The 55,776-nt window shown below is 62.3% G+C and carries 55 protein-coding genes and 1 pseudogene (2 of these 56 running past the window's edge); 31 read left to right on the forward strand and 25 right to left on the reverse strand.

From position 1 onward, the window contains the following. The 3 genes from KVG91_RS21600 to KVG91_RS21610 all read left to right on the forward strand — a co-directional run. Positions 1-309, forward strand: partial view of a methyltransferase gene (locus KVG91_RS21600; protein ID WP_169376341.1) — the 3' portion only. It extends 636 nt beyond the left edge of the window; only the last 309 of its 945 coding nucleotides appear in the window; its start codon lies beyond the left edge, outside the window; its stop codon occupies positions 307-309. 5 nt (positions 310-314) lie between these two features. Continuing rightward, complete coding sequence (locus KVG91_RS21605; protein ID WP_169376340.1) at positions 315-1,433, forward strand: carboxylate-amine ligase; 1,119 nt, start codon at positions 315-317, stop codon at positions 1,431-1,433. Between the two features lie 81 nt (positions 1,434-1,514). Then, a complete protein-coding gene (locus KVG91_RS21610) occupies positions 1,515-2,762 on the forward strand; it encodes a zinc-dependent alcohol dehydrogenase (RefSeq protein WP_169376339.1) in 1,248 nt (415 codons plus the stop codon). 151 nt (positions 2,763-2,913) lie between these two features. Here KVG91_RS21610 and KVG91_RS21615 read toward each other — a convergent pair whose 3' ends face one another. Both KVG91_RS21615 and KVG91_RS21620 read right to left on the reverse strand, forming a co-directional pair. Beyond that, on the reverse strand, positions 2,914-3,345 hold the full coding sequence (locus KVG91_RS21615) for a hypothetical protein (protein WP_169376338.1): 432 nt from the start codon (positions 3,343-3,345) through the stop codon (positions 2,914-2,916). Positions 3,346-3,634: 289 nt separating this feature from the next. Then, positions 3,635-4,423: an AraC family transcriptional regulator gene (locus KVG91_RS21620; RefSeq protein ID WP_169376336.1), complete on the reverse strand. Its 789-nt coding sequence runs from the start codon at positions 4,421-4,423 to the stop codon at positions 3,635-3,637. Positions 4,424-4,509: 86 nt separating this feature from the next. Here KVG91_RS21620 and KVG91_RS21625 point away from each other — a divergent pair, with 86 nt between their 5' ends. From KVG91_RS21625 to aqpZ, 3 genes are all read left to right on the forward strand, one after another. Then, positions 4,510-5,508, forward strand: a complete 999-nt coding sequence (locus KVG91_RS21625) for a bile acid:sodium symporter family protein (RefSeq protein WP_169376335.1) — start codon at positions 4,510-4,512, stop codon at positions 5,506-5,508. A gap of 88 nt (positions 5,509-5,596) precedes the next feature. After that, complete coding sequence (locus tag KVG91_RS21630) at positions 5,597-6,781, forward strand: sugar transporter (protein WP_169376334.1); 1,185 nt, start codon at positions 5,597-5,599, stop codon at positions 6,779-6,781. Between the two features lie 90 nt (positions 6,782-6,871). Beyond that, positions 6,872-7,576 carry an aquaporin Z gene (gene aqpZ / locus KVG91_RS21635; protein ID WP_169376333.1) on the forward strand — a complete coding sequence of 235 codons (705 nt, stop codon included), beginning with the start codon at positions 6,872-6,874 and terminating at the stop codon, positions 7,574-7,576. A gap of 407 nt (positions 7,577-7,983) precedes the next feature. Here aqpZ and tal read toward each other — a convergent pair whose 3' ends face one another. The 7 genes from tal to KVG91_RS21670 all read right to left on the reverse strand — a co-directional run bounded on the left by tal (position 7,984) and on the right by KVG91_RS21670 (position 15,207). Continuing rightward, positions 7,984-8,907 (reverse strand): transaldolase, encoded by a 924-nt coding sequence (gene tal / locus KVG91_RS21640; RefSeq protein WP_169375704.1) that lies wholly within the window; start codon positions 8,905-8,907, stop codon positions 7,984-7,986. A gap of 24 nt (positions 8,908-8,931) precedes the next feature. Then, a complete protein-coding gene (locus KVG91_RS21645; protein ID WP_076950714.1) occupies positions 8,932-9,885 on the reverse strand; it encodes a sugar-binding transcriptional regulator in 954 nt (317 codons plus the stop codon). Positions 9,886-9,930: 45 nt separating this feature from the next. Continuing rightward, positions 9,931-10,731 carry an SDR family oxidoreductase gene (locus tag KVG91_RS21650; protein WP_169375705.1) on the reverse strand — a complete coding sequence of 267 codons (801 nt, stop codon included), beginning with the start codon at positions 10,729-10,731 and terminating at the stop codon, positions 9,931-9,933. Between the two features lie 9 nt (positions 10,732-10,740). Then, complete coding sequence (locus tag KVG91_RS21655) at positions 10,741-11,505, reverse strand: SDR family oxidoreductase (RefSeq protein WP_169375706.1); 765 nt, start codon at positions 11,503-11,505, stop codon at positions 10,741-10,743. Between the two features lie 187 nt (positions 11,506-11,692). Then, complete coding sequence (locus KVG91_RS21660) at positions 11,693-13,201, reverse strand: sugar ABC transporter ATP-binding protein (RefSeq protein ID WP_169375707.1); 1,509 nt, start codon at positions 13,199-13,201, stop codon at positions 11,693-11,695. 15 nt (positions 13,202-13,216) lie between these two features. After that, positions 13,217-14,149: a sugar ABC transporter substrate-binding protein gene (locus KVG91_RS21665; RefSeq protein ID WP_076950710.1), complete on the reverse strand. Its 933-nt coding sequence runs from the start codon at positions 14,147-14,149 to the stop codon at positions 13,217-13,219. 50 nt (positions 14,150-14,199) lie between these two features. Continuing rightward, positions 14,200-15,207, reverse strand: a complete 1,008-nt coding sequence (locus KVG91_RS21670) for an ABC transporter permease (RefSeq protein WP_169375708.1) — start codon at positions 15,205-15,207, stop codon at positions 14,200-14,202. Positions 15,208-15,579: 372 nt separating this feature from the next. Between KVG91_RS21670 and KVG91_RS21675 the strand changes: the two genes are divergently transcribed. From KVG91_RS21675 to KVG91_RS21695, 5 genes are all read left to right on the forward strand, one after another. Next, the gene (locus tag KVG91_RS21675; protein WP_169375709.1) at positions 15,580-16,416 is read left to right on the forward strand and encodes a transketolase; all 837 of its coding nucleotides are present in this window, start codon (positions 15,580-15,582) and stop codon (positions 16,414-16,416) included. After that, the gene (locus tag KVG91_RS21680; RefSeq protein WP_169375710.1) at positions 16,406-17,338 is read left to right on the forward strand and encodes a transketolase family protein; all 933 of its coding nucleotides are present in this window, start codon (positions 16,406-16,408) and stop codon (positions 17,336-17,338) included. Before KVG91_RS21675 ends, KVG91_RS21680 begins: the two co-directional genes overlap by 11 nt. Before the next feature lie 5 nt (positions 17,339-17,343). Then, a complete protein-coding gene (locus tag KVG91_RS21685; protein WP_169375711.1) occupies positions 17,344-18,819 on the forward strand; it encodes an FGGY family carbohydrate kinase in 1,476 nt (491 codons plus the stop codon). Between the two features lie 999 nt (positions 18,820-19,818). Continuing rightward, positions 19,819-20,199: a hypothetical protein gene (locus tag KVG91_RS21690; protein ID WP_169378470.1), complete on the forward strand. Its 381-nt coding sequence runs from the start codon at positions 19,819-19,821 to the stop codon at positions 20,197-20,199. Further along, positions 20,196-21,521, forward strand: coding sequence for an LLM class flavin-dependent oxidoreductase (locus KVG91_RS21695; protein ID WP_169378471.1), 1,326 nt, complete (start codon positions 20,196-20,198; stop codon positions 21,519-21,521). The genes KVG91_RS21690 and KVG91_RS21695 overlap by 4 nt, the downstream gene beginning before the upstream one ends. Positions 21,522-21,852: 331 nt before the next feature. Here the strand turns inward: KVG91_RS21695 and KVG91_RS21700 are convergent, their stop codons facing one another. Further along, positions 21,853-22,191: a hypothetical protein gene (locus KVG91_RS21700; protein WP_169378472.1), complete on the reverse strand. Its 339-nt coding sequence runs from the start codon at positions 22,189-22,191 to the stop codon at positions 21,853-21,855. Between the two features lie 91 nt (positions 22,192-22,282). Between KVG91_RS21700 and KVG91_RS21705 the strand changes: the two genes are divergently transcribed. Together KVG91_RS21705 and glsB are read left to right on the forward strand one after the other, a co-directional pair. Continuing rightward, on the forward strand, positions 22,283-22,627 hold the full coding sequence (locus KVG91_RS21705; protein ID WP_169378473.1) for a hypothetical protein: 345 nt from the start codon (positions 22,283-22,285) through the stop codon (positions 22,625-22,627). 55 nt (positions 22,628-22,682) lie between these two features. After that, positions 22,683-23,591 (forward strand): glutaminase B, encoded by a 909-nt coding sequence (gene glsB / locus KVG91_RS21710; RefSeq protein ID WP_169378474.1) that lies wholly within the window; start codon positions 22,683-22,685, stop codon positions 23,589-23,591. A gap of 147 nt (positions 23,592-23,738) precedes the next feature. Here the strand turns inward: glsB and KVG91_RS21715 are convergent, their stop codons facing one another. From KVG91_RS21715 to KVG91_RS21725, 3 genes are all read right to left on the reverse strand, one after another. Then, a complete protein-coding gene (locus KVG91_RS21715; protein ID WP_169378475.1) occupies positions 23,739-23,978 on the reverse strand; it encodes a DUF6124 family protein in 240 nt (79 codons plus the stop codon). Positions 23,979-24,470: 492 nt separating this feature from the next. Then, positions 24,471-25,715 carry a saccharopine dehydrogenase family protein gene (locus KVG91_RS21720; RefSeq protein ID WP_169378476.1) on the reverse strand — a complete coding sequence of 415 codons (1,245 nt, stop codon included), beginning with the start codon at positions 25,713-25,715 and terminating at the stop codon, positions 24,471-24,473. A gap of 28 nt (positions 25,716-25,743) precedes the next feature. Continuing rightward, entirely contained in the window at positions 25,744-26,841 is a 1,098-nt protein-coding gene (locus KVG91_RS21725) for a carboxynorspermidine decarboxylase (protein ID WP_169378477.1), read from the reverse strand. A 512-nt stretch (positions 26,842-27,353) separates the two neighbouring features. Between KVG91_RS21725 and KVG91_RS21730 the strand changes: the two genes are divergently transcribed. The 7 genes from KVG91_RS21730 (at position 27,354) to metE (ending at position 35,496) form a co-directional block, all read left to right on the forward strand. Continuing rightward, positions 27,354-28,373, forward strand: coding sequence for a LacI family DNA-binding transcriptional regulator (locus tag KVG91_RS21730; protein WP_169377926.1), 1,020 nt, complete (start codon positions 27,354-27,356; stop codon positions 28,371-28,373). Beyond that, a complete protein-coding gene (locus KVG91_RS21735) occupies positions 28,357-29,361 on the forward strand; it encodes an ABC transporter substrate-binding protein (RefSeq protein ID WP_169377925.1) in 1,005 nt (334 codons plus the stop codon). Before KVG91_RS21730 ends, KVG91_RS21735 begins: the two co-directional genes overlap by 17 nt. Then, positions 29,362-30,180: an ABC transporter permease gene (locus KVG91_RS21740; RefSeq protein ID WP_169377924.1), complete on the forward strand. Its 819-nt coding sequence runs from the start codon at positions 29,362-29,364 to the stop codon at positions 30,178-30,180. Then, a complete protein-coding gene (locus tag KVG91_RS21745; protein ID WP_076950694.1) occupies positions 30,177-30,971 on the forward strand; it encodes an ABC transporter permease in 795 nt (264 codons plus the stop codon). Before KVG91_RS21740 ends, KVG91_RS21745 begins: the two co-directional genes overlap by 4 nt. Further along, positions 30,968-31,999, forward strand: a complete 1,032-nt coding sequence (locus tag KVG91_RS21750) for an ABC transporter ATP-binding protein (RefSeq protein WP_169377923.1) — start codon at positions 30,968-30,970, stop codon at positions 31,997-31,999. Before KVG91_RS21745 ends, KVG91_RS21750 begins: the two co-directional genes overlap by 4 nt. A gap of 9 nt (positions 32,000-32,008) precedes the next feature. After that, on the forward strand, positions 32,009-32,842 hold the full coding sequence (locus tag KVG91_RS21755; RefSeq protein ID WP_169377922.1) for a phosphodiesterase: 834 nt from the start codon (positions 32,009-32,011) through the stop codon (positions 32,840-32,842). A 365-nt stretch (positions 32,843-33,207) separates the two neighbouring features. Next, positions 33,208-35,496: a 5-methyltetrahydropteroyltriglutamate--homocysteine S-methyltransferase gene (gene metE / locus KVG91_RS21760; protein WP_169377921.1), complete on the forward strand. Its 2,289-nt coding sequence runs from the start codon at positions 33,208-33,210 to the stop codon at positions 35,494-35,496. Between the two features lie 133 nt (positions 35,497-35,629). Here the strand turns inward: metE and KVG91_RS21765 are convergent, their stop codons facing one another. Continuing rightward, positions 35,630-36,784: a DUF1624 domain-containing protein gene (locus tag KVG91_RS21765; protein WP_169377920.1), complete on the reverse strand. Its 1,155-nt coding sequence runs from the start codon at positions 36,782-36,784 to the stop codon at positions 35,630-35,632. 183 nt (positions 36,785-36,967) lie between these two features. On the opposite strand from KVG91_RS21765, the gene KVG91_RS21770 reads away from it, so the two are divergent. Further along, a complete protein-coding gene (locus KVG91_RS21770; protein ID WP_169377919.1) occupies positions 36,968-37,504 on the forward strand; it encodes a DUF924 family protein in 537 nt (178 codons plus the stop codon). Between the two features lie 95 nt (positions 37,505-37,599). Beyond that, positions 37,600-38,232: a glutathione transferase gene (gene yfcF / locus KVG91_RS21775; protein WP_169377918.1), complete on the forward strand. Its 633-nt coding sequence runs from the start codon at positions 37,600-37,602 to the stop codon at positions 38,230-38,232. Here yfcF and KVG91_RS21780 read toward each other — a convergent pair. Then, positions 38,207-38,479: a hypothetical protein gene (locus KVG91_RS21780; RefSeq protein ID WP_076950682.1), complete on the reverse strand. Its 273-nt coding sequence runs from the start codon at positions 38,477-38,479 to the stop codon at positions 38,207-38,209. The two genes, yfcF and KVG91_RS21780, sit on opposite strands and share 26 nt — an antisense overlap. A gap of 131 nt (positions 38,480-38,610) precedes the next feature. Here KVG91_RS21780 and KVG91_RS21785 point away from each other — a divergent pair, with 131 nt between their 5' ends. Together KVG91_RS21785 and KVG91_RS21790 are read left to right on the forward strand one after the other, a co-directional pair. Continuing rightward, a complete protein-coding gene (locus tag KVG91_RS21785; protein ID WP_169377917.1) occupies positions 38,611-39,267 on the forward strand; it encodes an ATPase in 657 nt (218 codons plus the stop codon). A 34-nt stretch (positions 39,268-39,301) separates the two neighbouring features. Then, complete coding sequence (locus KVG91_RS21790) at positions 39,302-39,643, forward strand: hypothetical protein (RefSeq protein ID WP_169377916.1); 342 nt, start codon at positions 39,302-39,304, stop codon at positions 39,641-39,643. 162 nt (positions 39,644-39,805) lie between these two features. Here KVG91_RS21790 and KVG91_RS21795 read toward each other — a convergent pair whose 3' ends face one another. Further along, on the reverse strand, positions 39,806-40,552 hold the full coding sequence (locus KVG91_RS21795; protein WP_169377915.1) for a creatininase family protein: 747 nt from the start codon (positions 40,550-40,552) through the stop codon (positions 39,806-39,808). Between the two features lie 30 nt (positions 40,553-40,582). Beyond that, entirely contained in the window at positions 40,583-41,311 is a 729-nt protein-coding gene (locus KVG91_RS21800) for a murein L,D-transpeptidase catalytic domain family protein (protein WP_169377914.1), read from the reverse strand. Positions 41,312-41,346: 35 nt separating this feature from the next. Here KVG91_RS21800 and KVG91_RS21805 point away from each other — a divergent pair, with 35 nt between their 5' ends. Then, complete coding sequence (locus tag KVG91_RS21805; RefSeq protein ID WP_169377913.1) at positions 41,347-42,942, forward strand: L,D-transpeptidase family protein; 1,596 nt, start codon at positions 41,347-41,349, stop codon at positions 42,940-42,942. 133 nt (positions 42,943-43,075) lie between these two features. Here KVG91_RS21805 and KVG91_RS21810 read toward each other — a convergent pair whose 3' ends face one another. Together KVG91_RS21810 and KVG91_RS21815 are read right to left on the reverse strand one after the other, a co-directional pair. Next, positions 43,076-43,573: an AAA family ATPase gene (locus tag KVG91_RS21810; RefSeq protein ID WP_169377912.1), complete on the reverse strand. Its 498-nt coding sequence runs from the start codon at positions 43,571-43,573 to the stop codon at positions 43,076-43,078. Positions 43,574-43,653: 80 nt separating this feature from the next. Further along, complete coding sequence (locus KVG91_RS21815) at positions 43,654-44,838, reverse strand: cytochrome P450 (protein ID WP_169377911.1); 1,185 nt, start codon at positions 44,836-44,838, stop codon at positions 43,654-43,656. Between the two features lie 74 nt (positions 44,839-44,912). Between KVG91_RS21815 and KVG91_RS21820 the strand changes: the two genes are divergently transcribed. Further along, positions 44,913-45,665 (forward strand): ArsR/SmtB family transcription factor, encoded by a 753-nt coding sequence (locus KVG91_RS21820; protein WP_169377910.1) that lies wholly within the window; start codon positions 44,913-44,915, stop codon positions 45,663-45,665. 156 nt (positions 45,666-45,821) lie between these two features. Beyond that, positions 45,822-45,911 (forward strand): annotated as a pseudogene (locus KVG91_RS27700) (diaminopimelate epimerase); the annotation flags it as partial. On the opposite strand, the gene KVG91_RS21825 reads toward KVG91_RS27700, so the two are convergent. Both KVG91_RS21825 and KVG91_RS21830 read right to left on the reverse strand, forming a co-directional pair. After that, on the reverse strand, positions 45,899-47,041 hold the full coding sequence (locus KVG91_RS21825; protein ID WP_169377909.1) for a PAS domain-containing sensor histidine kinase: 1,143 nt from the start codon (positions 47,039-47,041) through the stop codon (positions 45,899-45,901). The pseudogene KVG91_RS27700 and the gene KVG91_RS21825 overlap by 13 nt on opposite strands. Continuing rightward, a complete protein-coding gene (locus KVG91_RS21830) occupies positions 47,031-47,846 on the reverse strand; it encodes an alpha/beta fold hydrolase (RefSeq protein WP_169377908.1) in 816 nt (271 codons plus the stop codon). The genes KVG91_RS21825 and KVG91_RS21830 overlap by 11 nt, the downstream gene beginning before the upstream one ends. 128 nt (positions 47,847-47,974) lie before the next feature. Between KVG91_RS21830 and KVG91_RS21835 the strand changes: the two genes are divergently transcribed. Next, entirely contained in the window at positions 47,975-49,177 is a 1,203-nt protein-coding gene (locus tag KVG91_RS21835) for a TPM domain-containing protein (protein WP_169377907.1), read from the forward strand. 1 nt (position 49,178) lies between these two features. Next, positions 49,179-49,580 (forward strand): DUF488 domain-containing protein, encoded by a 402-nt coding sequence (locus KVG91_RS21840; RefSeq protein ID WP_169377906.1) that lies wholly within the window; start codon positions 49,179-49,181, stop codon positions 49,578-49,580. On the opposite strand, the gene KVG91_RS21845 is transcribed toward KVG91_RS21840, so the two are convergent. Both KVG91_RS21845 and KVG91_RS21850 read right to left on the reverse strand, forming a co-directional pair. Beyond that, positions 49,577-49,816, reverse strand: coding sequence for a hypothetical protein (locus KVG91_RS21845; protein WP_169377905.1), 240 nt, complete (start codon positions 49,814-49,816; stop codon positions 49,577-49,579). The two genes, KVG91_RS21840 and KVG91_RS21845, sit on opposite strands and share 4 nt — an antisense overlap. Before the next feature lie 586 nt (positions 49,817-50,402). After that, positions 50,403-50,696: a fructose-bisphosphate aldolase gene (locus KVG91_RS21850; RefSeq protein WP_169377904.1), complete on the reverse strand. Its 294-nt coding sequence runs from the start codon at positions 50,694-50,696 to the stop codon at positions 50,403-50,405. 531 nt (positions 50,697-51,227) lie between these two features. Between KVG91_RS21850 and KVG91_RS21855 the strand changes: the two genes are divergently transcribed. Continuing rightward, complete coding sequence (locus tag KVG91_RS21855; RefSeq protein WP_169377903.1) at positions 51,228-51,704, forward strand: DUF488 domain-containing protein; 477 nt, start codon at positions 51,228-51,230, stop codon at positions 51,702-51,704. Positions 51,705-52,350: 646 nt separating this feature from the next. Here KVG91_RS21855 and KVG91_RS21860 read toward each other — a convergent pair. Further along, on the reverse strand, positions 52,351-53,766 hold the full coding sequence (locus KVG91_RS21860; protein WP_169377902.1) for a purine-cytosine permease family protein: 1,416 nt from the start codon (positions 53,764-53,766) through the stop codon (positions 52,351-52,353). A gap of 250 nt (positions 53,767-54,016) precedes the next feature. On the opposite strand from KVG91_RS21860, the gene KVG91_RS21865 reads away from it, so the two are divergent. Continuing rightward, positions 54,017-54,928 carry a LysR substrate-binding domain-containing protein gene (locus KVG91_RS21865; RefSeq protein ID WP_169377901.1) on the forward strand — a complete coding sequence of 304 codons (912 nt, stop codon included), beginning with the start codon at positions 54,017-54,019 and terminating at the stop codon, positions 54,926-54,928. A 120-nt stretch (positions 54,929-55,048) separates the two neighbouring features. Here the strand turns inward: KVG91_RS21865 and argE are convergent, their stop codons facing one another. Beyond that, a protein-coding gene (argE, locus tag KVG91_RS21870; RefSeq protein WP_217894937.1) for an acetylornithine deacetylase crosses the window boundary here: on the reverse strand, positions 55,049-55,776 show its 3' portion. The gene runs 418 nt beyond the window's last position; the window shows 728 of its 1,146 coding nt (coding positions 419-1,146); its start codon lies beyond the right edge, outside the window; its stop codon occupies positions 55,049-55,051.

Genomic DNA, 55,776 nt, shown 5'->3' on the forward strand with positions numbered 1-55,776 from the left:
GACGACCGCCAACGCGCCTATCGCCATGGCGGCGGAGCCTTGGGTGAACAACTGTCGGTGCGTATCGTCAGCGAGTCCCTGGGCCGCCTGGCCTTGGGGGGCAGCCTGGTGCTGTACACCGGCGTGGCGATTGTCGCGGGAGAAGATCCCTTCCTCGCGGCGGTCAAGCCATTGGTGGGCAGCGATGCGTTCGGCTGGACCTACCGTGAGCTTGACCCCGACGTGTTTGGTGAAGAGCTGGCAAAACCCGGCTACGAACGCGTGGAAAGGATTGCCGTCGTCGCGCTCACCGTCACGCGCCTGCGCTGACGGTCATGCTCACGTTTGGCATTGAAGAGGAGTACTTCATTACCGACCTGGGCACACGCAGGATGCTCAGCCAACCGTCAAGGGAGGTGGTGGCGGCCTGTCGCAGTGCCATTGGGGCAGGCTTTGCCTACGAGATGTTCCAGGGCCAGATCGAGGCGGCCTCGCCGGTGTTCCACACCCGCCGCGAGGCCGCCGATTACCTGGGTGCCGTGCGCCATAACCTGGCGCGCTCCCTGGGCAAGTTTGGACTGGGCATCGTGTGCGCCGGCAGCCATCCCCTGGCGGCGTGGCGTGAGCAAGTGCCGACGGAGCGCGTTCATTTCCAGCGGTTGTTCGAGGACACCCAGCGCGTAGCACGACGCAGCGTACTCTGTGGGTTGCACGTGCATGTCGGGGTGCCCGCCACCGTCGACCGTATCGCGGTGATGAATCAGGTCTCGCCCTGGCTGCCATTATTGCTGCTGCTCAGTTGCTCTTCGCCGTTCTGGGAGGGGGCGCCCACTGGGTTCATGAGTTACCGTCAGACCGCCTGTGATGAATGGCCGCGCATGGGCGTGCCCGAGCATTTTGCCGATTGGGCCGATTACCAGCGCTACCTGGCCTTGCTCCAGCACATCGGCGCGATCAAGGCCGACGGCAACGGGTGGTGGGGTGTGCGTCCGTCGGCGCGCTATCCCACCCTGGAGCTGCGCATCACCGATGCATGCCCAAGACTTGCTGATGCCTTGGCCCTGGCAAGCTTGTTTCGGGTGATGGTCACGCATGCCTGCGCCCTGGATTGTCCAGGAGCACTGTTCAGCGCCGAGCGCCGCTGGCTGCTCCATGAAAACCGCTGGCAAGCCAAGCGCTATGGCGCGGACGGCACATTCGCCCTGGACGACCTGGGCAACCTCGGCACCGCCGAACAGTGGTTGCAAGGTGCCCGGCTGGAATTCGCAGCGACGGCCGAGGCCATGGGCGAACCGCATCTGTTCGACGACCTGCACCGCTTGCTGCTGGCCGGCAACAGCGCGGTCGATCAACTGCGTGGATACGCCAGCGACCGCAGCGCCGGTACCGATGAACTGAGCAGTCTGCAAAACGTCGTCGACAGGCTGCTGGCGCAGAGTCGCAGTGACCATTGATCGGTTGCCCGCCACAGCAACGGAACGCTGGCGTCCACGAGGCCCCTTAATTATTGATCCCTTCCATCTGGAGTGCAGAGCATGCGAGCGATGACCTTCCAAGGCGCCCACAAAGTGCAGGTCGATACGGTACCTGATCCCATCATCGAGCAACCCGACGACATCATCCTGCGCGTGACCGCCACCGCCATCTGCGGCTCGGATTTGCACCTGTATCGGGGCAAGATCCCGACGGTGGAGCATGGCGATATCTTCGGCCACGAGTTCATGGGCATCGTCGAAGAAACCGGCCCGGCCGTCACGGCGGTGCAGCGCGGCGACCGTGTGGTGATCCCCTTTGTGATTGCCTGTGGCGACTGCTTTTTCTGTCAAATGCAGCTGTTTGCCGCCTGCGAAACCACCAACGACGGGCGCGGTGCGATTCTCAACAAAAAGGCGATTCCACCGGGGGCGGCGCTGTTCGGCTACAGCCGCCTGTACGGCGGCATTCCCGGTGGCCAGGCCGAACTGGTGCGGGTGCCAAAGGCCAACGCCGGGCCGTTCAAGGTGCCCGGCACGCTGGCGGACGAAAAGGTATTGTTTCTCACCGACATCCTGCCCACCGCCTGGCAGGCGGTCATCAACGCGGGCATCGAAAAAGGCTCCAGCGTCGCGATCTACGGTGCCGGTCCCGTCGGTCTGCTGAGCGCAGCCTGTGCGCAGATGCTGGGCGCCGAACAGATTTTCATGGTCGACGACCATCCCTATCGGCTGGCCTACGCGCAAAAAATGTATGGCGTAATCCCGATCAATTTTGAACAAGACGATGACCCTGCCGACACGATCATCCGCCAGACGCGCGGCATGCGTGGCGTCGATGGGGTGGTGGATGCCGTTGGTTTCGAGGCCAAGGGCAGCACCACCGAAACTATCCTCACCACCCTCAAGATCGAAGGCAGCAGCGGCAAGGCCTTGCGCCAATGCATCGCCGCCGTGCGCCGCGGCGGGGTGGTGAGCGTGGCCGGGGTGTATGCCGGGTTTATCCACGGCTTTATGTTCGGCGACGCCTTTGACAAGGGCCTGACGTTCAAGATGGGCCAGACCCATGTGCATCGCTTCCTGCCGGAACTGCTGGAGCATATCGAACTGGGGCACCTGAACCCCGAGGCGATCATCACCCATCGCCTGTCCCTGGAGCAGGCGGCGCGGGGGTATGAACTGTTCGACAAGGCCGAAGAGGACTGCCGCAAGGTGATCCTGCTGCCGGGGATGAGCGACCGCCCGCTGACCGAGCCGTTTGAGGAAGAACTCACACCTGAGCTGCGCATGCAGGGCGTGCCCGGCTTATAAGCCTGTGGTGAGCGGGCTTGCCCCGCGCTGGGTGGCGAAGCCGCCCCAAACCAGGCGACTCGGTTTTGTCTGTAAATCGGCGGCGACTGTATTAGGGCGGCTTCGCCACCCAGCGCGGGGCGAGCCCGCTCACTACAATCAGGGCAGGGAATCAGGCCGCAGCTTGCGGCTGAATGTGCAACTGGCCTTCCACCTCCTTGACCAACCCACTGGCCAGGAACAGCGGCGCAATACGGTTATGCAGTTGCGGCTCGACAAAGGCCTTCACGGTATCCATCACCAACACGCCGTTGAGCGGCAACTCGGCCTTGGCGTACGACAACCAGGCCTTCTTCAGCATCGCGAGCACGTCACTGCCTGCCGTAGAGGCGAAGCGACGGTGGGCGGGTTTGCCGTCAAAAGTAAAGTTATGCTGATAGGCGTAGCCGCTTTCATCGCCATTGCTGGCGATGCAGCGGATGCAGGTACACGGGCCGTCACCGAAAGCACTGCGCAGGTAGGCGTTGAAGTCCACCACGGGCTTGAGTGACAGGCGCTTATCGACCTCGAACAAGTCCCCGGTCATTTTTTCGTCAGTGTCCAACGTCCATTCCTCGCAGTGTACGGTCAGTCAAAGGGCGGCACCTTACCAGCCCGCCGCCCGCTTGTGGGCTACTAGCATAACAATAGATCCAGATAGTCTTTTCCTGTCTTAAAAATCGTGGCTACCCTCGACAACCCCAACGACAAAACCCTCGCTGACTTCAGCGAAAAGGTCCGCAGCGCCGTGCCCGCCACTGGGGAACTCGCCGGCCTTTGAAAGTTGTGCAGATACCTATGCTGCGATCCGACAAGCCAGCTCCCACAATTGGATTTGCTGCGTGTCAGTGATATCAGCGGAAAAACTCCCCCGGCGTCGCATCGAACTGCTGGCGAAACGCATTGATAAACGCCGACGTCGATTCATACCCACACCCCAACGCCACATCGGTTACCCGCTCGCCTTGCTCCAAAGCGGGCAGGGCGCTCAGCAGCCTCAGGCGCTGGCGCCACGCCCGGAAGGTGAGCCCGGTATCACTGAAAAACAACCGGCTGAGCGTCTTCTCACTCACCCCCAGTTTCTGGCTCCACTGCCCCAAGGTCGTCTGCTGCTCCGGACGCAGGTTCAAGCTGCGATAGATCTGCCGCAGCCGCGGGTCCAGCGGCAGCGGCAGCATCAAGTCGACCTGCGGCGCCGCCGCCAACTGGTCCAGTAGCACCTGAGCCAGGCGTCCATCCGGCCCGTCCTCGACATATTCGACCGGCAGTTCGCTGAAGCGGCGGATCAACTCGCGCAGCAAACTGCTCACCTCCAACACATGGCAGCGTTGGACCGCCCAGGCCGTGACGCTGCAGTCGAGGTACAGGCTGCGCATTTCCGTATGGGGCGAGCTGAACACGCGGTGCGGCATGCCCGCCGGAATCCAGACGGCCCGCTGCGGCGGCGCCACGAAGCGGCCGACACTGGTCTGGATCTCCAGCACGCCGGAAATGGCGTACGACAATTGCACCCATGGGTGGCTGTGTCGGCGGGTGAGTGCGCGATTCGGCAGGGATTCGGTGCGCCCATACACCGGTCGTGGCAGGCTGGAAAGCCCGGGCACACTGCGGCGGACGGTTTTTTCATGTCCTTTAGGCGGCATTTACTGGCTCATTGGCGTTAGTCGGTAACAAGCCATTACGTTAGAGTCGCCGTGACGCTCTTGGCAACCCCCGGAAGATCCTGCTGATGACTCGCCCCCGTTTCCTGCCCGACAACTTCACCCTGACGCTGATCGCTACGGTGATCCTCGCCTCCCTGCTGCCCGCCAGCGGCCAGACCGCCGTGGCGTTCGGTTGGGTCACCAACCTGGCCATCGCGTTGCTGTTTTTCCTGCACGGCGCCAAGCTGTCGCGCCAGGCCATCGTCGCCGGCGCCGGTCACTGGCGCTTGCACCTGCTGGTGTTCAGCCTGACCTTCGTGCTGTTTCCGCTGCTGGGCCTGGCGCTCAAGCCGGTGCTCTCGCCGCTGATCGGCAAAGACCTGTACATGGGCATGCTTTACCTCTGCGCGTTGCCGGCCACGGTGCAATCGGCGATTGCCTTCACCTCGCTGGCGCGCGGCAACATCCCGGCGGCGATTTGCAGCGCGGCGGCGTCGAGCCTGTTCGGGATTTTCCTGACCCCGTTGCTGGTGACCTTGCTGATGAATGTTCACGGTGAAGGCGGTTCAACCGTCGACGCCATTCTCAAAATCAGCGTGCAACTGCTGCTTCCATTTGTCGCAGGGCAAATTGCCCGGCGCTGGATCGGCGCATGGGTGGGGCGCAATAAATCCTGGCTCAAATTCGTCGACCAGGGTTCGATCCTGCTGGTGGTCTACGGTGCATTCAGCCAAGCGGTGAACGAAGGTATCTGGCACCAGATTCCACTCTGGGAACTGGGCGGCCTGGTGGTGGCCTGCTGCGTGTTGCTGGCCTTGGTACTGGTGGCTGCGACCTTGCTGGGCAAGGCTTTTGGCTTCAGTCAGGAAGACCGCATCACCATTTTGTTCTGTGGTTCGAAGAAAAGCCTGGCGACCGGTGTGCCGATGGCTCAGGTGCTGTTTGCCGCCTCGACCATGGGCGTTCTGATCCTGCCGTTGATGTTGTTTCACCAGATCCAGTTGATGGTGTGCGCGGCGCTGGCCCAGCGTTACGCCAAGCGTCCGGAATCGATCCCGGAGCTGATGGCGCAAGTCGATCCTTGAGGCGTCGTGTTACTATTTTTCCGCGCTGCTCAAGGGCCGGCACTGGGCCGGCTTGATCAACGCGGAAACTGAGTAGACCGACCCGTCAATGAGCATTTCAGCCGCAACCCCCCAAGCCAATTGGCAACCGGTCATCGCCCTCGCGTTGGCTGCGTTTGTGTTCAATACCACCGAATTCGTGCCCGTCGGGCTGCTCAGCGCCATTGGCGCCAGCTTCGACATGCCGGTTGCAAGCGTCGGGCTGATGCTCACCATCTACGCCTGGATCGTGTCCCTGACCTCGTTGCCGGTGATGCTGCTGACCCGCAACATCGAACGGCGCAAGCTGCTGATCGTGCTGTTCTGCCTGTTTATTGTCAGCCACATCCTGTCCAGCGTCGCCGTAAGTTTCGGCCTGCTGATGATCAGTCGCATCGGCATTGCCTTGGCCCACGCCTTGTTCTGGTCGATCACCGCTTCGCTGGCGGTACGCCTGGCGCCTGAAGGCAAGCAGGTGCAAGCCCTCGGCCTGCTGGCCACCGGCACTTCGCTGGCGATGGTCCTGGGTATCCCGCTGGGCCGCCTGTTGGGCGAAGCCATGGGCTGGCGCACCACCTTCCTGGTCATCGGCGCGTTCGCCGCCGCGCTGGTGTTCTGGCTGGCGCGCACCTTGCCGTTGCTGCCGAGCCAGAACTCCGGCTCACTGCGCAGCCTGCCGCTGCTGTTCAAGCGCCCCGCGCTGGTGGCGCTCTACGTGCTCACCGCCATGACCGTGACCGCGCAATTCACCGCCTACAGCTACATCGAACCCTTCGTCGAAGGCGTGGCCGGCATGAGCGGCAGCGCCGTGACCCTGATCCTGCTGGTATTTGGCGGCGCAGGCATTATCGGCTCGCTGTTGTTCAGCCTGGTGCACCGCTTCAATCCTCACCTGTTCGTGGTCGGCGCAGTGTTCATCCTGGCCGCGTGCCTGGCACTGCTGTTGCCGTTGAGCGGTGCGCAGTCCTACCTGGTGGTGCTGAGCGTTTTCTGGGGCATCGCGATCATGGGCTTCGGCCTGGCCATGCAATCGAAGGTGCTGGTGCTGGCACCGGACGCGACCGACGTGGCCATGGCGATGTTCTCCGGCATCTACAACATCGGCATTGGCGGCGGCGCCCTGATGGGCAGTTGGGTCGGCAGCCAGTTCGGCTTCGCCTGGATCGGCGCGGCGGGCGGGTTGCTGGCGGCGCTGGCGTTGGTGGGGTATTGCCTGGCGATTCGCAGGTTTGGGCAGGGTGTCGTGAACCGTTAAAACAGGATAAAACCTACACAGAATTTTAATACCCATTGCTACCGTCGCCGACGACCGCCCATGTCCTGTGGTGACGGCACTTGAGCAGCAATGGAGTCGATTGTGCAAAAGCGTTTGATCGCCGAGTTTATCGGTACTTTCTGGTTGACGTTCGGCGGCTGTGGCAGCGCCATTCTGGCGGCGGCCTTTCCGGGGTTGGGCATCGGTTTCGTGGGCGTTTCGCTGGCGTTTGGCCTCACTGTACTGACCATGGCCTACGCGGTCGGGGGCATTTCCGGCGGGCACTTCAACCCGGCGGTGACCATTGGCCTGTGGGCAGGGCGGCGCGTTGCTGCCGGTGATGTGCTGCCGTATATCGTGGTGCAGGTGGCCGGGGCGATCGCTGCCGCGGCGGCGTTGTACCTGATTGCCAACGGGCAGCCTGGTTTCACCGTGGGTGGTTTTGCCGCCAACGGCTACGGCCCCTTGAGCCCAGGCCTCTTTGATCTGAAGGCCGCACTGTTGGGCGAGCTGATTGCCACGTTCTTCTTCGTATTCATCATTATGCGTGTGACTGCACCGGGGGCTGCTCCGGGCTTAGCGCCGATTGCCATTGGCCTGGCGCTGACCTTGATTCACCTGGTCCTGATCCCGGTGACCAATACCTCGGTCAACCCGGCACGCAGTACCGGGCCTGCCGTGTTTGCCGGGGCTGAGTACCTTTCGCAGCTTTGGGTGTTCTGGCTGGCGCCGATTGTCGGCGGGGTGTTGGGGGCGTTGGCAGCGCGCACATTGGGTGAGCAAAAGCCGGCTTGATGCCTTGTACGCTTGATAAAATCGCTACTGCCTGTTCCGGCCAGCTTGGTTGACGGGGCGATTCGAGGTCAAGAGCAAGAGCGCGGCGGCCTTGGAGCCGACTGCTACTTCATGCCGACCTGGGTCAAAACTGTGGGAGCGGGCTCGCGAAGGCAGTCTGTAGTGAGCGGGCTTGCCCCGCGCTGGGTGGCGAAGCCGCCCCCGATAGAGACATCTACGACCTTCAGGTAGAACCGAGCCGCCTGGTTTGGGGCGGCTTCGCCACCCAGCGCGGGGCAAGCCCGCTCACTACAGACTGCCTTCGCGGGCAAGCCCACACAGTTTGATCGATTTACACCTGATAGGACGCTGGCGACTATCAGGCCGCCAGGGACCGTGCAACACCGAAGCCTATGGCGATAGGGGCATCACAGCGCAGCCAGTACCGCTTCGAGTTTTTCCTGGTCTCGCGCAAACTGGCGGATGCCTTCGGCGAGCTTTTCGGTGGCCATCGCATCTTCGTTGGAGGCCCAGCGAAATTGCGCTTCGTTGATGGATTGGCGCGCTTCGCCGGCGGCGCCCGGCAGCAGTTTGCGTTCCAGGGTGCCTTGGTCTTCATCGAGCTTTTGCAGCAACTCGGGGCTGATGGTCAAGCGGTCACAGCCCGCCAGCTGTTCGATCTGGCTGAGGGTGCGGAAGCTGGCACCCATGACCACCGTCTTAATGCCGTTGGCCTTGTAGTAGTTGTAGATGCGCGTCACCGACTGCACGCCCGGGTCATCCGCGCCGGTGTAATCCAAGCCTGTGCTCTTGCGGTACCAGTCGTAGATGCGACCGACGAAAGGGGAGATCAGGAACACACCCGCATCGGCGCATGCCTGGGCCTGGGCGAAGGAGAACAGCAGGGTCAGGTTGGTCTGGATACCGGCCTTTTCCAGGCGCTCGGCGGTGCGGATGCCTTCCCAGGTGGACGCCAGCTTGATCAGCACGCGATCGCGGCCGACGCCGGCCTTGTCATACAGCTCGATAAGCTGGTTGGCCTTGGCCCACAGCGCGTCTTCGTCGAACGACAGGCGCGCATCGACCTCGGTGGAGATGCGACCGGGGATGACCTTGAGAATCCCGCAACCGACCGCCACTGAAAACTGGTCGCAGGCCAGGCCGAGATCGCCCTTGGACAGGTCGAGCGCTTCGCGCAGGATGTCGCCGTAGTGTGCGATCGCCGAGGCTTTGAGCAGCAGCGACGGGTTGGTGGTGGCGTCGACCGGTTTCAGGCGGCTGATGGCCTCCAGGTCGCCGGTGTCGCAAACCACGGTGGTGAATTGCTTGAGTTGTTCGAGCTTGGATGTCATGAGCGTCGTTCTCCAGAAATGGGTTTACTGATTCAGCGCCTGAGCCGTGTCCAGGTCGGTGATCAGGATGTCCAGGTAGCCGCCCTTGAGCGCGCCGCGGATCGCCTGGACCTTGTTCAACCCGCCGGCCAGGCCAAGCACGCGCTGGATATTGCGCAATTTGGGCAGCGCCACCGAGACGACGAATTCTTCATCTTCTTCCAGCACCGGCTGGCCCTGGGCATCGAAGTAGCGCAGGCAGATATCACCCACGGCACCGCGCTCGGCCAACAGGCGCAGCATGTCCTCAGTGTAGTAGTTGCCGCTGTTGCGCAGCAGTTGCGAGGGCTCCAGCTCGCCGATCCCGACAATCGCCAGGGTGATGCTGTCAAAGCGCTGCAGCACTTCCTTGACCTCTTCCATCTGCACGATGCGCTGCTTGCTCTGCACCGATTGCTCGATGCTCTGCGACGGCAGCAGATACGCCGGGCAGTTGAGCAGGGTGGCCAGGCGCTGGGTGAGCAGGGTGGCTTCAAACGCGCCCTTGTGACCAACGCCGCCCAACAGCTGCACCACTTCCTGGGCGGCCTGTTTGCCCGGTTGCGCGTGCAAGTGGCCGACCATCGCGCGAATGGTGCTGCTCCACGACGAGATGCCGATATGGTCCTGCGGCGACAGGCTGGTTTCCAGGTAGTGCGCGGCCGCCGAACCAATGGCCTGCTTGATGCTTTCATCACTGCCGGGCTCGGTGGCTTCCACCACGATCACCCGGCGTACGCCGTAGCGGCGTTGCAATTGGGTTTCCAGCTCCAGGTGCAGGCCTTGCAGGCGCATTACGCTGATCTTCACCACGCCGTCCTGCAGCGCCCGGCGCAGGGCGCGGCTGATAAAGGACTGGGACAAGTCCAGTTGCGCGGAAATTTCGGACTGCTTGAGCCCTTCTTCGTAATAGAGGCTCGCGATCTTGGTGATCAGGCGCTGTTCTTCGATCTGGCTCATGAAGGCCTCAGTGATGACATCAATGCGGGTGAGGATACCAAACCCTCACGACATGATCAGGCCGCCGTCGATATTGATCGCCTGCCCGGTCAGGTAGGCCGCGTCGTCGGAGGCCAGGAATGCCACCAGCCCCGCGACATCCGCAGGTTTGCCGGCGCGGCGCAGGGGGATGTTCCTGACCCATTCGGCCATCAGTTCACCCTTGCCGTAGCGTTTTTCGTCGGTGCTGAGGATCTCGCCCCATACGCGGTCGTTGTAGTCCCACATTTCGCTTTCGATGATGCCGGGGCAGAACGCATTCACGGTGATGTTATGCCGCGCCAGCTCCAGCGCCAGGCTCTGGGTGATGCCGATCACGCCCATTTTGCTCGCGGCGTAGTGGGGCGTGTAGATGAAACCCTGGCGGCCCTGGCCCGACGAGGTGTTGATCAAGCGGCCGCTGCCTTGTTTGACCATGTACTTGGCCGCTTCCCGGCAACCCAGCCACACGCCGGTGGTGTTGACTTGCAGCACCTTGTCGAAGTCGGCGCGGGGCATTTTGTCGTAGTGGTCGATGGTGATGATACCGGCGTTCTGTACCGACACGTCGATGCTGCCAAAGCGCGCGTGGCCTTCGCGGTAGAGTTTTTCAATATCACTTTCGTTCGTGACGTCGATGCCCAGGGCCAGCACCTCGACTTTGTATTCCTGAGCCAGTTGATCGGCAGTGAACGTCACCCGCTCCAGGTCGTTGGAGGCCAGTACCAGGTTGGCGCCTTCCTGGGCGAAACGCTCGGCAATGCCGGCGCCGATGCCACGGCAGGCGCCGGTGATGACTACGGTTTTACCGCTGAAACGTTGCGACATGAGTAACTCCTACCAGCACACGAAGCCGCCATCGACCAACAGGTCGACACCGGTGCAAAAGGATGACGCCTGGCTGACCAGGAAGATCGCCGGGCCGACCATTTCTTCCACGCTGGCCATGCGGCCCATGGGCGTGGTCTGTTCAAAGATCTTCACCTGGTCGGCCACTTCCGGCCGTGAGTTCATCGGCGTGGCGGTGTAGCCGGGGCTGATGCAATTGACGCGCAGGCCCTTGTCGGCCCATTCCATCGCCAGGCTTTTGCTCAGGTGGATCACCCCGGCCTTGGAGGTGTTGTAGTGCGCCTGCAACAGGCCACGGTTGACGATGCTGCCGGACATGGAGGCGATATTGACGATGGCGCCCTTGCCACGCGGCAGCATTACCGCAGCCTGCGCCTGGCAGCTGAGGAAGATGCCGGTGAGGTTGATGTCCAGCGTGGTCTGCCAGCGTTGCAGCTCCAGGTCCTCGGCAGCCTGTGCGTTGGCGATGCCGGCGCAGTTGACCGCCACGCTGAGCTCGCCCAGTTCTGCCTCGGTGCGGGCGACGGCGGCGTCCAGGGCGGCGCGTTCGGTGACCGTGCCGCTGAGGGCCAGGGCGCGACGGCCGAGGGCCTGGATGCGTTCGACGGTGCTGCCAATGCCCGGACTACCGGGCAAATCAAAACACGCCACATCCGCGCCGGCTTCGGCCAGGCCAACGGCGATGGCCTGGCCAATGCCGCTGCCGGCACCGGTGACGAAGGCCACTTGGCCTTGAAGACTGAAAAGTTGCATGCATTACTCCATTCTTGAAATCACAGTGAACCCTGTAGTGAGCGGGCTTGCCCCGCGCTGGGCTGCGAAGCCGCCCCAATAAAGACACCGCAGGCCTTCAGATAGAACCGAGTCGTCTGGTTTGGGGCCGCTTCAGCCCAGCGCGGGACAAGCCCGCTCACTACAAAAAGATCTTCATTGTTTGCGGTTACGCCGTAGCCATTTCCATCACCGAAACCGGCGTCGCCTCGCCACGCTCCAGAATCCCCATCTGCCGACCCCGGCTCATCACCATCACCCGATGGGACAAACCCAGCACTTCATCCAGGTCCGAACTCACCACGATCACCGCCATGCCCTTGGCCGCGAGGTCCGCGATCACCTCATAAATCGCCGCCCGCGCGCCCACGTCGATGCCGCGTGTTGGCTCATCGAGGATGAACACCTTGGGGTTGCGCGCCAGCCATTTGGCAATGATCACTTTTTGCTGGTTACCGCCGGACAAGCTGGAAATCCGCGACTGTGGTGCGCCTTTGACCCCCAGGCGCGCCACCGCCGTGCGTGCGAATTCACGCAGCGGGGCAGGGAACACCCAGCCGCGTTTATCCAGCAGGTCGGTGTTGCCGTAGATCAGGTTGTCTTCGATGCGATGTTCCACCACCACGCCTTGCTGCTTGCGGTCCTCGGGCACCAGCACCACACCGGCCTGGATGGCCTCGAACGGCGAGCGCAGTTGACGCACCTCGCCATCGAGCATCATCTGCCCGCGAATGTCCTGGGCTGCGCCGGCAATGGTGCGCACCAGTTCGGTCCGCCCGGCGCCGACGACACCGGCAATGCCGAACACTTCACCGGCGCGCACGCTGAAGTCGATGCCGTGCAGGGCGAATTCGCGGCAACTCAGATCCTTGACCTGCAGCATCACCTGGGCCTGGGGAGGCGCCAGCGCGGGGAAAATCCGCTCCAGGCTGCGTCCGACCATCTGCTCGACCAATTCGCGCACCGGCACTTGCGCCGTGGCGTGCAGGGCGATCTGGCGACCGTCGCGCAGCACCAGCACGCGGTCGGCGATGCGTGCGATTTCTTCCAGGCGATGGCTGATGTAGATAAACGACACGCCCTCGGCCTTGAGCCGTTCCACCTGCTTGAACAGCAACTCGGTTTCGTCCCCGCCCAACGCAGCGGTGGGTTCATCGAGAATCAACAGGCTGGCCTTCAGGGTCAGTGCCTTGGCGATTTCCACCAGTTGCTGGGCCGCCACGCTGAGGCCTTCGACCTTGCGCGACGCCGGCACCTTGAGCCCCAGGCGTTCCAGCTGGATCTGCGCCTGGGCCTCCATGTACTCGCGGTCCACCCGCCCGTAACGCATGGGCAGGCGACCGACGAAGATATTCTCGGCGATCGACAATTGCGGCAGCAGGCGGATTTCCTGGTGGATCAGGCCGATCCCGGCGCTCAACGCGGCCCCCGGCGAACCCGGGGCGTAAGGCTCGCCGAGCCAGGTCATGCTGCCCCCGGCCTCCGGTTGCACCAGGCCGGCGATGATTGACGACAAAGTCGACTTGCCCGCGCCGTTTTCACCGAGCAGGGCCAACACTTCGCCGGGGCGAATGTCGACGTTGACCTGCGACAGTACCTGCACCGGCCCGTAGGCCTTGCTGATATTGCGCAGGCACAACACCGCGTCCGTGGACGTCTGCAACGCTGCTGCTTTCATCACGATCTCCAAGGCTTACGGGTGCTGTTGCAGGAACGGCGCGACGTTGTCTTTGGTGGTCAGCACGGTGGGCAGCAGTTGTTCCTTGGGCACGTCTTTGCCGGCTTTGAGGTCGATGGCGGAGGCCACGGCCAGGCGCCCCATTTTCTGCGTCTGCTGGGTCATGGTTGCGTTCAGCACACCACTTTGCACGGCCTTGAGCCCGGCGATGTCACCGTCAAAACCGACCACTACGACCTTGTGATCGAGGTTGCCGATTTTCACCGCCTGCGCGGCACCCAAGGCCATGGCATCGGCACGGCCGAAGAACACAGTGATGTTCGGGTCACGCTGGAGCAGGTCCTGGGCCACGGCGAAACCTTTGTCCTGGGCCCATTCGGCTGGTTGCTGGGCGACCACCTTGAGGTCAGGGAAGGCTTTCAAGCCCTCTTCGAAACCCTTGGCACGGTCATTTTCCGGCGTGGTACCGATCTGGCCTTGCAGGATCGCGATGCGGCCCTTGCCGTCGGTGATCTTGCCGACGTATTCGGCCAGGGTCTTGGCGCCGGCCACGCTGTCGCTGGCGATGAAGGTATCGCCGGGTGCGTCGGGGGCATTGCGGTCGACGGCGATCACCGGGATGCCGGCGGCCTTGGCGGCTTTTACCGGTACGCCGGCGGCGGTGGCGCCGGCCGGGATGTAGATCAGCACGTCGATCTGGCGGGTGATCAGGTCTTCAATCTGGCTGACCTGGGTCGAGGAGTTGCCCTGGGCATCCACGGTGATCACCTTGATCCCCTTGGCCTTGCCCTCGGCTTCCACCGATTGCTTGATCTGGTTGAAGAAGTCGGCCTGCAGGTTGGCCACGGCCAGGCCGATGGTCAGGTCCTTGGCCCAGGTGGTGCCAGCGGCAGAGAGGGTAGCGGCCGCCAGAGCGGTGGCGATGAGCAGTTTCTTGGGGCTGAACATGTCGGTGACTCCTGGTTTTATTTTTGGAGGGTGTCAACTGTCGAACAGGTTTAACGGGCAGTGCTGGAGCGGCGTCGCAGGGTGTCGATGGTGACGGCGAGGGCGATGACCACGCCGATCACCACTTGTTGGATAAAGGGCGAGACGCCCAGCAGGTTGAGGCCATTGCGCAACACGCCAATGATCAACACGCCGACCAGGGTGCCGCCGATGCTGCCGACGCCACCGTTGAGGCTGGCGCCGCCGATCACCACGGCGGCGATGGCGTCCAGTTCCAGGCTCAGGCCGGCGCTGGGCTGGGAAGAGTCGAGGCGCGCGGCCAGGGTGACGGCAGCGATACCGGCAAGGGCGCCGCTGATGGCGTACACCCACAAGGTGATCGCGCGCACCTTGATGCCGGATAGGCGCGCCACTTCCGGGCTGCCGCCCATGGCATACAGGTTGCGCCCACCGGCCCGAAAGCGCAGGAACACCCAGGCCAGCACCAGCATCACCAGGAACAGCCCGACGGTGGCCGAGAGAAAGCCGAAATGCCGCACCGTGGCCAGGCTGGTGAACCATTCCGGGTAGCCGACGACCTGCCTGCCTTCGGTGAGGATATTCGCCAGACCGCGCGCCACCGACATCATGGTCAGCGTTGCAATGAAGGGGGGCAGCTTGGCGTAGGTGATCAGCCCGCCCGATACCAGCCCGGCAAGCATGCCGGTGGCGATCGAGATTGGAATCGCCAGGCCCAGCGGCACGGCCTGATCCTGATAGAGCCAGCCGAGCATCATCATCGAGAACGCCAGCACCGACCCCACCGACAGGTCGATGCCGCCGATCACGATCACAGCCGTCATGCCAATCGCCAGGATGCCCAGCACCGTGACCTGATCAAGAATGTTCAGGCCATTGCGCAAGGAAAAGAAGAATTCGGAACTGAAGGAGAAGACCAGCACCAGCAATACCAGCCCGATCAACGGGCCGCCGATGTTGCTGGGCAGCAGTTTCACCAGGCGTGGGCGGGGCGGCGGCTTGAGTTCGGCCGGGTGCTGGACAATAGCTTTGGCGTCCACAGTGTTCTCCTGAGTTGTTTTTTTTGGAGTGCTTTCAGGTCGCATGAATATTTATGCGTGCCTGACTGTTAATTCAGATTCCAGTGACACCGTGGCAAAGTCAAGCGCTTAATTTTTCCGGCAGCCCTCTAAAACACTCTTTTCACTGCGCGCAAAGCCTCGGGATAGACACGCCCGTGTGGGATTTTGCCCGTTTGTCCGAGGGATATTTCGCCTATTTATTTGGTTTTTCCGTCGATCGCTCACTTGACCGCGGGAGTGATCGGCGTCTAAATAGAAATATATTGTCAGCGCTGAATAAATATTCAAAACAGCTTTGACACGTTTACCGCAAATGCCTCACCTCGCGTGGTCACCCACAGGAGCCGCTGCATGAATGCCTTCCAGTACGACGCCCACCAGATCAAAGAACAGGCCCGCCTGATCCGACGCCACGTGATCCGCCTGAACGCCGACTCACCGGCCGGCGGTCACACCGGGGCGGACCTGTCGGAAACCGACATCCTCGCCACCCTGTATTTCCGTATCCTCAATACCGGACCGGAGCGTACCGATGACCCGGAGCGCGATATCTATATCCAGAGCAAAGGCCACGGCGTCGGCGGCTTGTATTGCTGCCTGGCGCAGGCGGGCTACATTCCAACCGAATGGCTGGCGACCTATCAACATTTCAATTCCCACTTGCCTGGCCACCCGGTGCGCCAGAAAACCCCCGGCATCGAACTCAACACCGGTGCCCTCGGCCACGGCTTGCCGGTGGCGGTGGGGCTGGCATTGGCGGCAAAAATGTCCGGCAGCAAAAAACGCATTTATGTCTTGACCGGCGACGGCGAACTGGCCGAAGGCTCCAATTGGGAAGCGGCAATGGCGGCGGCCAAGTACGGCCTGGATAACCTGTTCGTGATCGTCGACAAGAACAAGCTGCAGCTGGCGGGGTTGACGGCCGACATCATGCCGCTCGACCCGCTGGACGTGAAATGGGCCGCCTTCGGCTTCAGCGTCAGCGAATGCGACGGCAACGACGTGGGCCAATTGATCCAGGCCCTGGAAAGCATGCAGACCAAGAGCGGCACGCCCCAGGTGCTGATCGCCCACACGATCAAAGGCAAGGGCGTGTCGTTTATCGAAGCCCGTCCCGAATGGCACCACCGCGTGCCCAAGGGTGACGAAATCAACGCGGCACTGGAGGAGTTGAACCATGGCGAGTGAACATTTGGCGAGCGTCATGGTGCAGGCTTTCATCGACGCGGTCGACGCCGGGCTCGATGTGGTGCCGGTGGTCAGCGACTCCACGTCCACGGCCAAGATCGGGCCATTCGTCCAGCGTTTTCCCGAGCGGCTGATCAACGTCGGCATTGCCGAGCAGTCGCTGGTCAGTGTGGCGGCGGGGTTGGCCCTGGGCGGCAAGATCGCTGCCACCTGCAATGCCGCGCCGTTCCTGATTTCGCGGGCCAACGAGCAGATCAAGGTCGATGTTTGCTACAACCAGGCCAACGTCAAGATGTTCGGCCTGAACGCCGGCACCAGCTACGGCCCGTTGGCGAGCACCCACCACAGCCTCGACGATATTTCGGTGATGCGTGGCTTTGGCCACGTGCAGATCTTCGCCCCGGCCGATGCCACTGAGTGCCGGCAAATCGTCGATTACGCCCTGCGGCATGAAGGGCCGGTGTACATCCGTCTCGACGGCAAGGCGCTGCCCGACGTGCATGGTGCTGGCTACCAGTTCAAACCCGGCCAGGTGGATATCCTGCGCCAGGGCGCGGACGTGAGCATCGTGGCCCTGGGCTCAGTGGTGCACGAAGCGGTCGACGCGGCGGCGTTGCTGGCGGAGCAGGGCATCCAGGCCCAGGTGATCAACCTGTCGTCCATCCGGCCATTGCAGCGTGACGTGTTGCTCAGCGCCTTGAGCGGTACGCGCGCGGTGATCACCGTCGAAGAACACAACATCAATGGTGGCGTCGGCAGCCTGGTCGCCGAAGTGCTCGCCGAAGCCGGCCTGGGCATCGGGTTGACGCGCCTGGGCATCGGCGATGGCGAATACGCCGCCGCCGGTGCACGCGAGCCGACGCGCGCCTTGCATAACATCGACGCGGCTGGGATCGTGGCGGCTGCCACTCGGTTGCGGTGAACCCCATGAACAACAACACGCCGCTGATCCTGGCGATAGACGAAGGCACCAGCAACGCCAAGGCGGTGCTGGTCAACGAACTCGGGCAAGTGATTGCACGCGGTTCACGCGCCTTGAGCATCACCCACCCGGCGCCCGGGTTTTCCGAACAGGACCCGCTGTCGATCTGGCACAACACCCTGGCCGCCATTGAGGAATGCCTGGCCCAGGTGGATCGGCCGATCACTGCGTTGGCCATCAGCAACCAGCGTGAATCGGTCGTGGCCTGGGACCGGCAGACCGGCGAGGCGCTGTCGCCGTGCATCAGTTGGCAATGCCGGCGCTCCACTGCGTTATGTGCCGAGCTGCATGCACAAGGTCATGAAGCGCTGGTCCTGGAAAAAACCGGATTGGCCCTCGACCCGATGTTCTCCGCCGGCAAGTTCCGCTGGATTCTCGATCACCTGGATAACGGCCACGCCCGCGCGGCGGCCGGGGACATCTGCCTGGGGACGGTCGATAGCTGGCTGCTGTGGAAACTCAGCGGTGGCCAGGTGTTTGCCACCGATTACTCCAATGCGGCGCGCACGCAACTGTTCAACCTGCACACCTGCGCCTGGGACCCGCAGCTGTTGGCGCTGTTCCAGATTCCACTGGTCGCATTGGCGCCGATCCAGCCCAGCGCCGGCTTTTTTGCCGAAACCGTCGCGGTGGGCGGTGTGCCCGCCGGCATCCCGGTGATGTCGATGATCGGCGACTCCCACGCCGCGCTCTACGGGCAGGGCGGGTTCGCACCGGGGCTGGTCAAGGCCACCCTTGGCACCGGTTCATCGCTGATGACCCCGATGAGCGGCCCGATTGCTTCCACCCATGGATTGTCGACCACCCTGGCCTGGCATGACGGCGTCAACCCCACCTTCGGCATGGAAGGCAACATTGTTCACACCGGCGCCGCCGTGCAGTGGGCCTCGCGCCTGGTGGCCGGGGAATCCCTGGATGCCTTGACCGAACAGGCCGCGCAACTGCCGGATAACGGCGGCGTGTACTTTGTGCCCGCGTTGTCCGGGCTGGGGGCGCCGCATTGGCAAGCCGACGCGCGCGGGTTGATCTGCGGGCTGACGGAAGCCACTTCCGGCGCGCATATCCTGCGGGCTTCGCTGGAGTCCATCGGGTACCAGATCCGCGATGTGTTCGACGCGATGCAGCAGGATATCGGCAACCCGCTCAAGGAGCTGTGGGTGGATGGCGGCGCCACGCGCAACCGCTGGCTGATGCAGTTCCTGGCCAACCTGCTGCAGCGCCCGGTGGTGCGCAGCCTGTCGCCGGAGGTGTCGGCGCTGGGCGCGGCGCACCTGGCGGGGCGGGCGTTGGGGGTATGGGCGAGTGATGAGGCGCTGGGGGCGCTGGAGCGGCAGCGCGAGCGGTTTGAGCCGCACGCTGATCCGATGATGGCGGGACGTTATTCAGAATGGAAAAAGGCCCTGGCCCGCACACTTCTCTAACGGCTTATGAAAGTCAAACATGTGGGAGCGGGCTTGCTCGCGAAGGCGTTGGGTCAGGTACAAATTCTGTAACTGACCCACCGCCTTCGCGAGCAAGCCCGCTCCCACAGTTTTTTCGGTGCCAGGCACAGAACAGGCGAACAGCATCAATCCCCTGTGGGAGCTGGCTTGCCTGCGAAAGCGGCGTGTCAGCCACCGGATCTATCCACTGACACACCGTCATCGCGGGCAAGCCCGCTCCCACATTTTTTTCGGTGCCCGGCACAGAACAGGCGAACAGCATCAATCCCCTGTGGGAGCTGGCTTGCCTGCGAAAGCGGTGTGCCAGCCATCGGATTTATTCATTGACCCACCGCCTTCGCGAGCAAGCCCGCTCCCACATTTTTTTCGGTGCCCGGTACAGAACAGGCGAACAGCATCAATCCCCTGTGGGAGCTGGCTTGCCTGCGAAAGCGGCGTGCCAGCCACCGGATCTATCCACTGACACACCGTCATCGCGGGCAAGCCCGCTCCCACATTTTTTTCGGTGCCCGGCACAGAACAGGCGAACAGCATCAATCCCCTGTGGGAGCTGGCCTGCCTGCGAAAGCGGTGTGCCAGCCACCGGATTTATCACTGACACACCGCCATCGCGGGCAAGCCCGCTCCCACAGTTTTTTCGGTGCCAGGCACAGGACTGGTGAACAGCATCAATCCCCTGTGGGAGCTGGCTTGCCTGCGAAGGCGGCGTGTCAGCCAGCGGCGAAGGGACATGATGGGCTCGATCTTCAACTGAATAGCGCTGAGCTTAAAGTTCTTAAAATCCCTACGTTAAATACTGTTTTAGTCTGAGCTTAGGCGCCTCTCTTCCCCATCCGATGAATCGGGCATAACCATAGAGTTATAGGGTTCTTTCATTATTACCCGTCGTTAATATAATCGAATTGACTTTTCTGCCAGCCCCCGTGCGGCTTTTTGGCATATGCAGCGCTCCCCGTTCCTCTCACGCCAAGGCCTTACATGACCTTCAAAAAACTTATTGTCGCCGCCAGTTTGCTGCCTGCCACGGCGGCGGCCCATGCCGAACAAACCCTGGACATCAGCTACCCACGTTCTTCCACCTTGTGGATCCTGCTCAAGCAAAATGCCCAATTGGAACAACGGCTCAAACCCCTGGGGTTCACGGTGAACTGGCACGAGTTCAGCACCGGCCCGCTCTGGGGCAATATCGCCCCGGCTACGGTGGAGCGTGCCAATAGCCGCCGCAGCTACGACATCATCCCGGTCAAGCTGGAAAACCTTGCCGAGCAACAGCGTATCGCCGACATTTATTACACCGCCAAGCTGATCCCCAAGCCTTTGAAGGCCAGCAACATCAACCTGTGGACGCCAAAACCATGAGCCGCCAGATCCATTTATCCGCGTTCCTGTTGAGTGGTCCGGTGGTGCACAGCCACGCGGTGTGGCGCCACCCGGAGACGGTCGGCAATTACCTCGACCCCGATTACTACGTGCGGGTGGCCAAGGTGGTGGAGGAGGGGCTGTTCGATTTCCTGTTCTTCGCCGATCGCCTGGCCGTGGGCGACCAGATGGGCGGCTTCCGCGAGTTTGCCCTGCGCTACGGCGCGCAGGACGCCACGCGCCTGGACCCGTTGCCGATCCTCTCCTATCTGGTCGGCAAGACCACCCGGCTGGGCCTGGGCGCCACCCGTTCCACCACCTATTACGAACCGGCGCATATCGCCCGCGAATTCGCCACCCTCGACCACCTGTCCAAAGGCCGCGCGGCGTGGAATATCGTCACCTCGATGAACGACAGCGAAGGGCGTCTGTTCGGCAAGGACAAGCACCTTGAGCATGACCTGCGCTACGACCGCGCCGATGAGTTCGTCGAAGTCGCGCTCAAGCTCTGGAACAGTTGGGGCAAGGACGCGCTGAAGCTGGATCGCGAAAGCGGGGTGCTGGCGGACCCTGAGTTGATCCGTTCGGTGCAGCATCAAGGCGAGTGGTTCAAGGTCGAAGGCCCGCTGAATATTCCGCGTACACCCCAAGGCCGGCCGGTGCTGATCCAGGCCGGCTCTTCCGGACGGGGCCGGCGTTTCGGCGCGCGTTGGGCCGAGGCGATTTTTACCATCCACCCGCACTTGGCGGCGATGCGTGCGTTTCGCGATGACGTGCGCGCGCAGGTGGTGCAGCAAGGCCGCGACGCCGACAGTTGCAAAGTGCTCACGGCGGTGATGCCGTTCATTGGCGGCAGCGAGGCCGAAGCCCGTGCCAAGCGCGACCAGCACAACGCGCTGGCGCGCCCGGAATTGGGGTTGGTGACCCTGGCTTCGCAGCTGAATGTCGACCTGTCGCCATTTCCGCTGTCGGCGACGCTGGCCGAAGTCGCCCAGTCGCCGCTGATCCACCCGGCCGCCGCTGAAAAACTGCTGATGCAGGGCCCCGAAATCACCCTGGAACAACTCGGGCGCATCTTCGCCAGTAGCGTACGCGTGCCGCAGTTAGTGGGCACCGGGGCGCAGGTGGCCGACCAGTTGGCCGAGCTGTTCGAACAGGGTGGTTGCGATGGGTTTGTGATTTCGCCGGGGTATCTGCCGGGCTCGTTCACCGAGTTTGTCGAGAGCGTGATTCCGCATTTGCAGCGCAAAGGGTTGTTCCGCACGGCGTATGAAGGGTCGACGCTGCGCGAGCATTTGGGGCTTGCCGATCTCACAGGCTGAACGCGGTCAATGTGGGCGCTCGCTTGCCTGCGATTGCGCAGTTTCAGCCAACAGTGATGCAAGCTGACCCACCGCCCGCGCAGCATGGGTATCTACACAACTCTCACAGGCTGACGGATCTCTCTGTAGTGAGCGGGCTTGTCCCGCGCTGGGCTGCGAAGCAGCCCCAATAAAGACACCGCCGATCACAGGTAGCATCAGGTCGCCCGGTTTGGGGCGGCTTCGCCACCCAGCGCGGGACAAGCCCGCTCACTACAGGGTGCTTCTGCGTGCTCAGAATTTTATGTTCATTGCAGGCAAGCCAGCTCCGACAGGTGCTCGGTGCCGAGCCTCAGTCCACGCAAATCGCCCGGCCCAGTTGGCCTTTCTCCACCGTCGCCGAGCAGCCGAAGTGGCTGTTATCCACCTGACATGTGCCTGCCACCGGGCCGTTGCCGGATTGGGTGGTGACGCTGGTCTGGCACTCGCCTTCACACTGGCTCGAGTCGGTGCACGCCTTGCCCGCATCCCGGTACGGCGTGATGCACTTCCAGCTCTGCAACTTGCCCACTTGCTTCATGGTCCCGCCGCCTGCCAGGCATGTGGACGCCGCCGAGTCCTGGGCGGGCGGTTTGTGGGTGGAGCACGCCGATACCAGCAGCAGGGCGGCCAGGCCGATCATCAATTTCATGCAAAAGTCCTCATGGAGTAAGCGCAGCGGTGCAGTGTACGGGCATATGGACTACTTTGATTGACGAGTGATCCCTATCCGGTAACGACCCATGCGCACATTATGGAAGCGATACGTGGTCCTGTTGGAGCATGACCTGAGCACGCAGGTCTTCGACAACGTGAAAAACCTGCTGGTGTGCGCGCTGCTGTTTGCAGCCGGCACCAATGCACTGCTGGGCGAGCGTGATCTGTTTATTGGTGTGTTTGCGTCGAGTGTGGCGGGGTGGGGGCTGATTGTGCTGTCGGCGGTATTGATGCTGCTGAACGTGAGCGACGGCATTCGCCGGCTGGCCAAGTTGCGCTATCACCTGGCGCTGCAGCTGTTGTTGATCCTGGTTTACCTGGTGGTGGCCGAGCGGGTGGTGGAGATTGTGTGGGGGTTCCGGGCCCTTTGAAGTATCCTGCGCGCCCCGCTAACCACTGATCCAAACCAAGATGACAGGACAAGACATGCAGGCGATGCTTTCGTCGATCCTTGACGAAGTGCGCCCATTGATCGGCCTCGGCAAAGTCGCCGACTACATCCCGGCGCTGGCCGATGTACCCGCCAACCAACTCGGCATCGCGGTGTATGGCAACGACGGTTCGGCCTACCGCGCCGGCGACGCCGATACGTTGTTCTCGGTGCAAAGCATTTCCAAGGTGTTCAGCCTGGTGCAGGCCATCGACCATGGCGGCGAAACCATCTGGGAACGCCTGGGCCATGAGCCGTCCGGGCAGCCGTTCAACTCCCTGGTGCAATTGGAATTCGAACGCGGCCGCCCGCGCAATCCCTTTATCAATGCCGGCGCGCTGGTGATCTGCGACATCAACCAATCGCGCTTCGCCGTGCCGATCCTGTCGATGCGCGACTTCGTACGGCGCCTGTCGGGCAACCCGCAGATCCTGGTCAACAGCGTGGTCGCCGACTCCGAAGCCCAACACGGCGCGCGCAACGCGGCCATGGCTTACCTGATGAAATCCTTCGGCAATTTCCACAACGATGTGGATGCCGTGCTGCACAGCTACTTCAACTACTGCGCCCTGCAGATGAGCTGCATGGACCTGGCCAAGGCCTTCAGCTTCCTCGCCAACGAGGGCACGAGCGCCCACAGCGGCGAGCAGATATTGACGGCGCGCCAGACCAAACAAGTCAACTCGATCATGGCCACCAGCGGGCTGTATGACGAAGCGGGCAACTTTGCCTACCGGGTGGGCTTGCCGGGCAAGAGCGGAGTCGGCGGCGGGATTGTCGCAGTGGTGCCGGGGCAGTTTACGGTGTGCGTGTGGTCGCCGGAGTTGAACGCGGCGGGGAACTCGCTGGCGGGGATCAAGGCGTTGGAATTGCTGAGTGAGCGGATTGGGTGGTCGGTGTTTTGACCGGCAGGATCGATCGTTCCCACGCTCCGCGTGGGAATGCCGCCTCGGACGCTCCGCGTCCTTTCCAGTGATGAACTCAAGTCTTGCGCGAGGTGACGCGGAGCGTCACGGTATGCGTTCCCACGCAGAGCGTGGGAACGATCGGATTCAAGTGGCTGGATAGGCTTCGTCCAAGGCCTTGTTCACTAGCAATTGCACGCCTTCGAGCATGCGGCAGATGCCGAGTGCGACGTTACGTTGAGCGCCATCGACTTCGAAGGCCAGGTGAACGGCGATATCACTGATGGAGGCTAAATCCTGGGAGGCGTTGACCAGCAGGGTTTCCGTGTCCAGGTTGGGGCGTACGGCGAAGAGGTGTTCTGGGGGATTGGGGCTGTCTTTAATCATGGTGAGGCTCCTTTATAAATGGAGCTGCCACGATCCGCGGTCAAACGAATCTGGGTGGCAGCTGTACGCGGGTTGACCGACCGGCTGAAGGAGCAAAACCGGCATACCCGAAGGTATCCCGCGTACAGCTGCCGCGACACGATACATCAGACGTAAAAAAACGCCTAAGGTCGGTGTTGGCGCAATTGCTCTTTCTAAATCGGACGGTCAAATCCGGCCGCTGAATTGGCAGCGACGGCAGGGAGGTTAGCCAGCGAAGTTCCGAGCGACAACCTGAAACCCTTGTAGGAAATATCCTGACGCCGCCGACTCCTGTGGGAGCTGGCTTGCCTGCGATAGCGGTGGGTCAGCAGCCCATCCGGTACTGGAAGACCGCTATCGCAGGCAAGCCAGCTCCCACCTTTGATCTTCATTGGTCTCTGGGATTGGTATTAGCCCAATAAAAAATGCGCCCCTGAGGGCGCATTCTTTTGTTCGGTCAGCTACGGCCTATCAGGCCTTCGCATCCCAGGCCCGATCACCGTGCTCGTCCTTGATCCGAGTCGGCAAGCCCATCACATCCAGCGCTTTAAGGAACGGCTCAGCCGGCAGTTCCTCGACGTTGGCCATGTGCTTCACATCCCACTCGCCACGCGCCACCAGCAGCGCAGCGGCGACCGGCGGAACGCCTGCGGTGTAGGAGATGCCCTGGCTGTCGGTCTCGGCGAAGGCTTCTTCGTGATCCGCCACGTTGTAGATGAACATCTCGCGCGGCTGGCCATCCTTGGTGCCTTTGACCAGGTCGCCGATGCAGGTCTTGCCGGTGTAGCCCGGTGCGAGCGACGACGGGTCGGGCAGGACGGCCTTGACCACTTTCAACGGCACCACTTCCAGGCCTTCGGCGGTGGTGACCGGCTTCTCGGAGAGCAGGCCGAGGTTTTTCAGCACGGTGAACACGTTGATGTAGTGTTCGCCGAAGCTCATCCAGAACCGCACGTTGGGCACGTCGAGGTTTTTCGACAGCGAGTGCACTTCATCGTGGCCGGTGAGGTAGAGGTTCTGCGAACCCACGACCGGCAGGTCGTCGGTGCGTTTGACTTCGAACATGGTGTTGCTGGTCCACTGGCTGTTCTGCCAGCTCCACACCTGTCCGGTGAATTCGCGGAAGTTGATTTCCGGGTCGAAATTGGTGGCGAAGTATTTGCCATGGGAGCCGGCATTGACGTCGAGAATGTCGATCGAATCAATGCGGTCGAAATGCTGTTGCTGCGCCAGCGCGGCGTACGCGTTGACGACACCCGGGTCGAAGCCCACGCCAAGGATGGCCGTGATGTTCTTCTGTTTGCATTCTTCCAGGTGGTTCCACTCGTAGTTGCCGTACCACGGCGGGGTCTCGCAGACCTTGCCCGGCTCTTCGTGGATGGCGGTGTCGAGGTAGGCCACGCCGGTGTCGATGCAGGCCCGCAGGACCGACATATTGAGGAACGCGGAACCGACGTTGATGACGATCTGCGACTCGGTCTCGCGGATCAGCGCCTTGGTCGCTTCCACGTCCAGGGCGTTCAGCGCGAAGGCCTGGATGTCGGCGGGCACCTTGAGGCTACCCTTGGCCTTGACGCTGTCGATGATGGCCTGGCATTTGGAGATGTTGCGCGACGCGATAGCAATACGACCGAGTTCGTCGTTGTGCTGCGCGCACTTGTGGGCCACCACCTTGGCGACACCTCCTGCACCAATGATAAGAACGTTCTTTTTCAATTGCTTTATCTCTCCTTTATCCGCCAGCTTACGAAAGGCTGGACAGGTAGTCGTCGTAACCAAATTCACGAACCACTTCGACTGTACCGTCGAGTTGTTTCACTACGATGGACGGCATTTTCAGGCCGTTGAACCAGTTTTTCTTGACCATGGTGTAGCCTGCGGTGTCGATGAACGACAGCCGATCGCCGATGGCCAGCGGACGATCAAATTGATACTCGCCGAAAATGTCGCCGGCCAGGCAGGATTTGCCGCACACCATGACGGTGTGTTCACCCTCGCTCGGCGCCAGCTTGGCGTTGAGGCGGTAGATCAGCAGGTCCAGCAGGTGGGCTTCGATGGAGCTGTCGACCACGGCGAGGTTTTTGCCGTTGTAGAGGGTGTCGAGCACGGTGACTTCCAGCGAAGCGCTATTGGTGATCGCCGCTTCGCCGGGTTCCAGATACACCTGCACGCCGTACTTCTCGGAGAAGGCCTTCAAGCGCGCGCAGAACGCGTCCAGCGCATAGCCTTCACCGGTGAAGTGGATGCCGCCGCCGAGGCTGACCCACTCGACCTTGTGCAGCAACGCGCCGAAGCGTTCTTCGATGGTGCCGAGCATCTTGTCGAACAGGCTGAAGTCGCCGTTCTCGCAGTTGTTGTGGAACATGAAGCCGGAGATCTGCTCGATCACGCCTTCGATCTTCACCGGGTCCCACTCGCCCAGGCGGCTGAACGGGCGCGCCGGGTCGGCCAGCAGGTAGTCGGAGCTGCTCACCTGCGGGTTGACGCGCAGGCCGCGGGTCTTGCCCTCGCTGCGTTCGGCAAAGCGCTGCAGTTGGCTGATGGAGTTGAAGATGATCTTGTCGCAGTTCTCCAGCATCTCTTCGATTTCATCGTCGGCCCAGGCCACGCTGTAGGCATGCGCCTCGCCTTCGAACTTCTGGCGGCCGAGCTTCAACTCATACAGCGACGAGGAGGTGGTGCCGTCCATGTATTGCTGCATCAGGTCGAACACCGACCAGGTGGCAAAGCACTTGAGCGCCAGCAACGCCTTGGCGCCGGACTGCTCGCGCACGTAAGCAATCTTCTGCATGTTCACCAGAAGCTTCTGTTTATCGATGAGGTAGTACGGCGTTTTGATCATTTTTGAGAGCCTGGGGTGGTGCCTGCCAAAAAAGGACACGCATTGTGCCCGCACTTGGATCGAATCGAAAGGTTAGCGGGCGGATTTTGCGCGCCGGGTTTTCAAGCATAGCGATGGAGTATGACTATCTAAAGGTACACGCCGGCCCACTGTGGGAGCTGGCTTGCCTGCGATAGCCATAGGTATCTACACATTTTTGTAGTGAGCGGGCTTGTCCCGCGCTGGGCTGAAGCGGCCCCGATAAGGACACCGCAGTGTTCCAGATGAAACCAGATCGTCTGGTTTGGGGCGGCTTCGCCACCCAGCGCGGGACAAGCCCGCTCACTACAGGGAGATTTTTCAGCCTTTGAATGTTGTGTAGATACCTATGGTCATCGCAGGCAAGCCAGCTCCCATAGGTTGATCGCTGTACATCCGGCTTGCTGACATCAAACCGTCATCTCCCCACCACCGTCCTGCCACATTCCATCGCTACTGTCCTCGCCAATGAGATCGATCTCAAGCGAGTAACGATGACTGACCTGAAAGACGTCGCACGGCTGGCTGGCGTATCCCGCGCCACCGCCGCCCGCACCTTTGCTTCCCCGGAACAGGTGCGCCCGCTCACCCGTGAACAGGTGTTCGCCGCCGCCCGTGAGTTGGGCTTTCGGCCAAACCTGCTGGGCCGCCAGTTGCGCCTGCAAACCACCCGACTGATCGGTGTAGTGGTGCCCAACCTGCTCAACCCGGTGTTCGCCGAACAGTTCCAGGCCATGGAACGCGCCGCGCGGTTACGCGGCTACAGCCTGGTGCTGGCCACCACCGATTACAGCAGCGAGCGCGAAAGCACGGTGGTCGAAGAGCTGCTGCGCCAGCGCGTCGACGGTCTGGTGCTGACGGTCACCGATGCCGAAAGCAACGCGGTGCTCAGCAGCCTGAACACCGAGAAGACGCCCTTCGTGCTGGCCTACCATCAGCCGAGCAACCCCAACTACAGCGCCGTGTCGGTCGACAACCGCGCGGGCATGGCCCTGGCCACGCGTTACCTGCTGGAAGCCGGGCACCAACGGATCAGCATGGTCGCCGGCCCCGCGTTGCAGTCCGACCGTGCCCGCCTGCGCTATGCCGGCTACTGCGATGCCATGAAGGAATACGGCCTCAAGAGCCGCCCGGTGATCGAAATGCCGGCCCACACCCAGGCTGAATTCACGGCCATCGCGCCGTTTCTGCAGAACCCCGAGGCGCCCACCGCGCTGGTGTGTTCCAACGACTTTCTGGCGATCAGCCTGATCGCCGAACTGCGCCGCAACGCCTGGAACGTACCCGGGCAACTGTCAGTGATGGGTTTTGATGGCATCAGCCTCGGCACCCAGATGCACCCGACCCTGTGCAGCGTGGTGCAGCCCATCGCGCTGCTGGCCAGCACCGTGATCGACCAACTGCTGGCGCAAATCGCCGGCAACGCCCCGACGTCCCATTGCCTGCCTTGCCATATCCGGCCAGGCGAAAGTACCCAGCCCCATGAGGAGATCCTTGATGCGCGCACTCAGTAAAACCCTGGCAGCCGTGCTGCTGTGCGGTGCCGCGAGCCTGGCCCAGGCCGCCGACACCGCGATTTGCTACAACTGCCCGCCGGACTGGGCCGATTGGGGCTCCCAGCTCAAGGCCATCGCCGCCAGCACCGGCGTGCAGGTGCCGCTGGACAACAAAAACTCCGGCCAGTCCCTGGCGCAGTTGGTGGCGGAAAAAGCCGCCCCGGTGGCCGACGTCGTTTACTACGGCGTGACCTTCGGCCTGCAGGCGCAAAAAGCCGACGTGGTCGACACCTACAAACCCAAGGCCTGGGAGCAGATTCCCGCCGGCTTGAAAGACCCCGACGGCCATTGGTTCGCGATCCATTCCGGGACCTTGGGCATCATGGTCAACGTCGACGCGCTCGGTGGCTTGCCGGTGCCGCAAAGCTGGGCTGATCTGCTCAAGCCCGAATACAAAGGCATGGTCGGTTACCTAGACCCGTCCAGCGCCTTTGTCGGCTACGTGTCGGCGGTGGCGATCAACCGCGCCATGGGCGGTGATCTGGACAACTTCGCCCCGGCCATCGACTACTTCCGCAAACTGGCGAAAAACAGCCCCATCGTGCCCAAGCAGACCGCCTACGCACGGGTGCTTTCCGGCGAGTTGCCGATCCTGGTGGACTACGACTTCAACGCCTACCGCGCCCGCTACAAGGACCAGGCCAACGTCGCCTTCGTGATCCCGCAAGAAGGCAGTATCAGCGTGCCCTATGTCATGAGCCTGGTCGCCAACGCGCCGCACCGCGCCAACGCGGAAAAAGTCCTCGACTTCGTGCTCTCGGACGAGGGCCAGTCACTCTGGGCCAAAGCCTATCTGCGCCCGGTGCGGCCGATGAAAATGCCGGCGGACGTGGCCGCGCAGTTCCTGCCCGACAGCGACTACGCCCGTGCCGGTGTCGTGGACTACGAAAAAATGGCCGCTGTACAGGAAGCCTTCGCCGCCCGTTACCTGAACGAGGTCAAGTAAGTGGCAACATCGGCAAGACATGCCGCCTGGGCACTGGCCCCGGCCTTTGCGGTGCTGCTCGCGTTCTGGCTGTTGCCGCTGGCGCACCTGATGCTGCTCGGCGCCGAGAGCCGCGACGGCAGCGGCAGCGGCTACTGGCAGGTGCTCAGCAGCGCGCAATACCTGGGCAGCCTGGGGCAAACCTTGATCCTGGCAGTGGTGGTGACGCTGGTCGCATTGCTGATCGGCGGCATCAGCGGCGTGTTCCTCGCCCGGCAACAGTTCTTCGGGCGCTCGGCGCTGGTGGCCTTGCTCACGTTTCCGCTGGCCTTTCCCGGTGTGGTGGTGGGGTTCCTGGTGATCCTGCTCGCCGGGCGCCAGGGCCTGTTTGCCGCGCTGGGCCTGCAGTTGGCCGGTGAGCGTTGGATCTTTGCCTACTCGCTGGCGGGGCTGTTCGTGGGCTACCTGTACTTCTCGATTCCGCGGGTGATTCTCACGGTGATGGCGGCCTGCGAAAGCCTCGACCGCAGCCTGGAGGAGGCCGCGCATTCGCTGGGGGCAGGGCACTGGCGCGTGGTCTGCGATGTGATCGTGCCGGGCCTGGCGCCGGCGCTGGCGTCGTGCGGATCGATCTGTTTTGCCACGTCCATGGGCGCCTTTGGCACAGCGTTTACCTTGGGGACGCGGCTCAATGTCACGCCGGTGGCGATCTACAACGTATTCACCAATTACGCCAACTTTGCCGTCGCCGCTGCGCTGTCGGTGGTGCTTGGCGCGGTGACCTGGGCCGTGCTGCTGCTCACGCGGCGCCTGGTGAAAAATGCGGGGACTGTGCTATGAAGCGCTCATCGCTGTTTGTGCCGCAACTGCTGTTTACGCTGCTGGTGTGCGCCTTCATGTTGGTGCCGGTGCTGCTGTCGCTGCTGGCCGGGCTGACGCGCAACTTCTTTGTCGGCGTTTCCAGCGGCTTGACCTTCGACTGGTTGATCCAGGTGTGGCAGGCCTATTCGCCCACCGTGTGGTTGTCGCTGCAACTGGCCCTGGCCTGCGCGGTGTGCGTCTGCGTGATCGGCGTGCCGGCGGCCTATGCCCTGGTGCGCATGAACAACCGCTTCAGCCGTGCCTTCGAAGAGTTGATGGTGCTGCCGGTGGCGATGCCAGGGTTGGCCAGTGCGCTGGCGCTGCTGCTCACGTACGGCCAGTTCGGCAGTTTTCGCAGCAGTTGGCTGTTCATCCTGGTCGGCCACGTGCTGTTCACCTTGCCGTTCCTGGTGCGCCCGGTGATGGCGGTGATGCAGCGCCAGCAACTGCCGGTGCTGGAGGAGGCGGCGGCAAGCCTGGGCGCGGGTCCCGTCAAACGCTTTTTCAGCGTGGTGGTGCCCAACTGTCGCGCGGGCATCCTGGCCGGCGTGTTGATGGTGGTCACCCTGAGCCTGGGTGAATTCAACCTGACCTGGATGCTTCACACGCCGATGACCAAGACCCTGCCGGTGGGCCTGGCCGACAGCTACGCCTCGGCGCGCCTGGAAATCGCCAGTGCCTACACCCTGATCTTTTTGCTGATGATCGTGCCGCTGCTGATTGCGCTGCAGGCCATCAGTGCCCGTCTGTCCCGTGGAGAGCGTCGATGACCGCTATCACTATCCGCCTGCAAGGCTGTCGCAAGGCGTTCGCCGACGGCACCGTGGCCGTGCATGACTTGAACCTGACCGTCGAAGGCGGCGAAACCCTGGCGATCCTCGGCCCCTCCGGCTGCGGTAAAACCACCACCTTGCGCCTGATCGCCGGCCTGGAACGCCCGGATGTGGGCCAGGTGTTTTTCGGTGACCAGGACGTGACCCGCCTGCCCATCGAACGCCGCGATGTGGGCATGGTGTTCCAGAATTACGCGCTGTTTCCCAACCTGGATGTGGCCGGCAACATTGTCTACGGCTTGAAGGTTCGCGGCATGGCGCCGCGGGAACGCAACAAGCGCTGCGAAGAGCTGCTGGAGTTGGTGGGCTTGCAGCAGCATGGCAAGCGCAGCATCCATGAACTCTCCGGCGGCCAGCGCCAGCGCGTCGCTTTGGCCCGCGCCCTTGCGCCACGTCCTAAAGTGCTGCTGCTGGACGAACCCCTGGCGGCCCTTGACGCGCAACTGCGCGAACGCCTGCGCAGTGAGCTGAGCGAACTGCTGCGCGGCCTGGGCATCACCTCGGTGTTCGTCACCCACGACCAGGGCGAAGCCATGGCCCTGGGCGACCGCATCCTGGTGATGGAACACGGGCGGATCGCGCAACTGGCCAGCCCCCGGGACATCTACCAGAAACCAGCCAACGCCTTCGTCGCAGGCTTTGTCGGCAACCTCAACGCCTTTGCGGTGAGCGGGGCGTCGCCCACGGGCTTGAAAGTCTGCGGCGGTGAACTGCCGTGGCAGGGCACCGACCGGCCCGAGACCCTGTATTGCCGCCCCGAACATCTGCGCGTGACGCAGAGCGAAGGGCACTTGCACGGGCGTCTGCTGGCGCAGTTCTTCCAGGGCGCGCAAAGCCGTTTGCTGGTGGACGTAGGCGGCCCGCAACCGTTGCTGGTCGACAGCAGCGACAACGAGCTGTACGCCATCGGCGCGCCGATCGCCCTGGCGATTGCGCCGCACCTGTTGTTCACCCTGAATGCGTGAGAATCCACTGTGAATCGTCCGTTCCTCGTCGCCCAGATCAGCGACCTGCACCTCAAAGCCGGCCAGCGTCTCACCTATGGCGTGGTGGACACCCTGGGCGCGCTGCGCCGCGCCGTCGACCATCTGAACGCCAGCCACCCACGGCCTGACATCGTGGTGATCAGCGGCGACCTCGTGGACTTCGGCCGTGCCGATGAATACGCCGTGTTGCACCCTGAACTCGCGCGCCTGCACATGCCGTGCTACCTGGTGCCCGGCAACCACGACACGCGCGGACCATTGCTGGAGGCGTTCCGCGATCATGCCTACCTGCCGTTATCGGCAGAGGGCCCGTTGGACTGGGTGGTAGACACGCATCCGCTGCGCCTGATCGGCCTCGACTCCACCATTCCCGGCGGCCACGGCGGGCAGTTGCTGGACAGCCAATTGCAGTGGCTCGATGACCAGCTGGCGCTGCGCCCGCAGGCCCCGACTCTGCTGATCCTGCATCACCCGCCGTTCATCAGCGGCATCGGCCATATGGACCGCGAACCCTTCATCAACGCCGCCGCCCTGGAGCGCGTGGTTGCGCGTCATCCGCAAGTGGAGCGCCTGTTGTGCGGGCATCTGCACCGGCCGATGCAGCGCCGTTTCGGCGGCAGCCTCAGTTGTGTCTGCCCCGGCACGTCCCACCAGATCGTGCTGGATTTGCAAGACGCGGCGCCCGCGCATTTCAACCTGGAGCCGGCGGGCTATTTGTTGCATCGCTGGCAAGCGCAACAAGGTTTGATCAGCCACAACGGCGTGTTCGGGGAGTACCCGGGGCCGTACCCGTTTTATGACGCCCGGGGGTTGATTGACTGAGCGAGGCTCAGATGGCGGCGGCGCTGCTGGAAGAGAAGTTATCTGGAGCACCGCCTTGCATGCGTTGCAGTCTTATCAACGACCTGATGAAAACCACAGCGAAAGTTGCAGGCCCGATACGTGTAGTGAGCGGGCTTGCCCCGCGCTGGGCTGCGGAGCGGCCCCAAACCACGCGCCTCGTTCTATCTGGAGCAACTGCGGTGTCTTTATTGGGGCGGCTTCGCCACCCAGCGCGGGACAAGCCCGCTCACTACGGTATTCAACATGAATGGATCTTGTGATCATCTGGAATAGAATGAGTTTGTCTCATCATGTGCGTCTACCCACAATGCCTGCCATTCATATCAACATTGGAGTTGTAAGTCATGGCAGTCGCTCATTCCCTCGGATTCCCGCGCATCGGACGCGATCGTGAACTGAAAAAAGCGCAGGAAGCGTTCTGGAAGGGTGAGCTTGACGAAGCCGGCCTGCGCGCCGTCGGCCGTGACTTGCGCAAGACCCATTGGGACCTGCAGAAACAGGCTGGCATCGAGCTGCTGCCGGCCGGCGATTTCGCCTGGTACGACCAGGTGCTGACCCACTCGCTGATGTTCGGCGTGATCCCGGAGCGTTTCCGCCCGGCCGATGGCAAAGCCACCCTGCACACGTTGTTCGGCATGGCCCGCGGCGTCAGCGACAGCTGCTGCGGCGGCGCCCACGCTCAGGAAATGACCAAGTGGTTCGACACCAACTACCATTACCTGGTACCCGAATTCAGCGCCGACCAGCACTTCCACCTGGGGTGGGGTCAGTTGTTCGAAGAGGTGCAGGAAGCCCGGGACCTGGGCCACGCGGTCAAGCCGGTGGTGATCGGCCCGCTGACTTATCTGTGGCTGGGCAAGGCCAAGGGCGGCGACTTCGACAAGCTCGACCTGCTCGACCGCCTGTTGCCGCTGTACGGCCAGATCTTCCAGCGCCTGGCGGAACTGGGCGTGGAATGGGTGCAGATCGACGAGCCCATCCTGGTGCTGGACCTGCCCCAGGACTGGAGAAACGCCTTTGAGCGTGCCTACAACCAGATCCAGCGCGACCCGCTGAAAAAGCTGCTGGCCACGTATTTCGGTGGCCTGGAAGAGAACCTGGGCCTGGCCGCCAACCTGCCGGTGGATGGCCTGCACATTGACCTGGTGCGAGCGCCGGACCAGTACCCCACGATCCTCGACCGCCTGCCGGCGTATAAGGTGCTGTCCCTGGGCGTGGTCAACGGCCGTAACGTGTGGCGTTGCGACCTGGAAAACGCCCTGGCGACCTTGCAGCACGCCCATGAAAAACTGGGTGAGCGCCTGTGGGTGGCGCCGTCCTGTTCCTTGCTGCACAGCCCGGTCGACCTGGGCCGTGAAGACGCACTGGATGCCGAGCTGAAAAGCTGGCTGGCATTTGCGGTACAGAAGTGCACTGAAGTCGCCGTGCTGGCGCAAGCAGTCAACGCGCCAGAGGCGCCTGACGTACTCGCCGCCCTGGCGCAAAGCCGTGCCGTACAAACCGCCCGTGCCGCTTCGCCGCGCATCCACAAACCTGCGGTGCAGGCCCGTGTCGCGGCCATCACTGCCAAGGACAGCCAGCGCCAGTCTCCATTTGCTCAACGCATCGCAAAGCAACGTGCCGGCCTCAACCTGCCGTTGTTTCCGACCACCACCATCGGTTCGTTCCCGCAGACCGCGTCGATCCGCCTGGCGCGTCAGTCCTACAAAGCGGGCAAGTTGAGCGAAGCCGAATACGTCGAAGCCATGCACAGCGAGATCAGGCACGCCGTAGAAGTTCAGGAGAACCTCGGCCTGGATGTGCTGGTGCACGGCGAGGCCGAACGCAACGACATGGTCGAGTACTTTGCCGAACAGTTGGACGGTTACGCGTTCACCCGTTTCGGTTGGGTGCAGAGCTACGGTTCGCGTTGCGTGAAACCGGCGGTGATCTTTGGCGACCTGAGCCGCCCGAAAGCCATGACGGTGGAGTGGATCCGCTACGCCCAAGGCCTCACCAACAAAGTCATGAAAGGCATGCTGACCGGCCCCGTAACGATGCTGATGTGGTCATTCCCCCGCGAAGACCTGAGCCGTGAAGCGCAGGCCCGTCAACTGGCCCTGGCGATTCGTGATGAAGTGGTGGATTTGGAAGCCGCCGGCATCAAGATCGTGCAGATCGACGAAGCCGCCTTCCGCGAAGGTCTGCCGTTGCGCCAGGCGCAGTGGCAACCCTACCTCGACTGGGCCACCGAGGTGTTCCGCCTGTGCGCCTCGGGCGTGCGCGATGAAACCCAGATCCACACCCACATGTGCTACAGCGAATTCAATGATGTGATCGAGTCCATCGCGGCCATGGATGCCGACGTGATCACTATCGAGACGTCACGTTCGGACATGGAGCTGCTTGAAGCGTTTGAGGCCTTCGCTTACCCGAATGACATTGGGCCGGGGGTCTACGATATTCACTCGCCGCGTGTGCCGCAGGCGTCGGAAATGGCCAACCTGCTGCGCAAGGCGGCCAAGCGGATACCGGCCGAGCGGTTGTGGGTGAACCCCGATTGTGGGTTGAAGACACGGGGGTGGCCGGAGACGGAAGCGGCGTTGGTACACATGGTGACGGCCGCGCGGCAACTGCGGGCCGAACTGGCCTGACGCAATCCAGATGTAGGAACGGGTTCCTGTGGGAGCTGGCTTGCCTGCGATAGCGGACTGTCAGCCAATACATGTGGAGCTGACCCGCTGCAATCGCAGGCAAGCCAGCTCCCACAGAAAAGCCACCTAGTGTCTACAGGTATTTGAGCCAGGCCAAATTGCGGCGCCGTGCCTTGAGCCCGGCAAACCAGCGCACTGGCAGGTAGAGCGCCAAGGGCAACAACAGCGACACCAGCCAAATGGCGCCGATGGTGTCGAAGCCGAAGTAGTTGCCGTGATTGAGACCAAACAGTGCCACACAGGCGACATACAGCATTTTCAGCACATACAAATGCAGCAGGTAAAAGAACATCGGCGCCGCGCCGAACGTGGCCAGGATGCCAATCCAGCGCTTGTGCCCGGCCCGTTCAAACGCCAGCAACAGCAGCAAGCCAATCCCCAAAGTCAACGCCAGGAACAACAGCGAAGGCGGGTACTTGGTGACGTTGAAAAAGCTCATTAACGTCTGCGCGCCGTCGGCATACGCCTGCCACGGCTTCTCGCCATAGCCATTGGCCGCCCGTAACAACACAAACCCCACCAACGCGCCCGCGCCACCGAGCAACAGGTAACGCTGGCGCAGCGTCGGTTCCAGGCTATTGGCGAACCACGGACCGAGGCCGTAGCCCAGGGCAATCACGCCGATCCACGGCAACACCGGGTAGGTCACGCGCAGGCGCAGGGCGTCGCCCACTTCGATCCAACTGCGTTCGTGCAGGATCGACCACGGAACCTGCAACGCCGACCCCGCATCGACGTGCAGCCCATCCAGCAGGTTATGCCCGCCAATGATCACCAGCGCCAAGGCGATCAACAGCGGACGCGGCAGCCACACCAGCGCGGCGAGGGCGATCATGCTCACGCCAATGGCCCAGATCACCTGCATGTAGATCACGCTGGGCGGCAACTGGAAGGTCCAGGCGAAATTGACCAAGGTGAATTCCAGCACCACCAGGAACAGCCCGCGCTTGAACAGGAACGCCGACACATCGCGCCGGCCCTGGTATTTCTGGCCGTACAGCCAGGCCGACAAACCCGTGAGCAACACAAACACTGGCGCACACAAGTGGGCGAGGGTACGGCTGATAAACAGCGCCGGCTCGGTGCTGTCGATGTTCATCGGGTCGCTGACCTGGCGGTGCAGCAGGAAGGTTTCACGCACGTGGTCCAGTAGCATGAACAGGATCACCAGGCCGCGCAGGGCGTCGATGGAAAGCAGGCGTTGGCGCAAGGGAACAGCGTCGGTCATGGGCGAGGTTCGCAGGGCAGGGTGGAAGTGGGGCGTTATCCTATAACATTAATGTGCGCGTTGCCGCGATTCGTTGCCATGCCTGAGAGCGCCGCGTACGGTCAAGCCAGCTCCCACATCTGATCCTCGCCGTGCCCTGGATTCTGATACGGTCAGACCAAATCGTCTGCGCAGGCCTTGACCATGACTACCCCACACGCCGTCATCGACTTCTGGAAACAAGCCGGCCCCAAACGCTGGTTCGCCAAGAACGCAACCTTCGACGCCACGTTCCGCGACACCTTCCACACCGCCCATCTGCAAGCCGCCCGGCGTGAGCTGGAAAGCTGGCTGGACTCGGCGCAAGGGGCCCTGGCGCTACTGATCCTGCTCGACCAATACCCGCGCAATGCATTTCGTGGCACCGCCCATATGTTCGCCACCGACCCGCTGGCACGCCTGTACGCCCAGCGCATGGTCGACGCCGGCCTGGACCAGCAGATCGAGCCGGCCTTGCGCGCGTTTTGCTACCTGCCGTTCGAACATTCGGAAGACCCGGCCGATCAGCAACGCTCGCTGACCCTCAACCAGACATTGGACGCCAACACCTACCGCTGGGCGAAGCAACATGCCGAGATTATCCAGCGGTTCGGGCGTTTCCCCCATCGTAATGACGTGCTGGCCAGGGCCACCACCGCTGACGAGCAAACGTTCCTGGACGAGGGCGGGTTCGCCGGTTAACCGGTATTCCATCGAGGAATGGCCCCATAAAAACAGCGCATTGTCATTCTCATCGCACATCTCGTAGCGTAGGGCTTCATTCAAGGAGCCCCGCTATGAACCAGCCTCTGTTGCGCCTCTACGTCGATGCGCTGTACACCAGCCCCTACGCCCTGTCAGTGTTCGTCGTCCTGCGCGAAAAAGGCCTGGCTTTCGACACGCTCACCCTGGACCTGGACGCCGCGCAGCAGCAAGCGCCTGACTTCGCCCAACTGTCCCTGACCCGGCGCGTACCAACCCTGGTGGACGGTGACTTTGCACTGTCGGAGTCCTCGGCGATTACCGAGTACCTGGAGCAGGCTTACCCCGCGATCCCGGTGTACCCGGCCGACATCCGGCAGCGCGCGAGGGCGCGGCAGGTGCAGGCGTGGCTGCGCAGCGATTTGCTGCCGATCCGCCAGGAGCGCTCGACGCTGGTGGTGTTCTACGGGCAGAAAATGCCGCCGTTGTCACCCGTGGCCGAAGCGGCTGCCGCCAAGTTGATCAGCGCAGCGCAGACGCTGTTGGCGGGCAATGCGGCGTACCTGTTTGGCGAGTGGTCGATTGTCGACGTGGACCTGGCCGTCATGCTCAACCGCCTGATCCTCAATGGCGACCAGGTGCCCGCCGAACTGGTGGCTTACGCGCAACGCCAGTGGCAGCGGCCTTCCGTGCAGGCGTGGGTCAACCTGCAACGCCCTGCGCTGTAGGGCTTTGAGCCATTTGCGCGACGCGCCGGTCAAGGTCTTCCCAATCCGCCATGCCCAGCACTCGTGTGGTATTCAAGCCGCGCAGGTAACCGCGCAACTGCTGGGCACTGGCCTGGAACCGGGCAGCGTCAACGGCGGTGTCTTGCAGCACGCCTTCATAGTCGGCCAGATAATCGGCGACCCGCTCACGAAATTCCGGCAGGACGGCTTCGCGGATGCGGTCGAAGGTTTTCTGGTGGGGCTTCATGGCGTGGTCCTTATAGGTTTTATAGGTGCACTATCGGTTCAGATAATAGTCACCATCACGGATCGCAAGTTCTGTTTTTGCAGCAAAAGCGCAAAATCGCCCCATCGAGACGCTGTTCAAGGAAATGCGCGATGAGGACGTTTATTCAGCTGGCTTTAATGATGGTGATGCTGGGCACTGTCGTGATCAACAACGCGGCGATCGCCGATGATTTGCATGCAGGCCATTTGCTACCTATCGTCGGTAGCGTAAACTCCCTGCAGCACGCGCAATCGGTGGGTGTGTTGTTGAGCGATAATACCCGCGACAACCTCAGCTACCTTGAACGCTACCACGACATGGCCTTGAATGGCGCCAAGGATGCCCTCGACGGGCGTATCCGCCAGGCGTTCGTCAACAGCTCCGACCCGGAACTGGCCATCGATTGGTTGATGAGCTCGCTGCAAGGCACTTTTTTGTCGGTCACTGTGTACGACAACCTGGACGCCCTGGTGCAGGCTCATCCCGATGTGGTGGTGATGCTCGATACCCATAACCAACTGCTGACCCAGCGTAACGATCAGGTCGAGGCACGGTTCATTGCGCGGTTCTATGACGCGAACCTGCAATACATCGCCAAGGCTGAAGGCGCGGTGCACAAGCAGGTGCCGTCGGTGTGGGTGCATGACAAGGCCGCGCCGGAAATTGCCGCGCAGATTGAGCAGCAGCGGGGTGTGCAGCTCGACGCCTTGAAGCAGTTCGACGCGTCGCTCAAGGCACTGCTTCGTGCTGGGCAACGTGCGGGTTGATGTGAACTTTTATTTTTATCGTCAGGAATTTTTCATGCGCGCTTTTTTCGCCCCGGGCTTGGCCTTTGGTTCCCTGTTGCTGGCAGGGTGTGTGTCCGCCCCCAACGCTCCGACGCTGACCCTGCAGACCGCCAAGGACCCCGAGGCCTATGTGAAATGTGTGCTGCCCAAGCTGGAAAAGCATGGCATCACCTCCACTGTGACGCAGAACTCGCGCCACGCCAAAGTGCTGTTGACCAGCAAGTTTGCGGCCGATGATGTACTGGAAGCCTACAAGTCCCAGGAGGGCGGCAAGGTGTTCCTGTATGAGCGCAAGCCATTGGCGTCGGCGATCAAGCCGTCGCGGCTTGAGCTGGCTGCGCAGGAATGCAAATAGCGGGAGGCACCGCATAACCCAACATGTGGGAGCGGTTTTCCCTGTGGGAGCTGGCTTGCCTGCGATGGCATCACCTGGGTATGCCTGATGTATCCAGGTGTCTGCATCGCAGCGGTGCGGCGATCCGACAAGCCAGCTCCCACAGTTGGATGGGTGTGGGGCTCAGGGTTTTGTTTCGTTGCTGAACGCGTTGACCGTTTTGATCAGGCCTTGAGCCGCCAGCGCCACCAACTCCCCACCTTTCTCCACCGTTGCCAGCGCCGGGTCCGAGCCCATACGCCCATCAGGAAACCGTGCGCGAAAGTCCAGCGCTTCACGGATCGGCCCGGTGTTGGCGATTCGCGGCGAGTAGTCGGCTGTCTTGATCGAATCCGGGTACGCCCACTGCGTCACCGCAATCTCCGACGGCGTGGCGTGGCTGCCATGGCCGACCGGGAATTGGCGCTGGGCCAGGTCGGTCACGCCTTCCAGGTCCCACCAGTTCACCAGTTTCAGCGCAAACCCGGCCGGGCGGCGCGCGAAGCTCGCTTCGGCGTACAGCTCGGAGAACGCCGCTTCGATGGTGGCGATATTGCCGCCGTGGCCGTTCAGAAACAGGATCTTGTCGAAACCATGCCCGGCCAGCGAGCGCACCCAATCACCAATGGCGGCGATAAAGGTGGAAGGGCGCAGCGAAATGGTGCCGGGAAAGCCCAGGTGATGCTGGGCCATGCCGATATTGAAGGTGGGGCCGATCAGGATGTCGGCGTTCTTCTGCGCCGCATGGGCGATGATCTCCGGGCACATCCAGTCGGTGCCCAACAGGCCGGTGGGGCCGTGCTGTTCGTTGGAACCGATGGGAATCACCACCGTGCGGCTGCGCTCCAGGAACTGACCGATCTCAACCCAGGTAGACGTGTGTAGAAGCATTCGACGCTCTCTTTTATCGATGGGGACAGGCTAACCGCCACGGATTGTACGACTACTCGCCACCTGCTGGGGTTTGCAATTGAGGTAAGTCGACGACTTCAGCCAGCGCTGGTCCGGGTACCACGAGAACATGAACTGCCCGTCCTTGAGCTTGTCCACCACTTGGCGCGCGACTTGCGGACGCACGGCCGGGCAACCCTGGCTGCGGCCGATACGGCCTTCGCGCTTGCTCCACAGGGGGCTGACGTAGTGGGCGGCGTGGATCACAATCGCGCGGTCGCGGGCCAGGTCGTTGAAGCCAGGTTCCAGGCCGTCCATGCGCAGCGAGTAACCGTGGGTGCCCAAGTAACTTTCCTGGGTGCGGAACAGGCCGAGGCTGGACTGGTGGCTGCCTTCGAGGTTGGAGAACTGGGTGGCGAAGTTTTCCCCGGACTTGGCGCCATGAGCCACCAGGTCGCGCAGCACCAGGGTCTTCTTGCGCAAGTCGAAGATCCACAGCCGACGGGCGGTCGAAGGCTGGGAATAATCGATCACGGCCAGGCGCTCGGAGCGTTCTTCGCCGTTGTTGACCGCGCATTGCACCGCATTCAGTGCGCTTTTGAGCACCGTGGGATTGAGTTCTGGAGCCGAGCGCGCCAGGCTGCTATACAAGGAAGGAGGGGTGCCATTGGCGGCGAGCGCAGAAGTGCTCAACATCGCCAGGCTCAGGGTGATCAGGCCCAGGGCGGACACCGCGACCCGGCACATAAAAGTCAGCATCTACAGTACAACCCCACTGTGGATTGGAGCAAGTCTTGTTCAAAAAACACGCATGTTACTTGAGCATTTGCCTGCTCGTTGCACCATTGGTCGCCACAGCCGAAACGCTGCCGGCAGAACCGTTGCCAGTCGCCATGCCAGCCCCGGTGGACCTGGCCCCGGTGCAACAGGCCCTGGCGCAACTGCCCAGTGTCTGCCCCGGCCTGGCGCCGCAGATCGACGCCGCCGGGCAATTGCGCCTGCAAGCGTTCTACCAGCAGCAGGGCAATGCGCCGCTGTGGTCTGCCGATGAGCGCCGCCAAGCCCTGCAACCTCAGTTGCTGATGCTTGCCGACGACGGCCTGGACCCCACCCACTATAGCCTGCCCACCGTGGATGCCGCGGCCAATGTGCTGTGCAGCGATATCGCCACCAGTCAGCGCTACCTGCAGGCCCTGCACGACTTGCATTACGGGCGCCTGCAGCAATCGCGCTTCGAACCGCTGTGGCATTCGCGGCCGCCGGACCGCGACCCCGACACCGAGGTGCTGGCCTTTGCCGCGCTGGGTCTGCAGGACATGGCCCAGGCGTTCGACCAGGCGCGACCCAGCGCCGATTTGTACCGCAGCCTGCGTAATGCCTATTCCAGTGTGCGGCAGCAGCCGTTGCCGCATTGGGGCCCGGTCGCCAGCGGCCCGCTGTTGCGCCCCGGCATGGAAGACCCACGCGTGCCGGAACTGGCACAGCGCCTGGTCAGCGGCGGTTACCTGGCCGAGGCCCCGAGCGGCACGCAATACCGCGACGAGCTGGTCAAGGCGGTCAAGGCCTTCCAGCTCAGCCACTCGTTACAGGCCGACGGCGTGATCGGTGCCGGCACCGTGGCCGAACTCAACATCAGCCCGTCGATTCGCCGCGAGCAGTTGCGTATCAACCTGGAACGCTTCCGCTGGCTGGCTCAGGACCTGGAACCCGAAGGCGTGCTGGTCAACGTGGCCGCCGCGCAACTGAGCGTCTACCAGAGCGGCATCCCGGTGTGGCAAACCCGCCTGCAAGTCGGCCGCGCCGAACGCCAGACACCGCTGCTCAAGTCGCGCATCACGCGGCTGACGCTCAACCCGACCTGGACCATCCCGCCCACCATCATGCGCGAGGACAAGCTCCCGGCCATTCGTCTTAACCCCGAATACCTGCGCCAGCAGAACCTGCAAGTGCTCGACGCCGAAGGCCACCCGCTGGCGCCCGAACTGATCGACTGGGCGCACCCCGGTAACATCCTGCTGCGCCAGGAAGCCGGCCCACGCAACCCGCTGGGCAAGATCGTGATGCGCTTCCCCAACCCGTATTCGGTGTACCTGCACGACACGCCGAGCCAGCCGCTGTTCACCAAAGGCCCCCGGGCGTTCAGCTCCGGCTGTGTGCGGGTCGAGCAACCTTTGTTATTAAGGGATTTGCTGGTGAGCCCGGCCGAGCGCGCGCGCACCGATGAACTGCTGGCTACCGGCGTGACCCATGAATTCAGGCTGGCGACCCCGGTGCCGGTGTTGTTGGGTTACTGGACGGTGGAGGTCGATCGCCAAGGCGGTTTGGTGTACGCGCCGGATATTTATGCGCGGGACCTGGTGTTGATGAAGGCGATGGGCAGTGTGCTCTGACTCTTGTAGTGAGCGGGCTTGCCCCGCGCTGGGTGGCGAAGCCGCCCCAATAGAGACTCCGCCGAGTTCCAGACAAAACCGAGTCGCCTGGTCTGGGGCGGCTTCGCCACCCAGCGCGGGACAAGCCCGCTCACTACAGAAGCTTCTTCAGGATTAGTGCGACAGCCTGGTCCGGTGTGAGCAGGGCGGTATCGAGCGTGACCGGCACCTCATCCCATTCCTCATACTCATGCGCCAGAACGGACGGCCACGTGGGCGGGACCAGGCCGGGAATGTCGCCCGTGCGGCTCTCGACCCGCCGTTGATGCGCCTGCCGGTCCGAGCAAATCACCTGGACATCCAGCAACGCCACGCCTGCCGTCGCAGCCACGCCCTTCCACGCTTCGCGGCTTTCCCTGACCGGGTTTACGCAATCGGCGACCACCGTATGGCCCAAACGCAGGTTACTCAGCGCCAGCGCATTCGCCACGCCGTAGCCGCTGGCACCCACATCACCCGCCAGCACGCAGGCATCGCGAATGGCCTGTTCGATCACGTCGATACGCAGGTAAACGGCGCTGATCTGCTGTGCCAGTTTGCGCGCAATCGTGGTTTTGCCGGTGCCGGGCAGGCCGCTGAAAACGATGAGCATGAGGGCACTCCGGGTGCGTGTTCAATTGAGTCTGAGCAGGTGGCAGTGTCAACGCAGCGGTGGAATTGTGGCGTGTTTGGTCATGCTTCATCAATGGCGGCAGTCAGGGTTGGGGTGCGGCGACCCGGCTCGAACTGCGGGATGCGCCCATTCAGTGAGGGCCTGTATTGCCACTGATAGAGGCGGGCGGAAGAGGTCGGCTGTCGATGCAGCCATGCCAGAATGGCCTCGGCGGCGATGGCCATTGCCAGTTGCCGGCCGGGACATTCATGTCTTCCCGAGCCGAAACCGAAGGTGCGCCGTCCAGGGCGATTGAGCAAGAAACTGTCGGGGTCCGGGTTCGCGCCGGGGTCTCTGTTGGCTGATGCGAGCAACACAAGCACGCTGTCGCCCGCCTCCAGGACGCGGCCCTCGACGGTGCAGCGCTTGGCCACGAACCGCCGCGTGTTCTGCACCGACGGGTCGAAACGCGCCACCTCTGCCACTAACCGCGCAGCCACCAGTGGCGTGGCTCGCAGGGTTCCCTGCAGGTCAGGCTGACGTTGGAGCGCCACCAGGCTATTGCCGATCAGGCCGGCGGTGGCCTCGCAGGTCTGTGACAACAGGCCAATCAGGTTAGCGATCAACGCATCGGGATCTTCCCAGGCACGGGTTTCACCGCTGTTGCGCAGCGCGCTCAACAAGTGGCTACCTTCAGCCTCGTTATTGAGCAGCTCACTGAATACCTGGCTGAGCCGAGTGGCCGCGTCATTGGCCTTGCCGAGCTGAACGTCGTCGCTCAGCGGCGACAGGCAGGCGACGAAATCCCGGGTCAGCTTGGCAACCTCGCGTAGCTGGCAAACCGGAACGCCGACCAAGGATGCAATGACGCAAACCGGTAACGTGAACATCAATTCATCGAAGTTATCGCCCGGATCATCAAGGCTCTCGACCACACGTGCGACGATGCCGGCAAGGCCTTGTCGGTCGACGGCGGCCAAAGCCGGTTCGATTGCCATTCTGGGGCACAGGTGCCGCGCGCCCTCGTTCATGCGCATCAACCGACCGAAGACCCTGCCAGCGGCGCTTTGCGCAATGGCCGCTGGCACAGGCTCGTTCAAGGGGCGTACCCGGCAGTCGGGATGCCTCAGCACGGCTTCGACCGCGTTGGCACTGCTCGCAATCCATAAGCGCAGAGACGTATCGAATAGCAGACCGTTCTGCTGCCTGAGACCCGCGTAATAAACGTAGGGATCAGCCAGTGTAACCGCTTCAAAAGGCGTCATTGCGTAGGTCCTGTCCACGAAGAACCGCTACTATCGAACATCTTTGACCCCGATGATTCGCTCAGGAACGAAATATGGATGCCCTCGGCAACGACAGCGCGATTGCTCGGGTAGCCGGCGCCATCGCCGAACCCGCAAGAACGAAAATGCTGTGTGCGCTGATGGACGGCCACGCCCGTACCAGTACCGAAATGGCCGTGATCGCCGAGGTCAGTGCCTCCACGGCCAGCGCGCACCTGGCAAGGCTCAAAGAGGATGGGTTGATCAGGCTGCATTCGCAGGGCCGGCATCGCTACTACAGCCTGGCGGACGCGCAGGTGGCCCAGGCTATCGAGGCGCTGATGGTCATCGGCCAAAACGCGGACCCACGGTTTGTGTGCGCAACACCCACCCGGTTGCAGTTCGCACGTACCTGTTATGACCACATGGCAGGCACCTTGGCGGTGCGGCTTCACGACCATTTCATGGCCTCGGGTTGGTTGGCGCCGACCGTTGCCGGGGAGGGCGCCTACACACTGACGGTGGCCGGCGAAACAGCCATGGCCGAACTGGGTATCGACACAGACAAGGTCAGGGCGCAGCGACGTCGTTTCGCCTGCTCGTGCCTGGACTGGAGCATGCGGCGCCCCCATCTTGCCGGCGCGCTCGGCGCGGCTGTTCTGCAGGCCGTCATCCGCCGCGGCTGGGTTATCCAGGACCTTGACAGTCGGGCGCTTGCATTGACCTCCACGGGCCGCAAGGCGCTGGCTGAGCGATTCGGCATCCTGCTTGAAAACGCCGAACGGGAGGGGCCTTCTCATTCGACGAGAGCGCCCAGCTACTACTGAAACCGCCCGGACGGTCTCAAGGCCGACAGATACCAAACTGGCGAAACTGGGGCCAAATGTGGGAGCGGGCTTGCTCGCGAATACGGTGTGTCAGTAAGTACATCTGCAACTGAACCTGCGCATTCGCGAGCAAGCCCGCTCCCACAATTAAATCGCACGGTCACCGTGCATTGGGCGGGCGAGGGTGGGGTCGTATTGCCCGGCAGTGTCGAGCCGGTCATGCAAGGTAGCGCCTACGTGCTCTGAAACGTCACGGTAAACGTAGTGCCCTCGCTGGCACAGGACGTCACCGCCACATCGCCGCCATGCACCTTGGCCAGCTCGCGCACGATATACAGGCCCAGGCCCACGCTGCGTACATCGCGGCCCTCGGCGGTGCCGCGGGTCATGGGTTCGAACAGCCCGCCCAGCAGCGTTTCGGGAATCGTCTGGCCATGGTTGTGCACGCTGACTTCAACCGCGCCGTCGCCCAGCCGCGATGTCACGGTGATCGGCCGCTGCAGGTCGCCATAGGCCACGCTGTTCGCCACCAGGTTGCCGATGATCTGCTGTACGCGGTCGCCGTCCAGGCAGGCATCGCCCTGGCCTTCGGCCCGATGTTCGAGGATGGCTTCGGGGAAGGCCACGCGCAGTTCGTCCACGGCGCGGTGGATGACCGCATGCAAGTCCAGCGGCATCACTTTGATGCTGATGCCTTGGCCCACCCGTGCCTGGGTGAAGTCCAGCAGGTCGGCGATCATGCGTTGGGCGCGTTCGGACGACTGGCCGATGTGCCCCAACAGTTGCTGTTCCCTGGGCGAGCGTTGGCCGCGGCTGAGAAAGTCCGAGGCCATGCGAATCGCCGTCAGCGGGTTTTTCAAGTCATGGCTGACGATCGCCACCATCTGCTCGGCAAACAGCGCGCGGCGCTGCGCGATCGCGTAGGCCTCGTTCAGTTCGGCCTGGGCTTGCTTGAGAGCGAGCTCAGTGGCGGTCTTTTCCTGCAACAGCGCTTCGGCCAGGTGCCTCGCGTTGAGCAGCTCGCGTTCGTATTTGTCGCGGTCGGTGGTGCCGAACAGCGCCAGGTCGTACACCACAGCGTCGGCCTGCTCCCGCTTATTGCCGTTGAGCAGCACGGTCAGCTTGTGGCCGTCACGGTGCAGCATGTCGAGTTTGACCTCGGTAATGCTGCCATGCATGCGCAACATCGGCGCCAGGTGGGTCTGGTGAAAGATGCGCCCGCCCATGGTCAGCAGATCCTGGAAACGCTTGCCGCAGAGTTCGGTCGTGCTGAACCCCAGCCATTCGCTGAAGCGCGCGTTGACTTTGAGGAGGGTGCCGTCCTGCGCGGTGACGGCCAGGGCGCAGGCGGCGCTGTCGAACACGTCAGCGGGCACGCGCGGTCGCCCAGGGTGCCAGAAAACGCTGCATGGCCGCGGCACAGGCCTGCGGCGCGCTCATGTGCGGGCAATGGCCGACATTGTCCACCAGGCAATACGTGCTGTTGGGAAATACGCTGTGCAGGTATTCACCCACGGCCACGGGGGCGATCAGGTCGTCGCTCGATTGCAGGATCAAAACGGGCGTGGTCAGGCCGATCACGTCCTGGCGGTTGTCCGACAGGAACGTCACGCGTGCAAAATGCTTGGCGATGTCCGGCTCGGTGCGGCAGAAACTCTTGGTCAGCTCCTCGCTCAGCGCCGGTTGACCGGGCGCGCCCATGATCACCGGGGCCATGCTGCTGGACCAGCCCAGGTAGTTACTGTCGAGGGTGTCGAGCAGGTCGTCGATATCGCCGCGCTGGAAGCCGCCCACGTAGCCGTCGGCATCGATGTAGCGCGGCGACGGGCCAATCATCACATGGGCGCTGATACGCCCGGGCGCCAGGCGGTCGGCGAGGGTGCCGATCATCGCGCTGACCGAGTGGCCCACCAGGATCACCGGGCCTTCGGCGTAGGCCTCGATGATCTCGTTCAAGTCACGGGCGTACCCGTCCAGCGTGGCGTACTTGGCCTTGTCGAAGGCACTGAGGTCGGAGAGACCGGCACCCACCAGGTCATACATCACCACGCGAAAGCCTTCCAGGAATGGCGGCACCAAGGCGTTCCACATGGCTTGGTTGCAGCCGAAACCGTGGGAAAACACCAGCGTGCAGACCCCGTTTCCCATCACGTTAATGTTATTGCGGTGACGTAAATCCATGGGGTTCCCGGGGTGGTGGCGCATTGCCATAATTGCGACAGTTTAAATAGTCAACCGCGTTGGGTCACGTGTTATAGCGCGGATAGGTTACAGTCCACGGCTTCAGGAAGAAACTTCAGGTAACAAATATGCTGCGGTGGTCTCGGCAAGTGGCTTTGAGTCTGTTGGTATTTATGTGCGCCGGTCTGTTGATGACAGCCCAGGCCGACACTTCGCCCCTCGGGGTGGCCCTCGACCAGCGGGTGATCGACCTCACCGGCACGCTCGACAGCGCCACCACCGAGCGGCTCAAGGGCCAACTCGCCGCCCTTGAACAGCGCAAAGGCGCGCAGGTCGCGGTATTGCTGGTGCCCACCACGGGCGGGGCCGGCATCGAGGACTACGCCAACCAACTGTTCCGCGCCTGGAAGCTGGGCCGCAAGGACGTCGACGACGGCATGCTGCTGGTGGTGGCCAAGGATGACCGCAAGGTGCGCATCGAGGTGGGGTATGGCCTGGAGGGCACCGTCACCGATCTATTGGCGCATCGAATTATCGAAGAACACATCACGCCGGCGTTTCGCCAGGGAGACTATGCCGGTGGTGTCTCTCAGGGCGTAAATGCCCTGGTGCTGCTGGTGGACGGCGGTGACCTGCCCGCGGTCGCCGCGCCAGAGGGTGCGCTGCAGGCGTTCGCGGTACTGCTGGCCTTTATTCTCGGTGCCGTCGGCGGCGTGCTGATCGCCGCGCGCAAGCTGGGTTGGCGCGGCGCGTTGATTACCACGGCGGTGGGCACGGTAGCGCTGGTGGTGTTTGCCGGTGGCCGCGAATGGGCTGTGTACCTGCTGGTGCTGCCCCTGACCATGCTGGTGGGCGGCGCGATCTTCGGTGCGTTGTGGCTGGTGCGCACGGCGTTCTATTGCGTGATGGCGCTGCTGGCCTACATCCTCGCGGTGGTGGTGGCCAATCGGTTTGTGGCGGTCAGCTATGTCCATTGGCTGGCGTGGCCGTTTGGTGTGGCGCTGGTGCTGGGGCTGTATTTTGGCTTGTTTCTGATCATCAAGGCCTCGTGGAAAAAACGACCGCGCTTTTTTATCCTGCGTGCGCTGGCGGTGGTGGTTATTTACGTCGCGGCAGGCATGTTGTTCGGGCACGGTTACCAGGGCTGGCTCGTGGCGATACCGCTGGCCACCGTCGTGGCGTTTATTATTTTTGTCCAGAGCATCGCCGAGTCGGGCTCCGGTTCGGGCGGGTCCGGTTCAAGCTCCAGCCGTTCCAGCTCAAGTTCCAGCAGCAGCTCTTCGGGTGGCGGTGGTTCCAGTGGCGGCGGCGGCGCGTCGGGGAGTTGGTGACATGATCCAATGCAAACGTGCCTACGACCCGGCCAGCCCGGACGACGGCAAACGCATCCTGGTCGACCGCCTGTGGCCGCGTAACTGCCGCAAGGACGCCTTGGTGCTGGATGAATGGCTCAAGGACGTCGCGCCATCCACCGAATTGCGCAAGGCGTTCAAGTCCGGCGCGTTGAGCTTTGCACAGTTCACCCGCGCCTACCGCCAGGAGCTGAGCGCCCAGCCAGCCCACTGGTGGAAACTGCTGGACCTCGCCGAGGCCGGCACGCTCACGCTGATTTATGCCGCCCATGACCCGCAAGCCAACAACGCGGTGGTGCTGGCGCAGTGGCTGGAGCAAGCGCTGGATCGGCGCGCAGAGGTCAGTTCGCCGGTGTGTTATCAGGGGGATTTCCCGAGTTAATAGGGGTGCCTCATCTCGACATCTATCGCCTCGCGGTAAGGATCGCCGAGGGCGGTAGATTGGCCATTACCCGCGGCCTGGGTGGGTTGCCAGCTTTGCGTATCGGGATCGAAGACCTCGGCATCATCGCCTGCTGTGTGATCCAGCGGGTTGTGGCGCGGCTGGTCGGTATCGATGTGGGTTGCAAGCGCTTGATACGCCGACAGGTAGGGGTTCAAACCGTTGATTGAAGACATGGCGTTACCTCTCTGATGGATAAATAGGCGCCCGCCGGAGCCTGAACTGACGGGTCGCATCGCAGGCTACAGCGGCCTTCAGGGCCATTTCAATCAGGCGGATTCAAGCGTGTGTAACCGCTCAAAACAGCCACGTACTGCACTCACGGAAACGCTTGCGTGGGTGTCAGGCATGTCTTGGATCTTTGTGTGTAAGCGCAGGCGGGCTGTCAGATAGCAGGGACGCATATCAGGTTTCTGCTTGTTGAAACACATTGGCGTCTTGAACTGCGCGTGACGCTACAAACGTCTCGATACATAACCAGGCCAGAACAGCGAGGCTGCGAAAGCAGTGGGTCAGGCGCAGAAAATGCCAGCAATGCCGGCCCCTTCGCAGCCTCGCCGGGGCTCGACAGCTCCCACAGGGATTTGCGCTGTGGCCACTCTTTCAGCAACTACGAAGATCAAATGTGGGAGCTGTCGAGCTTTAGCGAGGCTGCGAAGGCGGCCGCACAGACACCCTCAACTCCCCGGTGAATCCGCAATTTCCAGCCCCCCGGAAACCAGAAAACCCGCCAAAGCGGGTTTTCTCACAGCTCACATCACATCAGCTCACAGCAGGCGCATCAAACCCCCTCCGCTCGATCACCGTAAACACATCCGCCACATCCTGGACCATGATCCGGGCGGTGTTGGCGACGGTATTGATGTCGTGCTCGGCATAGTCGGACACGTTGGAACAGGCCATCAGGTGCAGGTAGGCCAGCGCCGCGTTCAAGCGCTCGCTGGCGCAGGCGTGCAACTCGCGAAGCGGGGCGTCGCTGTCGATCAGCAGCACGGGGTAGTCGGTTGCGGTTTGGGACATGGGGGTGAAGCGGCGGGGCGGGTGTTGAGTTGTCATGGTGTAAATCCTCAAGAAAAGAGATTTACCACCGGCTCTGCTGCGAAACAGATTGGGTGGCAGCTGTGCGCGGGTTCGCAGACCGGACGATTTACACCAAAACCCGGCAGACCCGAGGGTCTCCCACGCACAACCGCCATAAAACATTCGGCAGCCGGGAGCCGGCTGGGGCATGTCTGACGGTGTTGGTGCAAATCGTGTAAGGGCTGCGAAACCCTGCCGCCGACCAAAGCCAGCGACGGGGCGAACTATAAAGTGACCTTCGCACAGGCGCAACCGAGAGGATGTATCAAACCCCACCCACCCTGTTTTACCTGAGGGTTGTTGACGGACAAGGCGGTTGTCACTGTTTGGAATGTGTTCCGATGACGAAGTTGATTTGCTGAATCGCGTTGTACACAAGAGCCATTTGCTTGTTACGCAATATCCGCTCCGCCTGTCACCCTCGGCGCCTGGTCAATAATTGCCGATGTTATAGTCGCGGCGCTTTTTTAAGTTTTGATCGTGCCGGGAGGCTCCAGGAGAATCCGCATGACCCTTTACACAGCAGGCTATGAGGGCCTGACCATAGATGCATTCATCGCGCGTCTCAAACAGGCGGGTATCGACAAAGTGCTCGACGTACGCGAGTACCCGTTGTCACGCAAAAAGGGTTTTTCGAAAAATGCCTTTGCTCAGCGCCTGGCCGCTGAAGGTATCGGTTATGAACACAATCGGGCGTTGGGATGCCCGAAACCGGTACGCAAGCAGTACAAGGAAGATGGCGAATGGGGCACTTATGCCCGCGATTTCAGAGCCTATGTTCGCACGCAGGGGCCGGTACTGGAGGCGTTAGTGTCCAGTGTGCTTGGCCAGCGAATTTGCATGGTGTGCTATGAGGCAGATGCAAGCTTTTGCCATCGCAGTTTGATCGCCGAAGCAGCACAGGAACTGGAAGGTTCCCTGACAACACAGCACCTGCCCGTTAAAGCAGGCGCATCTGATGTGTATCTTCGGTCTGTCGCGTAGGCGGATAGATCAGGCTGACAATCAACCATTGCCCCGCAAAGCGATGGATGGTGCCCATCAGCAGCATTAGGTCCTTCGTAGGTAGCTCCGTTTCCAGTTTGTGCCGAAACGCGGCTTCCCATCCTTCGGGGCCGTGTTTGCGGTAAACATTTCGATAGAGTTGGCCGGCTTCCCAGTCGACGATTTTGTGAGTGTAAGATTTGACCTCGCCGTCTATAAGGCACTCATAGACGTAATGAAAGTCGAAGGGCACTTTTTCCAGGCGCCTGATACTTGCGCGCTGAATGCCTCAATCCATTGCCACTTTGCAAATTGCTGGTCCCCGGTAACCAGACGAAAGGGAACCGGGTAGAGCCGTATCAGATTGCCGCTTTCGTCCATGCCAGCTACACACGAGGTCTCGGCATATTTGGCACTGGGCGAGGGATAGGTTTTGCATAAAATTAGGATTCGAACTTTGCGTTTCATGGATACCTATATTCCAAGTCTTTTCTGAACTGTATCCGGACATCAAAGATCTGCCAGAAAGACTTGTAACGGCACATGCATAAAGGTTTCGAATCTGAAAGTAAAAGCTGCATCACTCGGGTCAACTGGGTTGATTCGAGTGATGCTGAGGTGCTCTATGAAGGTGGGTGTTGATTGATCAAACCCCACCCACCAACTTCCCCCCATCCATCCGGCGCTTATACGCGCTGTCCCGACTCGCCAACCAGAAGTACAACGGCGACGTCACCACCAATCCCACCACCCAGGACAGGTCGGCGCCGTTGATGTGCTCCGAAATCGGCCCCACATACAGCGGCGTGTTCATGAACGGAATCTGCACCGCAATCCCCACCGCGTACGCCAACAACGCCTGCGGGTTGTAGCGCCCGTAGATCCCGCCATCCACGCGGAAGATCGAGGCAATGTCGTACTGGCCCTTATGGATCACATAGAAGTCGATCAGGTTGATCGCCGTCCACGGCACCAGCACCACGAGCAACACCAGCACCATGTCGACAAAGTGGCCGATGAAGTCTTTGGAGGCGAACACCGCCGCCACCGCGCAGGCCGCCAGCACGATGATCGAGATGACCGCGCGGCTTTTTGCCGTGGGAATCCAGCGGTACGCAAAGGTCTGCACCAGGGTAATGATCGACAGCACCGCGCCGTACAGGTTGAGGGCGTTGTGGCTGATCACGCTGAGCAGGAACAGCACCAGCATCAACGGCCCGATCGCGCCGGTGGCGAGCTTGACCGCTTCCATGGTGTCCATGCCCACCGGGGTGGCGAGCACGGCGACGGCGCCGAAGATGAACGACAGGCTCGAGCCCAGTGCCGAGCCGAGGTAGGTGGTCCAGAAGGTCGACGCGACGGGTACGTCGGCGGGCAGGTAACGCGAGTAGTCGGAGACGTAGGGGGCGAAGGCGATCTGCCACAGCGCCGCCAGGGAAACCGTCGCCAGCCAACCGGAGATGTTGAAGCTGCCGCGCGTCAGGAAGTCGCTGGTCTGTACGTGGGTGAAGATGTAGCCAAACCCGAGCACGATCCCCGCGCCCAGCACCCAGGTGCCGATGCGGTTGAGCACGTGGATAAAGCGGTAGCCGATGATGCCGATGATCCCGGAGCCGATCGCGCCGATCACGATACCCACCGGCACGGGGACTGCATCGACCACGCCGTGCAGGGATTTGCCCGCCAGTACGATGTTGGAAGCGAAGAAGCCGATGTACATGACGCCGGCGATCACCACCACCAGCAAGGCACCGAGAGAGCCGAACTGGGCACGGCTCTGGATCATCTGCGGGATGCCCATCTGCGGGCCCTGGGCCGAGTGCAGCGCCATCAGCACGCCGCCGACCAAGTGGCCGACGAGGATGGCGACGATGCCCCAGATCAGGTTGAGGTGGAACAGTTGCACACCCAGCGCACCGGTGACGATCGGCAACGGCGCGATGTTGCCGCCGAACCACAGGGTGAACAGGTCCCTGACCTTTCCATGGCGATCTTCCGGGGGCACGTATCCAATCGTGTGTTTTTCAATGAGCGGGGCGGAGGATGTTGCAGTGGTAACCATGACGAGCTCCAAGGCAAGGTGAGTACGTGGACGTACTTCGCTGTGCGGCGCGTGGGCGACGCTTTGTTGTTGCAGCGATCATCTGCAATGGACGCGGGCAGGTAAATTAGTAAGTTTGTTGCTACAGACCTTAAAAAATATCGCTCGCCCGCGTTTTTGCTCCGGTATGTTGCAGGGGTATGAATTGTTAAAAAAAGCGGGCTTTTTATGCACCGGCATGGGGCGAATTCCCGCGTTTATGGAGACCTTGATGGCTGCCTACAACCTGCGCCAACTCAGATATTTCGTCACCACGGCCGAGTGCGGCAGCGTCGCCGAGGCCTCGCGCAAGCTGTATATCGCGCAGCCGTCGGTGTCCACGGCCATCAAGCAGTTGGAGGACAGCTTTGGCGTGCAACTGTTTATCCGCCATCACGCCCAGGGTGTCTCGCTGACGCCCAGCGGCGCGCGGTTCTATCGCAAGGCACTGGAGCTGCTGCGGGTCGCCCATGAATTCGAACAAAATGCCCTGGCGGACAACGACGTGGTGGCCGGGCAGATCGATATCGGCTGCTTTGAAACCGTGGCGCCGCTGTACCTGCCACGCTTGATCGCCGGCTTCAAGGCGCGCTGGCCGGGCGTGGAGATCCGTATTCGCGATGGCGAGCAGCAGGAGCTGGTGCAAGCGCTGACGGCGGGCAGCATCGATGTGGCGATGCTGTTCGAGCACGACCTGGGCGGCACCATCGAGACCACGCCGTTGATGCCGCCGCAGCAGCCTTACGCGTTGCTGCCGGCGGACCACCGCTTTGCGCAGCAAGCCAAGGTGTCCTTGGCGGACCTGGTGCTGGAACCGATGATATTGCTGGATGTACTGCCCAGCCGGACTTACTTCGTGAGCATCTTTGAAGAGCGGGGGTTGACGCCGAACATTGTGTTCAGCTCGCCGTCGATCGAGATGGTGCGGGGGATGGTCGGGCGCGGGTTCGGGTTCTCGATTTTGGTGACCAAGCCGTTCAGCGAGTACACCTATGATGGGCAGAAAGTGGTGTGTGTGCCGCTGGCCGAGACCGTGACCGGTTCAGGCTTGTCGGCAGTCTGGCTAAGGCGTGCGCCGCTGACCAAGCCGGTGCAATTGTTTGTGGATTATTGCCGGGAAGAGCTGGCCAGGCTCTTGGGGTGAGCGCAAGACCAAAATGTGGGAGCGGGCTTGCTCGCGAATGCGGTCGGCCAGTCAAAACAGCAGTGCCCGACACACCGCATTCGCGAGCAAGCCCGCTCCCACATTAAATAGATACTGCCTTCAAAGGCGAATCCAATCCAGCATCCGCCGCAACATCGCATCGCACCCCGCCAACTGCTCCAGCTTCACAAACTCATCCGGCTTATGCCCCTGGTCCATGCTCCCTGGCCCGCACACCACCGTGGGAATGCCCACCGCATCGAACAACCCACCTTCAGTGCCAAACGCCACCGTGCCGAATGCCCGCGAGCCGCAAAACGCTGCGATCAACTCCGCCGCCTGGCTGCGCTCATCCGTCACCAACCCGGGATACGCCGACAGCTCGGTAAAACGAATCGCGCTCTGCGCACTCACCGCCCGCATGCGCGGCAGCACGTGCTGCTCGGCGTAGGCCTTGAGTTCGTCCGCCACCGCGCCGGGGTCCTGGGCCGGCAATGCGCGCACCTCAAAATCAAACCGGCAATCGGCGGGGACGATATTCAGTGCCTTGCCGCCGCTGATCACGCCGGTCTGCACCGTGCTGAAGGGCGGATCAAAGCGTGCGTCCTGCGTCTCCCGCAACCGCTGCCCGATCCGTCCCAGCTCACCGATCAACGCGGCGGCCTGTTCGATGGCGTTGACCCCATAGGGCGCATACGCCGAATGGCACGCCTCGCCCTGCACATCGCAGCGCATCGCCAGCTTGCCCTTGTGGCCAAGCACCGGCTTGAGTTCGGTCGGCTCGCCGATGATGCACAGCAGCGGCTTCACGGGTCGGTCTTCCAGCACGTTGAGCAACGAGCGCACGC

Source organism: Pseudomonas azadiae (assembly GCF_019145355.1).
Taxonomy (GTDB): domain Bacteria; phylum Pseudomonadota; class Gammaproteobacteria; order Pseudomonadales; family Pseudomonadaceae; genus Aquipseudomonas; species Aquipseudomonas azadiae.

Excerpts from the sequence above, each read along its gene's own strand:
- KVG91_RS21605 (WP_169376340.1), top strand. The coding sequence starts at position 315 with ATGCTCACGTTTGGCATTGAAGAGGAGTACTTCATTACCGACCTGGGC.
- KVG91_RS21610 (WP_169376339.1), top strand. The coding sequence starts at position 1,515 with ATGCGAGCGATGACCTTCCAAGGCGCCCACAAAGTGCAGGTCGATACG.
- KVG91_RS21620 (WP_169376336.1), bottom strand. The coding sequence starts at position 4,423 with ATGCCGCCTAAAGGACATGAAAAAACCGTCCGCCGCAGTGTGCCCGGG.
- KVG91_RS21625 (WP_169376335.1), top strand. The coding sequence starts at position 4,510 with ATGACTCGCCCCCGTTTCCTGCCCGACAACTTCACCCTGACGCTGATC.
- KVG91_RS21630 (WP_169376334.1), top strand. The coding sequence starts at position 5,597 with ATGAGCATTTCAGCCGCAACCCCCCAAGCCAATTGGCAACCGGTCATC.
- aqpZ (WP_169376333.1), top strand. The coding sequence starts at position 6,872 with ATGGAGTCGATTGTGCAAAAGCGTTTGATCGCCGAGTTTATCGGTACT.
- tal (WP_169375704.1), bottom strand. The coding sequence starts at position 8,907 with ATGACATCCAAGCTCGAACAACTCAAGCAATTCACCACCGTGGTTTGC.
- KVG91_RS21645 (WP_076950714.1), bottom strand. The coding sequence starts at position 9,885 with ATGAGCCAGATCGAAGAACAGCGCCTGATCACCAAGATCGCGAGCCTC.
- KVG91_RS21650 (WP_169375705.1), bottom strand. The coding sequence starts at position 10,731 with ATGTCGCAACGTTTCAGCGGTAAAACCGTAGTCATCACCGGCGCCTGC.
- KVG91_RS21655 (WP_169375706.1), bottom strand. The coding sequence starts at position 11,505 with ATGCAACTTTTCAGTCTTCAAGGCCAAGTGGCCTTCGTCACCGGTGCC.
- KVG91_RS21660 (WP_169375707.1), bottom strand. The coding sequence starts at position 13,201 with ATGAAAGCAGCAGCGTTGCAGACGTCCACGGACGCGGTGTTGTGCCTG.
- KVG91_RS21665 (WP_076950710.1), bottom strand. The coding sequence starts at position 14,149 with ATGTTCAGCCCCAAGAAACTGCTCATCGCCACCGCTCTGGCGGCCGCT.
- KVG91_RS21675 (WP_169375709.1), top strand. The coding sequence starts at position 15,580 with ATGAATGCCTTCCAGTACGACGCCCACCAGATCAAAGAACAGGCCCGC.
- KVG91_RS21680 (WP_169375710.1), top strand. The coding sequence starts at position 16,406 with ATGGCGAGTGAACATTTGGCGAGCGTCATGGTGCAGGCTTTCATCGAC.
- KVG91_RS21685 (WP_169375711.1), top strand. The coding sequence starts at position 17,344 with ATGAACAACAACACGCCGCTGATCCTGGCGATAGACGAAGGCACCAGC.
- KVG91_RS21690 (WP_169378470.1), top strand. The coding sequence starts at position 19,819 with ATGACCTTCAAAAAACTTATTGTCGCCGCCAGTTTGCTGCCTGCCACG.
- KVG91_RS21695 (WP_169378471.1), top strand. The coding sequence starts at position 20,196 with ATGAGCCGCCAGATCCATTTATCCGCGTTCCTGTTGAGTGGTCCGGTG.
- KVG91_RS21700 (WP_169378472.1), bottom strand. The coding sequence starts at position 22,191 with ATGAAATTGATGATCGGCCTGGCCGCCCTGCTGCTGGTATCGGCGTGC.
- KVG91_RS21705 (WP_169378473.1), top strand. The coding sequence starts at position 22,283 with ATGCGCACATTATGGAAGCGATACGTGGTCCTGTTGGAGCATGACCTG.
- glsB (WP_169378474.1), top strand. The coding sequence starts at position 22,683 with ATGCAGGCGATGCTTTCGTCGATCCTTGACGAAGTGCGCCCATTGATC.
- KVG91_RS21715 (WP_169378475.1), bottom strand. The coding sequence starts at position 23,978 with ATGATTAAAGACAGCCCCAATCCCCCAGAACACCTCTTCGCCGTACGC.
- KVG91_RS21725 (WP_169378477.1), bottom strand. The coding sequence starts at position 26,841 with ATGATCAAAACGCCGTACTACCTCATCGATAAACAGAAGCTTCTGGTG.
- KVG91_RS21730 (WP_169377926.1), top strand. The coding sequence starts at position 27,354 with ATGACTGACCTGAAAGACGTCGCACGGCTGGCTGGCGTATCCCGCGCC.
- KVG91_RS21735 (WP_169377925.1), top strand. The coding sequence starts at position 28,357 with ATGCGCGCACTCAGTAAAACCCTGGCAGCCGTGCTGCTGTGCGGTGCC.
- KVG91_RS21745 (WP_076950694.1), top strand. The coding sequence starts at position 30,177 with ATGAAGCGCTCATCGCTGTTTGTGCCGCAACTGCTGTTTACGCTGCTG.
- KVG91_RS21750 (WP_169377923.1), top strand. The coding sequence starts at position 30,968 with ATGACCGCTATCACTATCCGCCTGCAAGGCTGTCGCAAGGCGTTCGCC.
- metE (WP_169377921.1), top strand. The coding sequence starts at position 33,208 with ATGGCAGTCGCTCATTCCCTCGGATTCCCGCGCATCGGACGCGATCGT.
- KVG91_RS21765 (WP_169377920.1), bottom strand. The coding sequence starts at position 36,784 with ATGACCGACGCTGTTCCCTTGCGCCAACGCCTGCTTTCCATCGACGCC.
- KVG91_RS21770 (WP_169377919.1), top strand. The coding sequence starts at position 36,968 with ATGACTACCCCACACGCCGTCATCGACTTCTGGAAACAAGCCGGCCCC.
- yfcF (WP_169377918.1), top strand. The coding sequence starts at position 37,600 with ATGAACCAGCCTCTGTTGCGCCTCTACGTCGATGCGCTGTACACCAGC.
- KVG91_RS21780 (WP_076950682.1), bottom strand. The coding sequence starts at position 38,479 with ATGAAGCCCCACCAGAAAACCTTCGACCGCATCCGCGAAGCCGTCCTG.
- KVG91_RS21785 (WP_169377917.1), top strand. The coding sequence starts at position 38,611 with ATGAGGACGTTTATTCAGCTGGCTTTAATGATGGTGATGCTGGGCACT.
- KVG91_RS21790 (WP_169377916.1), top strand. The coding sequence starts at position 39,302 with ATGCGCGCTTTTTTCGCCCCGGGCTTGGCCTTTGGTTCCCTGTTGCTG.
- KVG91_RS21795 (WP_169377915.1), bottom strand. The coding sequence starts at position 40,552 with ATGCTTCTACACACGTCTACCTGGGTTGAGATCGGTCAGTTCCTGGAG.
- KVG91_RS21800 (WP_169377914.1), bottom strand. The coding sequence starts at position 41,311 with ATGCTGACTTTTATGTGCCGGGTCGCGGTGTCCGCCCTGGGCCTGATC.
- KVG91_RS21810 (WP_169377912.1), bottom strand. The coding sequence starts at position 43,573 with ATGCTCATCGTTTTCAGCGGCCTGCCCGGCACCGGCAAAACCACGATT.
- KVG91_RS21815 (WP_169377911.1), bottom strand. The coding sequence starts at position 44,838 with ATGACGCCTTTTGAAGCGGTTACACTGGCTGATCCCTACGTTTATTAC.
- KVG91_RS21820 (WP_169377910.1), top strand. The coding sequence starts at position 44,913 with ATGGATGCCCTCGGCAACGACAGCGCGATTGCTCGGGTAGCCGGCGCC.
- KVG91_RS21830 (WP_169377908.1), bottom strand. The coding sequence starts at position 47,846 with ATGGATTTACGTCACCGCAATAACATTAACGTGATGGGAAACGGGGTC.
- KVG91_RS21835 (WP_169377907.1), top strand. The coding sequence starts at position 47,975 with ATGCTGCGGTGGTCTCGGCAAGTGGCTTTGAGTCTGTTGGTATTTATG.
- KVG91_RS21840 (WP_169377906.1), top strand. The coding sequence starts at position 49,179 with ATGATCCAATGCAAACGTGCCTACGACCCGGCCAGCCCGGACGACGGC.
- KVG91_RS21845 (WP_169377905.1), bottom strand. The coding sequence starts at position 49,816 with ATGTCTTCAATCAACGGTTTGAACCCCTACCTGTCGGCGTATCAAGCG.
- KVG91_RS21850 (WP_169377904.1), bottom strand. The coding sequence starts at position 50,696 with ATGACAACTCAACACCCGCCCCGCCGCTTCACCCCCATGTCCCAAACC.
- KVG91_RS21855 (WP_169377903.1), top strand. The coding sequence starts at position 51,228 with ATGACCCTTTACACAGCAGGCTATGAGGGCCTGACCATAGATGCATTC.
- KVG91_RS21860 (WP_169377902.1), bottom strand. The coding sequence starts at position 53,766 with ATGGTTACCACTGCAACATCCTCCGCCCCGCTCATTGAAAAACACACG.
- KVG91_RS21865 (WP_169377901.1), top strand. The coding sequence starts at position 54,017 with ATGGCTGCCTACAACCTGCGCCAACTCAGATATTTCGTCACCACGGCC.